48 protein-coding genes and 2 pseudogenes (1 of these 50 cut by a window edge) are annotated in these 57,246 nt (G+C 68.7%); 23 read left to right on the top strand and 27 right to left on the bottom strand.

What is annotated here, in order from left to right; all coding sequences use genetic code 11:
• Nucleotides 1-402 carry the 3' end of an AfsR/SARP family transcriptional regulator gene (locus tag ACWGDB_RS07235; RefSeq protein WP_453821501.1) on the top strand. 2,583 nt of this gene lie to the left of the window's left edge, so only the last 402 of its 2,985 coding nucleotides appear in the window; its start codon lies off the left edge, out of view; the stop codon is at nt 400-402.
• 272 nt (nt 403-674) lie between these two features.
• Here ACWGDB_RS07235 and ACWGDB_RS07230 read toward each other — a convergent pair whose 3' ends face one another.
• Nucleotides 675-1,097 carry a hypothetical protein gene (locus ACWGDB_RS07230; protein WP_453821500.1) on the bottom strand — a complete coding sequence of 141 codons (423 nt, stop codon included), beginning with the start codon at nt 1,095-1,097 and terminating at the stop codon, nt 675-677.
• Between the two features lie 219 nt (nt 1,098-1,316).
• Here ACWGDB_RS07230 and ACWGDB_RS07225 point away from each other — a divergent pair, with 219 nt between their 5' ends.
• From ACWGDB_RS07225 to ACWGDB_RS07185, 9 genes are all read left to right on the top strand, one after another.
• On the top strand, nt 1,317-1,514 hold the full coding sequence (locus ACWGDB_RS07225) for a hypothetical protein (protein WP_453821499.1): 198 nt from the start codon (nt 1,317-1,319) through the stop codon (nt 1,512-1,514).
• Nucleotides 1,511-2,293 carry a class I SAM-dependent methyltransferase gene (locus ACWGDB_RS07220; RefSeq protein WP_453821498.1) on the top strand — a complete coding sequence of 261 codons (783 nt, stop codon included), beginning with the start codon at nt 1,511-1,513 and terminating at the stop codon, nt 2,291-2,293. Before ACWGDB_RS07225 ends, ACWGDB_RS07220 begins: the two co-directional genes overlap by 4 nt.
• A 12-nt stretch (nt 2,294-2,305) precedes the next feature.
• A complete protein-coding gene (locus ACWGDB_RS07215) occupies nt 2,306-3,019 on the top strand; it encodes a 7-carboxy-7-deazaguanine synthase QueE (protein WP_453821497.1) in 714 nt (237 codons plus the stop codon).
• Between the two features lie 35 nt (nt 3,020-3,054).
• Nucleotides 3,055-3,417 carry a 6-pyruvoyl trahydropterin synthase family protein gene (locus ACWGDB_RS07210; protein WP_453821496.1) on the top strand — a complete coding sequence of 121 codons (363 nt, stop codon included), beginning with the start codon at nt 3,055-3,057 and terminating at the stop codon, nt 3,415-3,417.
• A gap of 37 nt (nt 3,418-3,454) precedes the next feature.
• Entirely contained in the window at nt 3,455-4,045 is a 591-nt protein-coding gene (folE, locus tag ACWGDB_RS07205) for a GTP cyclohydrolase I (RefSeq protein ID WP_453821495.1), read from the top strand.
• Nucleotides 4,046-4,157: 112 nt separating this feature from the next.
• The gene (locus ACWGDB_RS07200; RefSeq protein WP_453821494.1) at nt 4,158-5,138 is read left to right on the top strand and encodes an aspartyl/asparaginyl beta-hydroxylase domain-containing protein; all 981 of its coding nucleotides are present in this window, start codon (nt 4,158-4,160) and stop codon (nt 5,136-5,138) included.
• A gap of 32 nt (nt 5,139-5,170) precedes the next feature.
• Nucleotides 5,171-5,860: a 7-cyano-7-deazaguanine synthase QueC gene (queC, locus tag ACWGDB_RS07195; RefSeq protein ID WP_453821493.1), complete on the top strand. Its 690-nt coding sequence runs from the start codon at nt 5,171-5,173 to the stop codon at nt 5,858-5,860.
• Nucleotides 5,857-6,882: an isopenicillin N synthase family dioxygenase gene (locus ACWGDB_RS07190; protein ID WP_453821492.1), complete on the top strand. Its 1,026-nt coding sequence runs from the start codon at nt 5,857-5,859 to the stop codon at nt 6,880-6,882. Before queC ends, ACWGDB_RS07190 begins: the two co-directional genes overlap by 4 nt.
• Before the next feature lie 116 nt (nt 6,883-6,998).
• Nucleotides 6,999-8,831 carry a BTAD domain-containing putative transcriptional regulator gene (locus tag ACWGDB_RS07185; RefSeq protein ID WP_453821491.1) on the top strand — a complete coding sequence of 611 codons (1,833 nt, stop codon included), beginning with the start codon at nt 6,999-7,001 and terminating at the stop codon, nt 8,829-8,831.
• Between the two features lie 50 nt (nt 8,832-8,881).
• Here the strand turns inward: ACWGDB_RS07185 and ACWGDB_RS07180 are convergent, their stop codons facing one another.
• Complete coding sequence (locus ACWGDB_RS07180) at nt 8,882-10,063, bottom strand: GNAT family N-acetyltransferase (protein WP_453821490.1); 1,182 nt, start codon at nt 10,061-10,063, stop codon at nt 8,882-8,884.
• Between the two features lie 292 nt (nt 10,064-10,355).
• On the bottom strand, nt 10,356-11,504 hold the full coding sequence (locus ACWGDB_RS07175; RefSeq protein ID WP_453821489.1) for a GNAT family N-acetyltransferase: 1,149 nt from the start codon (nt 11,502-11,504) through the stop codon (nt 10,356-10,358).
• Nucleotides 11,505-11,806: 302 nt separating this feature from the next.
• Between ACWGDB_RS07175 and ACWGDB_RS07170 the strand changes: the two genes are divergently transcribed.
• Complete coding sequence (locus tag ACWGDB_RS07170; protein WP_453821488.1) at nt 11,807-13,210, top strand: hypothetical protein; 1,404 nt, start codon at nt 11,807-11,809, stop codon at nt 13,208-13,210.
• A 9-nt stretch (nt 13,211-13,219) separates the two neighbouring features.
• Nucleotides 13,220-14,584, top strand: a complete 1,365-nt coding sequence (locus tag ACWGDB_RS07165; protein WP_453821487.1) for an MFS transporter — start codon at nt 13,220-13,222, stop codon at nt 14,582-14,584.
• A 102-nt stretch (nt 14,585-14,686) separates the two neighbouring features.
• Here the strand turns inward: ACWGDB_RS07165 and ACWGDB_RS07160 are convergent.
• The 12 genes and pseudogenes from ACWGDB_RS07160 to ACWGDB_RS07105 all read right to left on the bottom strand — a co-directional run.
• Nucleotides 14,687-14,849, bottom strand: a pseudogene (locus ACWGDB_RS07160) (EamA family transporter); the annotation flags it as partial.
• 50 nt (nt 14,850-14,899) lie between these two features.
• Nucleotides 14,900-15,613, bottom strand: a complete 714-nt coding sequence (locus ACWGDB_RS07155; RefSeq protein WP_453821641.1) for an alpha/beta fold hydrolase — start codon at nt 15,611-15,613, stop codon at nt 14,900-14,902.
• A gap of 98 nt (nt 15,614-15,711) precedes the next feature.
• Nucleotides 15,712-19,095, bottom strand: coding sequence for an amino acid adenylation domain-containing protein (locus ACWGDB_RS07150; protein ID WP_453821486.1), 3,384 nt, complete (start codon nt 19,093-19,095; stop codon nt 15,712-15,714).
• 85 nt (nt 19,096-19,180) lie between these two features.
• Nucleotides 19,181-24,154: an amino acid adenylation domain-containing protein gene (locus tag ACWGDB_RS07145; RefSeq protein WP_453821485.1), complete on the bottom strand. Its 4,974-nt coding sequence runs from the start codon at nt 24,152-24,154 to the stop codon at nt 19,181-19,183.
• A gap of 13 nt (nt 24,155-24,167) precedes the next feature.
• Nucleotides 24,168-24,905 (bottom strand): thioesterase II family protein, encoded by a 738-nt coding sequence (locus ACWGDB_RS07140; RefSeq protein ID WP_453821484.1) that lies wholly within the window; start codon nt 24,903-24,905, stop codon nt 24,168-24,170.
• A complete protein-coding gene (locus tag ACWGDB_RS07135) occupies nt 24,902-25,117 on the bottom strand; it encodes an MbtH family protein (protein ID WP_453821483.1) in 216 nt (71 codons plus the stop codon). The genes ACWGDB_RS07140 and ACWGDB_RS07135 overlap by 4 nt, the downstream gene beginning before the upstream one ends.
• Nucleotides 25,118-25,120: 3 nt before the next feature.
• Complete coding sequence (gene sbnB, locus ACWGDB_RS07130; RefSeq protein WP_453821640.1) at nt 25,121-26,116, bottom strand: 2,3-diaminopropionate biosynthesis protein SbnB; 996 nt, start codon at nt 26,114-26,116, stop codon at nt 25,121-25,123.
• A gap of 38 nt (nt 26,117-26,154) precedes the next feature.
• On the bottom strand, nt 26,155-27,201 hold the full coding sequence (sbnA, locus tag ACWGDB_RS07125) for a 2,3-diaminopropionate biosynthesis protein SbnA (RefSeq protein WP_453821482.1): 1,047 nt from the start codon (nt 27,199-27,201) through the stop codon (nt 26,155-26,157).
• A 620-nt stretch (nt 27,202-27,821) separates the two neighbouring features.
• Nucleotides 27,822-28,742, bottom strand: a complete 921-nt coding sequence (locus ACWGDB_RS07120) for a squalene/phytoene synthase family protein (RefSeq protein ID WP_453821481.1) — start codon at nt 28,740-28,742, stop codon at nt 27,822-27,824.
• A 409-nt stretch (nt 28,743-29,151) separates the two neighbouring features.
• Nucleotides 29,152-30,027, bottom strand: a complete 876-nt coding sequence (locus tag ACWGDB_RS07115; protein WP_453821480.1) for a hypothetical protein — start codon at nt 30,025-30,027, stop codon at nt 29,152-29,154.
• Nucleotides 30,028-30,052: 25 nt separating this feature from the next.
• The gene (locus tag ACWGDB_RS07110) at nt 30,053-31,234 is read right to left on the bottom strand and encodes a DUF2306 domain-containing protein (protein ID WP_453821479.1); all 1,182 of its coding nucleotides are present in this window, start codon (nt 31,232-31,234) and stop codon (nt 30,053-30,055) included.
• A 127-nt stretch (nt 31,235-31,361) separates the two neighbouring features.
• Nucleotides 31,362-31,895 carry a PadR family transcriptional regulator gene (locus ACWGDB_RS07105; protein ID WP_453821478.1) on the bottom strand — a complete coding sequence of 178 codons (534 nt, stop codon included), beginning with the start codon at nt 31,893-31,895 and terminating at the stop codon, nt 31,362-31,364.
• 105 nt (nt 31,896-32,000) lie between these two features.
• On the opposite strand from ACWGDB_RS07105, the gene ACWGDB_RS07100 reads away from it, so the two are divergent.
• Together ACWGDB_RS07100 and ACWGDB_RS07095 are read left to right on the top strand one after the other, a co-directional pair.
• The gene (locus tag ACWGDB_RS07100; protein ID WP_453821477.1) at nt 32,001-32,243 is read left to right on the top strand and encodes a hypothetical protein; all 243 of its coding nucleotides are present in this window, start codon (nt 32,001-32,003) and stop codon (nt 32,241-32,243) included.
• Nucleotides 32,244-32,959: 716 nt separating this feature from the next.
• On the top strand, nt 32,960-33,115 hold the full coding sequence (locus tag ACWGDB_RS07095) for a hypothetical protein (protein WP_453821476.1): 156 nt from the start codon (nt 32,960-32,962) through the stop codon (nt 33,113-33,115).
• Nucleotides 33,116-33,226: 111 nt separating this feature from the next.
• Here ACWGDB_RS07095 and ACWGDB_RS07090 read toward each other — a convergent pair whose 3' ends face one another.
• Nucleotides 33,227-33,769 carry a GNAT family N-acetyltransferase gene (locus tag ACWGDB_RS07090; protein WP_453821639.1) on the bottom strand — a complete coding sequence of 181 codons (543 nt, stop codon included), beginning with the start codon at nt 33,767-33,769 and terminating at the stop codon, nt 33,227-33,229.
• Nucleotides 33,770-33,883: 114 nt separating this feature from the next.
• Entirely contained in the window at nt 33,884-37,318 is a 3,435-nt protein-coding gene (locus ACWGDB_RS07085; protein ID WP_453821475.1) for a tetratricopeptide repeat protein, read from the bottom strand.
• 179 nt (nt 37,319-37,497) lie between these two features.
• On the opposite strand from ACWGDB_RS07085, the gene ACWGDB_RS07080 reads away from it, so the two are divergent.
• Nucleotides 37,498-37,722: a dTMP kinase gene (locus tag ACWGDB_RS07080; protein WP_453821474.1), complete on the top strand. Its 225-nt coding sequence runs from the start codon at nt 37,498-37,500 to the stop codon at nt 37,720-37,722.
• Nucleotides 37,723-38,136: 414 nt separating this feature from the next.
• On the opposite strand, the gene ligA is transcribed toward ACWGDB_RS07080, so the two are convergent.
• The 4 genes from ligA to ACWGDB_RS07060 form a co-directional block, all read right to left on the bottom strand.
• Nucleotides 38,137-40,215 carry an NAD-dependent DNA ligase LigA gene (gene ligA / locus ACWGDB_RS07075; protein WP_453821473.1) on the bottom strand — a complete coding sequence of 693 codons (2,079 nt, stop codon included), beginning with the start codon at nt 40,213-40,215 and terminating at the stop codon, nt 38,137-38,139.
• A 90-nt stretch (nt 40,216-40,305) separates the two neighbouring features.
• A complete protein-coding gene (locus ACWGDB_RS07070) occupies nt 40,306-41,319 on the bottom strand; it encodes an NAD(P)/FAD-dependent oxidoreductase (RefSeq protein ID WP_453821472.1) in 1,014 nt (337 codons plus the stop codon).
• Nucleotides 41,316-41,846, bottom strand: a complete 531-nt coding sequence (locus tag ACWGDB_RS07065; protein WP_453821471.1) for an isoprenylcysteine carboxyl methyltransferase family protein — start codon at nt 41,844-41,846, stop codon at nt 41,316-41,318. Before ACWGDB_RS07065 ends, ACWGDB_RS07070 begins: the two co-directional genes overlap by 4 nt.
• 46 nt (nt 41,847-41,892) lie before the next feature.
• On the bottom strand, nt 41,893-42,960 hold the full coding sequence (locus tag ACWGDB_RS07060) for a type III polyketide synthase (protein WP_453821470.1): 1,068 nt from the start codon (nt 42,958-42,960) through the stop codon (nt 41,893-41,895).
• 148 nt (nt 42,961-43,108) lie between these two features.
• Here ACWGDB_RS07060 and ACWGDB_RS07055 point away from each other — a divergent pair, with 148 nt between their 5' ends.
• Nucleotides 43,109-43,978 (top strand): UbiA family prenyltransferase, encoded by an 870-nt coding sequence (locus ACWGDB_RS07055; protein ID WP_453821469.1) that lies wholly within the window; start codon nt 43,109-43,111, stop codon nt 43,976-43,978.
• Nucleotides 43,979-44,487: 509 nt separating this feature from the next.
• Here ACWGDB_RS07055 and ACWGDB_RS07050 read toward each other — a convergent pair.
• Nucleotides 44,488-45,129: a TetR/AcrR family transcriptional regulator gene (locus ACWGDB_RS07050; protein WP_453821468.1), complete on the bottom strand. Its 642-nt coding sequence runs from the start codon at nt 45,127-45,129 to the stop codon at nt 44,488-44,490.
• A gap of 84 nt (nt 45,130-45,213) precedes the next feature.
• Here ACWGDB_RS07050 and ACWGDB_RS07045 point away from each other — a divergent pair, with 84 nt between their 5' ends.
• Nucleotides 45,214-45,951 (top strand): SDR family NAD(P)-dependent oxidoreductase, encoded by a 738-nt coding sequence (locus ACWGDB_RS07045; RefSeq protein WP_453821467.1) that lies wholly within the window; start codon nt 45,214-45,216, stop codon nt 45,949-45,951.
• Here the strand turns inward: ACWGDB_RS07045 and ACWGDB_RS07040 are convergent.
• Entirely contained in the window at nt 45,936-46,139 is a 204-nt protein-coding gene (locus tag ACWGDB_RS07040) for a hypothetical protein (protein WP_453821466.1), read from the bottom strand. The genes ACWGDB_RS07045 and ACWGDB_RS07040 overlap by 16 nt on opposite strands.
• Before the next feature lie 137 nt (nt 46,140-46,276).
• A complete protein-coding gene (locus ACWGDB_RS07035) occupies nt 46,277-47,059 on the bottom strand; it encodes a carbonic anhydrase family protein (protein ID WP_453821465.1) in 783 nt (260 codons plus the stop codon).
• Between the two features lie 561 nt (nt 47,060-47,620).
• On the opposite strand from ACWGDB_RS07035, the gene ACWGDB_RS07030 reads away from it, so the two are divergent.
• From ACWGDB_RS07030 to ACWGDB_RS07020, 3 genes are all read left to right on the top strand, one after another.
• Nucleotides 47,621-48,580, top strand: a complete 960-nt coding sequence (locus ACWGDB_RS07030) for a 5'-nucleotidase (protein ID WP_453821464.1) — start codon at nt 47,621-47,623, stop codon at nt 48,578-48,580.
• A gap of 777 nt (nt 48,581-49,357) precedes the next feature.
• Complete coding sequence (locus ACWGDB_RS07025; protein ID WP_453821463.1) at nt 49,358-50,452, top strand: hypothetical protein; 1,095 nt, start codon at nt 49,358-49,360, stop codon at nt 50,450-50,452.
• A 532-nt stretch (nt 50,453-50,984) separates the two neighbouring features.
• Nucleotides 50,985-52,547, top strand: coding sequence for an oxidoreductase (locus tag ACWGDB_RS07020; RefSeq protein ID WP_453821462.1), 1,563 nt, complete (start codon nt 50,985-50,987; stop codon nt 52,545-52,547).
• 449 nt (nt 52,548-52,996) lie between these two features.
• Here ACWGDB_RS07020 and ACWGDB_RS07015 read toward each other — a convergent pair whose 3' ends face one another.
• Together ACWGDB_RS07015 and ACWGDB_RS07010 are read right to left on the bottom strand one after the other, a co-directional pair.
• Nucleotides 52,997-53,404 carry a hypothetical protein gene (locus ACWGDB_RS07015; protein WP_453821461.1) on the bottom strand — a complete coding sequence of 136 codons (408 nt, stop codon included), beginning with the start codon at nt 53,402-53,404 and terminating at the stop codon, nt 52,997-52,999.
• A 326-nt stretch (nt 53,405-53,730) separates the two neighbouring features.
• Entirely contained in the window at nt 53,731-54,063 is a 333-nt protein-coding gene (locus ACWGDB_RS07010; RefSeq protein WP_453821460.1) for a winged helix-turn-helix transcriptional regulator, read from the bottom strand.
• 162 nt (nt 54,064-54,225) lie between these two features.
• Here ACWGDB_RS07010 and ACWGDB_RS07005 point away from each other — a divergent pair, with 162 nt between their 5' ends.
• The 3 genes and pseudogenes from ACWGDB_RS07005 to ACWGDB_RS06995 form a co-directional block, all read left to right on the top strand.
• The gene (locus ACWGDB_RS07005; RefSeq protein WP_453821459.1) at nt 54,226-55,116 is read left to right on the top strand and encodes an NAD(P)-dependent oxidoreductase; all 891 of its coding nucleotides are present in this window, start codon (nt 54,226-54,228) and stop codon (nt 55,114-55,116) included.
• A 204-nt stretch (nt 55,117-55,320) separates the two neighbouring features.
• On the top strand, nt 55,321-56,229 hold the full coding sequence (locus tag ACWGDB_RS07000; RefSeq protein WP_453821458.1) for an NAD(P)-dependent oxidoreductase: 909 nt from the start codon (nt 55,321-55,323) through the stop codon (nt 56,227-56,229).
• Nucleotides 56,230-56,273: 44 nt separating this feature from the next.
• Nucleotides 56,274-56,407: pseudogene (locus tag ACWGDB_RS06995) on the top strand (IS21-like element helper ATPase IstB); the annotation flags it as partial.
• A gap of 72 nt (nt 56,408-56,479) precedes the next feature.
• Here the strand turns inward: ACWGDB_RS06995 and ACWGDB_RS06990 are convergent.
• Nucleotides 56,480-56,755 carry a hypothetical protein gene (locus tag ACWGDB_RS06990; protein WP_453821457.1) on the bottom strand — a complete coding sequence of 92 codons (276 nt, stop codon included), beginning with the start codon at nt 56,753-56,755 and terminating at the stop codon, nt 56,480-56,482.
• Nucleotides 56,756-57,246 lie beyond the last annotated feature (491 nt).

Here is a 57,246-nt window from a genome sequence, read left to right as displayed (position 1 = left end):
GACTTCGCGCGAACCCGTTCGTACCTGGACGAGGCTCTCGGGATCTGCCGCGCGGCCGGCTTCGACCGGGGCCAGGCCCTCGCACTGCGACGGCTGGGTCAAATGCTGATGCACCAGCAGCGGTACGAGGCGGCGGAACGAACCCTGCTCGAGGTCCTCGCCATGGTCGCGGCGAGCGGCGACCTGGTCGGAGAGGGGTATGTGCTGCACGACCTCGGCCGGGTCAATGCCCACCTGCGTCGCATGGAACAGGCCGTCCAGTACTACTCGCGATCGGCCAGGATTCGGGAGCGGGTCTTGGACCACAGCGGGGCCGCTGCGGTCCGGGCCGACATCGTTGTCGCCCTCGGTAGCGCTACTGGGGCTTTGCGTGAGCGAGATCTGTCCGGGTTCGTCAAGTGAGGCCGAGGGCCGGCAGGGGTGCCGGTGGTAGCGGCGGACGGCGGCCGCGATGTCGGTCCGGCCCGGCCTGGCGCAGCCGGTGCCGACCTCGCGGAAGGGGCGGTCCGTCGCGTACGTGGTGCCGGAGGGTCTCGATGCCCCAGTGGCCTCTGATCCAGGTGGCGAGCTCGGCGTAGGTGGCATCGAAGACGCGCAGGATGGTGATTAGGTAGGCGCGCACTCGATCGTCAGTTTCTCGGTGCTCATCTCGCGTCGCCACCGCACGACTTGGATCATCGCGGCCGGCAACCGGACTGCCGGGCCGTCCTGGTCCGCGAGCCGCACACCAACTTGCCGTCGACCACGATGACCTGCCGCCCTTGCCGATTCCCGTCCGGCGACGGTGCGGGCGCGGCTCTGGTCGGCGGGTACGCGCTGATCGCCGCGTCCAGTACCTCTGTGTCGACACGGTGCGGCAGACGCCGCACGGCGGCCGCGTGCGGCGCCGACTGCAGCCCGGACGGGTCAAGGTCGAAGTCGAGGACGTTCAGTACGTGTTGCGGGGCATCCGTGATCCGCTCGCTGATCGCGATGAGTGAGCGGTCCCCGGTCAGTACCGCCGTGATGGCCGCGCACAGCAAGGCGAGGGGCAGGGTACTTCCGCCCCTGAGCACGACGGGAGTCGCCGCGGCACCCGGCAGCTCCTCGATGGCCATCGCAGTGAACCCTCCCTTCGTCACCTGCATCAGGGCGTTGCTGAAGTCGGCGTGAATCAGCTGCTTATCGCGGTCACATGCTCACGCTATCGCCGTCTTATCCCGGCCTCGTTCCGCCGTGGATGTGCTGTGATGCCGGGCCGATAGGGCGACACCGGAGATTGGGTCATGCCGACCTCGGCGCCCCTTCGGGGGGATGGCCCTCAAGGAGTGGTCCGAATGACCGTAGCGACCCGGGACGCAGTGACGCCTGCCGCGTTCGGCGTCCCGGAAACCGAATCACAGCGCAGCAAAAAGGAACCCGCGACAGCAGCGGTAGACCATGTCAGGGATTTCCTGCGGAAGAAGAAGGAACCGGGGCGTGCGCTCCAGGGCCTCTCTTTGACCGTGGCTCAGGGGAAGGTGCACGGTCGATGACGATGGACGCGGAGTTCTACTCCCGGGTTGCCGAGCGGTTCGGCGGGTACTTCAGCGATGCGCGGAGCACCGACGTATTCGCCGACGGCCGCCCGGACGCCGTCTTCGATGAACTGGTGAATGCGCTGGGAACTTCGGACGCCCGACTGCTGGATGTCGGCTGCGCCGACGGGCGTAGTTTGCTGCGCATCTCTCGTGCGTACGGCGCCGTAACCGGTATAGATCTGTCGCCGTCGATGCTGGAATGCGCCGCGCGCCATCTGGCGGATTCAGGTCTGTCGCATGTCACGTTCGAGCTGTGCGATGCCGCCCACACGGGCCTGCCTGATGGGTACGCCGATGTGGTCACTTCCCGTCGCGGACCGCTGATAACCCGTGAGTTCGAGCGGGTGCTGCGCCCAGGTGGAGTCGTGGTGTACATGGGGATCGGCGAGCAGGATGCGCGCGAGCTGAAGGAAACCTTCGGCCGTGGCCAGAACTTCGACAGCTGGAACGCCAGGCCCTTGTCTGAGGAGATTGCCAAAGAACTCTCCGACGCAGGCTTCATTGTGACGCTAAACCAAGCGTTCCGGTTCGAGGAGTTCTACCACTCGGCGAGCGATCTGGATACGTTTTTGCATCAAGTGCCGATCGTCGAAAACTACGATTCTGAGGCGGACAAGGAGGCATTCGATGGATATGTCACCGCGGTGACCGCCAGTCAGGGCGTCCGGCTGAGTCGGCATTGGTTCGTAGTACAGGCGCAGAAGCCGGCTCGCGTCGAGTCGTCCCACTCATAGGAACGGTGCACCATGGCGCAGGATCTCGTAGTCAACGAAATCTTCGGTCCGACCGTCCAGGGCGAGGGGCAGTCCCTGGGACGCAGGTGCGCGTTCCTGCGACTCGGTGGGTGCAACCTGTCGTGCTCGTGGTGCGATACGCCATACACGTGGGACTGGACCGGAGCCGGGGACAGCGGGGTCGCCCACGATCCGCGCAAGGAGCTGCACCGCCGCCCCGTCGAAGATGTCGTCGCGGAATTGCTCGAATTCAACACCGGCCTGATCGTGATCTCGGGTGGTGAGCCCTTGGGGCAACAGGAGCGGCTGATTCCCCTGGTGACAGCGCTGACCGAACGCGGTAGAGAGATTGAGATCGAGACGAACGGGACGCACGCTGCGCACCCCGAACTCATCGCCGCCGGCGTCAGGTTCAACGTCTCGCCGAAGCTTTCGCACTCCGGTGACACCCTGCAGCGCAGGATCGTCCCTGATGCTCTGAAAAGCCTCTCGGCGCTGCCTGGAAGCACGTTCAAGTTCGTCTGCCAGAACATTCGCGATCTCGACGAGGTGGCGGAGATAGTCGCTGCCTGCAATCTGACCTCGGTGTGGATCATGCCGATCGGGCGTACCGCCGACGATGTCACAAAACACATGAGCGAGTTGGCTGATGCAGTGGTAGAGCGCGGCTGGAATCTGACAACCAGGCTGCACACCCTGCTATGGGGCGACAAGCGTGCCGTCTGAGTCACGGGAAATGCAAGAAGAGGGGATGCACATCGATGGCATTTCGCATCACGAAGAAGTTTGAATTCTCGGCCAGTCATCAGCTCTCTGGTCTCGCTCCTGAACACCAGTGTGCCCGAATGCACGGGCACAACTATGTGATCGAGCTGGAGCTTGAAGCCGATGACAAGGGTCTGACGCCCGTGGGCTTCGTTCGAGACTACGGAGATCTGTCCGCATTCAAGGTCTGGCTCGACAAACACCTTGATCATCGGCACCTGAACGATGTGATGGACGAAAATCCGACGGCTGAGAACATGGCGGTCTGGGTCTACAGGACATGGTCGATGGAGTTCTCCGAGTTGACCTGCGTGCGCGTCTCAGAAACTCCCAAGACTTGGGCCGAGTACCGGCCGTGAGGTCCGAAACATCAGAGCCCGGACGAAAGGTGGCCGCATGTCGGTGACGAAAATGGACCTTGACGGTGACCCCTCGGCGTCGAGGACGACTGAGGACCCGCTGGTCGAACTCGCCCGCCAACTGCTGAAGGAGATCGGCGAGGACCCGAATCGCGATGGACTGCGCGACACGCCGGCGCGGTTCGCCCGCTGGTGGCGCGAGTTCATCAACTACGACCCGGGTTCGCTGGGAACGCTTTTCGAGTCCGTCGGCACGAGTCAGATGGTGGTCGTCTCGGACATTCGAGTCTGGTCGCTGTGTGAACATCACCTTCTGCCGTTCAACTGCTCCGTGACCATCGCGTACCGCCCGACGGGGCAACTGCTCGGTCTGTCGAAGTTCGCCAGGGTCGCCCACCAGTACGCGCACAAGCTGCAGGTCCAGGAGCGCCTCGTGGACCAGATCGCGCTCGAGATCAGCACCCTCAGCGGCACCCCGGACGTGGCGGTCATAGCGAAGGGCGAGCACCTTTGCATGTCGATGCGCGGCATCAAGGCTCCTGCGCAGATGACATCGACCGCATACCGCGGGGAGTTCGGCACGGATGCCGGGCTTCGGGGCGAGCTGTTCGACCTGCTCCGGGCGTGACGAGCTGTCCGACTCCGCAAGCGAGTCGCGGTCGTACCGCCGTGCTGGTCGATCGCGGCCGACGGGGTCGACACACCTGCGCATCCGGTCCGCTCGACATCAAAGGACAACGATGGACGTAAATGATTCCTCGACGCCGGCGGAAGCGGTTCGGCTGCGTCCCGTGCTGGACGCCGACCGGCTGGTGGCCGACCTCATGACCGCGCGTGACCACCTGTGGAGCGAGCAGAGCTCGTACACCAACGGGCGAGTGTCCAGGTGGGCCGGACAGGACTGGCGCTGCCTCTCGGTGCGCAGCCCGGGTGGTGACAAGACACGTACCGACCCGGGAGGCCCAGGCGGTGCGGAGTTCGCCGACACCGAGTGGCTGGACCACATGCCGTACGTGCGGGAGGTCCTGCGCTCGATTCCCGGGCCCCTCTACGCAGCCCGATTCATGGACCTTGGACCCGGCGTCGTCGGATACCCCCATTCCGATCCCAAGTTCGCCCCGGACTGGGGTATGGCCCGGCTGCACATCCCGGTCATCACCCACGTGGAAGCCTCGCTGGACCTTGACGGAGGGATCTATCGCTGGCAGCCCGGTGAGTTCTGGTTCGGCGACTTCAGCCGCAAGCACCAGATCCAGAACCTCGGCCCCGAGCACCGGGTGCACCTCGTCGTGGATGTGCTCGTCACGCCGGAGCTCGCACAACTGTTCCCGGCCGACTGGGCCGACTACTTCAACGGCTCGGATGTGCTCTACAACCGCCCGACGGTGGCCACGACCGACCGAGAGCGGGAAGCTGCGCGGTGCACGTTCGACGCGCCGGCGCACCTGCTGGAGATAGAGGTGTTCGGTTCGCTCACCGGCCCGCAGCCGCAGGCCACCTTCAGCATCGTGGACACCGGCACGGGCCTTGCCATTCGATCTCCCGAGGACCACCTCTTCCCGTTGGTGGCCCTCGGCGGACACGAGTACCGCCTGGTCGGGTGGAGCGAGGAGCGAACCGTCACCACGAGGCTGGACGGTCCGCGGCCCGAAGTCGAGCTCACCTACCGCAAGGGCCACCGCTCGACCCAGCTGGCCGTCCCGGCCACGCCGGCGCCGTGACGGACGCCCGCACGTCCGCCGGGAGGCGTCGTATGCCGAAAACTGTCGCAATCGTGTCCGGCGGCCTGGACTCGGTCACCATGGCCTACCACCTCCAGGCGCAAGGACACGCACTCCACCTGCTGTCCGTGAACTACGGCCAGCGTCATCTCGTCGAGCACGAATTCGCCGAGAAGGCGGCCCGATCGCTCGGGGTGCCGCATGACATCGTCGATCTCAGCCCCGTCGGCAAGCTCCTGAGCGGCTCGTCACTCACCGACCCGACCGTCGACGTGCCGGACCACAAGAGTCAGTCGTCCGGCGGAAGCCCGAACGTCGTACCCAACCGCAATGCCCTTCTGCTGTCCGTCGCCTTCGCGGTCGCCGTCGCCGAGAAGGCACAAGCGGTGGCCGTCGGGGTGGTCGACGACCTGCAGGCCGCGCCCGACAGCAATGCCGCGTTCATCGATTCCTTCCTCGCCATGGAGCGGATCGCGACCCGCGGATACGCGCACCCCGACCTGACCCTGACAGCGCCGCTGGTCAGGCTGCGCAAGAGCGACGTGGTGTCGCTCGGCGAGGAACTCGGCGTCCCCTGGACCGAGACCTGGAGCTGCTTTCGTGGCGACGCGCTGCAGTGCGGCCGGTGCGCCGCGTGCCGGGAGCGGCAGGAAGCGTTCCGGGACGCCGGCGTGACCGACCCGACGAACTACCAGACCAGCGATACGAAGGAGCTGCGATGACCGACACCTTTCCCGTGCTCGACCTGCGTGACGCCGCAGGGCCGGAAGAAACCCGGGCAGGCTTCCTGAACCGGTTGCGCAAGGCCATCCACGAGGTCGGCTTCTTCCAGCTCGTCGGCCACGGTGTCGAGGACGCCGACGACATGCTCGAGCTGGCCCGTCGGTTCTTCGCCCTGCCCGAGGCCGATCGGCTCGCGCTGAACATCCTCGACTCGCCGCTGTTCCGCGGCTACTCCGAACTCGGCCGCGAACACACCAAGGGCATCCCCGACCAGCGCCAGCAGCTGGACATCGGCCCGGAGCAGCCCGCGAGGACGTCCGCGCCCGGCGATCCCGCCTACCGGTGCCTCATCGGCCCGAACGAGTGGCCCGAGGCGATGCCCGAGCTGCGCCTGGCCATCGAGTCATGGATCGCCCGGCTGACCGATCTGTCCCATCGACTGCTACGGCTGATGCTCGAGTCGCTGGACGCGCCCGCCGGGTTCCTGGACGACGTGGTCGATCCGGATCCGCAGATCCACCTCAAACTCCTGCACTACCCCGGTCCCGCGCACGCGAGCGAGGACGCCGACGAGGGCCAGGGGACCGGCATACACAACGATCTCGGGCTGCTCACCCTGCTCGTCCAGGACGGCAACGGCGGCCTCCAGGTCGCGGTCGAGGACGGCAAGTTCGCCGACGTGCCGGTGATCCCGGGGGCGTTCGTGGTCAACCTGGGAGAGCTGCTGGAGGTGGCGACGAGGGGCTACGTGCGTGCCACCCTGCATCGGGTGGTCCGGCCGGCTCCGGGCGTCAACCGTTACTCCATTCCCTTCTTCTTCAATCCTCGGCTGGACGCCACGATGCAGCCATTGCCCAGCCCGTATGTCGAGGGCGCCGGGGGAGTCATCGACGTTGTCGGCAACCCGCTGTTCGCCCTGTACGGCGACAACGTCATGAAGGGGCTGATCCGCTCCTTCCCCGACATCGTTGCCCGGCACCACCCGAACCTGGCCGTGGTAGCCGGGTCCAGGAGTTCCTGACACCGGGCGGCCGAGCACATCCTCACCGCCCGGCTCGAGCGGGGTCGGGCCTGGCGGGGGCGGCGTCGCCGGCCGGTCCGACGGGAACCGAACGAACGTGAGACAGGGCGAATTTCATGAGAATCAACCTTCTCGGGCCGCTCCAGGCCTACGGGGACGATCACCGCGTCGAGATGGCGCCGGCCGCCCAGAAAGTACGGCAGACGCTGGCCATGCTCGTGCTGAACGCGGGCCGGGTGGTGCCCTTCGAGCAACTCATGGACGAGCTGTGGAACGACAACCCGCCGGCCAGCGCGCACACCGCGCTGCAGACGTATGTGTACCAGCTCAGGAAGCGGTTCTCCCTCGGCAATCCGAGGAGTGGCGGCGCGGTACGGGCGGCCGGGCCGCTGCTGGGCACGGTCGACGGCGGCTACCAACTGTCGCTGCCCGCCGATCACGTGGACGTCTTCCGGTGCGAGCCGTTGCTCGCCCGTGCCCGGGCGGAGTTCCGTGACGAGGACTTCGCCCGGGCCCGTGACACGGCCGTGGCGGCGCTGCAGCTGTGGCGGGACGATGCCCTGGTGGACGTACGCAAGGGGCCCACGCTGAACGCCGAGGCGGTCCGCCTGAAGGAGCTGCGTACCAGCGCACACCACCTACGGATCGAATCCGAGCTGCACCTCGGTCGGCACCACGAGGTGCTCGGCGAACTCACGTCGATGGCCGGGCGGGAACCGACGGACGAGCGGGCCCAGGGCAATCTGATGACGGCTCTCTACCGCATGGACCGGCGGGCGGAGGCGCTCCAGGTCTACCGGCGGACACGCGAGCGGATCGCCACCGAGCTGGGTCTCGACCCTTCGCCCCAACTCCAGGCCCTGCACACGGCTGTGCTCACGTCGGACGAGGCGCTGCTGCGTCCTGGCGGCCGGCCCACGGCCGTGACCGCCGCCACCCGGGCGCCCTGCCATCTGCCCGCCCCACGCGAGCGGCTGACCGGACGTGCCGGCCAGTTGGCGCGCCTCACGACGGTGCTGGCCGGCCGGGCGCGGGAGGACCGGCCGGTCGTGATCGTGGGGGGCGCCCCCGGCACGGGGAAGAGTGAGCTGTGTCTGCACGCCGCGCATCAGGTGAGCGTTCACTATCCGGACGGGCGGCTCTACGCGCGTCTCCGTGACGGCGCCGGCCGGCGGGTGCGTCCCGCCGAGATCCTTCGCTCGTTCCTGCGTGGACTCGGCGCGACGGAGGAGCAGTTGCGACTGGGCACGACCGACCTGAGCCTGCTGTTCCGTACCTGGACCGCCGATCTGCGCGTCCTGGTGGTGCTCGACGACGTGTGCGACGTACGGGACTTGACGCCGCTGCTGCCGTCCGGCGCCGGCTGCGGCGTGGTGATCGGCAGCCGACGGCGGCTGTTCGTGTCCACGTCGGCCCTCCACGTCGAACTGGCCGGACTGCCCTTCGACGATTGTCTGCACCTGCTGGCATCCTCAGTGCCGGGACATCCGATCGCCACGGACCCGGCGGGGCTGCGACGGCTGGCCGGGTTGTGCCGGGGACTGCCGGGCGCGCTCTTCGCGGTCGCGTCGCAGTTACGCCGCCGCCCGCACTGGACGGCCCGGCAGGCCACTGCGTGGGTCCTCGGGTCCGGGGGCGCCGACAGCGACCCGCTGGGCGTGCGGGCCGGATTGGACCGGACGCTCGCGACGCTGCCCGCCGAGTCTCGGTCCCTGGCGTACGCGCTGTTGTCTCCCGGTGTCCCCGATCGGCTCACGCCGGCGCTTGCCGCCGGGGCCCTGGGGGTCAGCGACCAGCGGGCCGAGGACCTGCTGGAGGAGTTGGCGGAGAGCTACCTGCTGCGCGCGCGGCACCCGTGTGTGAACGGCCGGTTCTCCTACGAATGGGAGCCAGGCATACGCCCGTTCGCGACGCTGCCGACTAGCGCGCCGGTGATGTGCTCCGCCTGACGGTCACGCTCCAGGAAGTTCCTGACCCGTGACCCTCGTCGGCCTCCAGGTCAGTCCAGCAGCCACTCGGCGGCGTTGATGCCACCCACCACGTACTTGTTGTGCTTGGCCAGGAAATCCGCCGATCGGGTCCGGTTGTACTCGCGCACAGCACTGTCCTGCGCCTCGAACGGCCGGTCCACGCCGACGAACACGCTGTAGAGCGGGGTGGGCTGGCCTCCTCGGCGCATCTTGGCCTCGTAAGTGTTGATGCCCAGGTGGATGCTGGAGACCCTGCGGCCCACACCGGCAGCAATCTGGTGGTAGAACATCAAGTTGTAGTAGTCGTCGGCGTTGGGCACCGAGTAGTCGAACCCGGCGGCTCGGGCGTACAGCATGTCGCCCTGCCGGTAGCGCAGCACGAAACCGACAGTCTTTCCGTTCTCCCGGCAGAGCAGCACAGAGCTGTTATCGCCGAGGAAACGGCTCTGCCGATCGAAGATGGATACCGCGCGCTCCTCGTCGTGCGCGGCGTGCCCGTACTTCTGCATGAGCGCGCTGTTCAGCGGAGCGATCTCCTTGACCACCTCAGGCAGCGGCAGCTCGGTCACCTCTCGCCCGCTCTCCCGGAATCTGCGCAGCTCGCGGCGAACGCGCTGCCCCCGGCCGGCGGGCAGCCAGTCGACGTACTCGTCGAAGTCCGCCCACAAGCCGATTGGCATCTTGGTCTCAACGTTGTGCAGGAGCATTACTGCTCCGTCCGAGGCGTGAGCCTTCGTCAACTCGCGTGCGGTCTCCAGCGGTAGATAGCAGTAGGCCAGCACGCTCGAGTCCGCTTGCTCAGCCAACCGCAACGCTTCCCTGGTGAGTTGGCTGAGGGCCGACTCCCGCTGCTCGGCTGAGGCGTTGACGTGCCCGGGCACCTGTCCGCGGAACTCGGACCAGCCCGTCGCGATGGATATCGGCCTCGTGTTCAGATGGGCCGCTCGCTCGTCACCGATTACCTCGCCCAGCACGTCCCCAGGGGCATAGAGATCGTGCGGCGCGTTGGCGAAGCAGTACACCTCGAGGCCCGCAACCGGGGTGCCGTCGCTGTCGCGTGCCAGCAGGTAGCGGGCGTGCGCTTCGGGTGGTAGTGCCTCCTCGCGCACTCCCACGAATCCGCTGGTGGAATAGATGTTGGAACCGACCGTGAGCGTGTCCCAGTCAGCGGCAGGCAACTCCGCGAAGGAGTCATAGGCCGAGACAGACATAGAAATCTCCTGTGGCGAGGGGGATGGGGCGGGCGGCGAGTGCCGGGATGGATCGCTGGGCGCCAGCGCCAGTCAGCAAGTTCAGGTTGCTGCCACCGGTGTGGACGAGTGCGAGCGTGGAACGCCGGATGGAGGGCTCGTGCATCCAACGGCCACAGTCGGCCTCGGGCCGAGGTCGTCATTTAGTGGGGACGATAGGAGCTGCGCCTCAAGCGCGGTTCAAGTCGGCTTACAGCGCGGACCCGTGCCGGTCCGGCTACCGGTCCGTGTACAGACCCGCTGGCAGTTGGCCTCAGCAGTACGGCTCCCAGAGCTCGTACTCCAGGGCGTCGGAAACCGCGGGTGAGGAGTCGCGCAGGCGGGTGAGCAGGGCGCGGTTGTGCTCGTGGATCTCCTCGTCGTATCCGGCCAGCGGGCTGTCCTCGGACAGGTCCAGCAGCCACAGCGGCCGGAGCTTCGCACCGCGCAGTGCCTTTCCTTCCGCGGTCTCGGTGCCCGCGTGAATCCGGCGCGCTCCCGGGAGCCGCGCCGCCATGTAGTAGGTGAGGTTGAAGTACTCGGCGGCCGAGGCGAGTCGGTCGTGGTCGAGGCCGAGCCCCCGCAGGTACACGGTGTCGTCCCAGCGGTAGTACAGGCAGAAGCCGACCGGCGGTTCGCCGGGGCGCGAGCACAGCACCACTTCGGCGCGCGAACCGGCGAGTTCACCCTGCTGGCGGAAGGACTCGGCCATCGGGGCGACATCGACAGTTCTGCCATAGCGCAGTAGCGAACGGGCCAGCAGCCGGGCGACGTCCTGCCAGGACTCGGCGAGCGTCCGGTGCTCCATCTCGTATCCGGCCCTCTCGAACTTTCGTATCTCGCTGCGGATACGGCGGGCCCGGTGCGCCGACAGCGACTCCAACCAGGCGTGGTAGCCGCCGGGCGGGATCTCGATCCAGGCGTCGGTCGTCAGCGCGACCGGGGCGGTCCGCACCCCCGCCGCGCGCAGCGCCCCCACGTCCTCGGTGGTCAGGTACATCGCCACGCGGGCGATCTTCGACTCCTCGTGCAGGGGGGAGCGCAACGCGCGGACCGCTTCGAGCACCTCGGCGGCGGCCTCGGTCCGATCGGCTCCCTCGCCGGTCAGCAGGTGCGCCAGGTAGCCGCGGCGCTGGCCGATGAGCAGGCCGCCCGGCTCGGGCGTCGGCAGGCCGCGCGCGGCAAGCAGGTCGTGCCACCGCAGGTCTGGGGTGGGCTCTTCGGTCACCGCCGCCACGGGGACCGCGGCCCGGCCGCCGCCCGGGGTCTCCACGTGCAATCCGCCGGAGACCGCCCCGGGCTCGAGGGCGCACACTCGCAGCCACATCGCCGACGAGTAGAACCTGCCGCCGGCGAGGCGGTCCCACTCGGTGTCCCCGAGGCCGCCGATGGCGTCGGCGAAAGTGTCCGTCGTGGCGGGCAATTGAGCCTCCCATGCTGAGTGTGCCGAACTTTGGCCGGCCGGCCATGGCGGCCGCGGCGGGGTTGGCGGGCTCGCCGGGGGCGTACGGAACCGCCGCGGGCCTGGCCCGCACAGCGTTCCCCCGTGGTTGCAGAACTGTTCTTCTTCCGCTGTTCGGTCATTCCAGTCTTAACACAGATGTTCAGTGTCCACGGGGGCCGTTGGTCGACAATTGAGCCGCAATTGAGTCGCACTGCGAACCGGGGTGAAATGGTGCCCCCTGCGGGCCGAGGGGCCCAGTCACCATCGAGCAGGGAGACCTCATGTCGGCGGAGCGGGTAGTAGCCCAGTACAACGAGGAGTTCCGCACACCGGGCAGTGCCTTGCGTACGGTCGCCCAGCACATCAAGGACTTCCCGACGCTCGCATCTTGGCATGGCGAGAATTTGGCCAGGCCCCTCTTTGTCGCTGAGCGCGAGATTCGCGAATTCGCCGATGACCTGCAGCACCTCGTCGACATCCTCTTTTCCTTGCCGAACCGGATGTTCGGCGGCGATCTGGACGCATTCCGGTCGGTGCTCGGCATCAGCGACGGCGGCTGGGAAGCGATACGGCGGTTCGGTGACCTACTGCCGCCGTACTATGGCCGGGCCGACATGTACCACGACGGCACGTCATTCAAGCTCCTCGAGACCAATCTGGGGAGCGAGACCGGCGGTTGGGGCCTTGCGAGTGAAATGTCCGGGGCTGCGTTGGAGGTCGACGCCTTCGCCGATTTCGCGCGCCGGAACAGGCTCGGTTACGTGCATCCCGTTCGCGCCGTGGTGGAGGCGTTGCGCCGCTTCGGCGCCCGGGTGGCACCGGGGCGCGACCCGGTGGTGGCCCTGCTGGAATGGCGCGGCGGTCTGACGGACTACGGCGAACTCTGGCTCAACTTCCAGGCCTCACTGCGCCGGGCGGGCCTCGACATCCTGGTGGCCGAGGTCTCCGACGTGCACGAACGCGGCGGGGCGCTCTATCTCGGGGACACGAAGATCGACGTGGTCTACCGCTCCTTCGTCCCGGACCAGATCGCCGAGGAACCCGACGGCTGGGTCCTGGTCGCACCCCTGCTGCGTGCGCACCGGGCGGGCGGGACGCTGCTGTGGACCCCGCTTTCCAGCACCATGTTCGCCAACAAGGCCTGTATGGCACTGCTTTCGGACCCGGCGCGGCGACGCGACCTCAGCGAGGACGAGTGCCGGCTCATCGACCGCGTGCTGCCCTGGACCCGGCTGATCAACACTGACGTACTCAAGACCGACAGCGACCTCGTCGACGAATGCCTGGAGCGGCGCGAGCAGTTGATCCTGAAGGTCAACGCACGCGGGGGCGGATTCGGCGCCGTGGTGGGCTGGGAAACCGACGACGCCACTTGGCGGCGGGCTCTGGAGAACTCCGCCGTCGAAGGATGTGTCGTACAACAGCGAGTGATCCCCCGGCCTGAGCTTGTGGTGGACCCGGTATCCGGGAAAACCGAGGAATGGCATGCGGTCTATGGCATGTTCTACACGCCGCGTGGTTGTGCAGGAGCAGACGCCAGGGTGGTACCGGCCGGTTCGGGCGGGATCATCACCGGCACGTCACATGCCAAGGCGCGCTACGCAACCGTCTTCCATCAGAGCGAGCTGTCCGCCTGGGGCGAGGTGCCTGCCGCGGGCGAATTGCCCGCCGACGCGGCGAAGTAAAGAGAATTCATGGTGCCGCAGCAGACCCCCACGCATTCGGCGTGGCGGCGGATTCAGACGGCCTGGGGGCTGCCGGACCTCGCAGGAAAAGGCCGATTCGTCACGGCCAATCTGATCGACAGCCTGGGAAACGGGTTGGTGATGGCGTTCACCGTCGTCTTTTTCGTGAAGACGACGTCGCTGTCACTGGTCGCCGTCGGTGCCGCGCTGACCGCCGGCCACCTGCTCGCCCTGCCCGTTCCGCCGTTGATCGGGCCCCTGTTGGACAAATTCGGTCCGCGCACTGTGGTCGCTGTCGGTAACTGGGTTTCGGTGGCCGGGTTCATCGGTTTCCTGTTCTCGCACGCGTCCTGGCAGATCGTGCTGTGGCAGTTCGTGGTGCAACTGGGTGCCACCGCCTTCTGGATGGGCAACAGTCCGCTCATCGTGCTGGTCGCCCCCGGCGACGAGCGTGCCCGCTGGTTCGGCTTCGTCCGTGCCCTGCGCAATGTCGGCATCGGTTTCGGCGGCGCCGCGTCCGCGGTGGCTCTGAGCATCGGAACCGTCGCCGGGCTGCGGGCCGTCATGGTGATCAACGCGGTCTCCTTCGCCGTCGCAGGCTGGCTCGTGATCACCTTCCGGGGCGCGGACACGAGCGAGGCAGCCGACGCCGGGCACACAGAGCCGCAGCCGGCTGAGCCGGAGCAGCCACAGGGCGAACGCACCGGACAGCCCTGGGGCGGCTATCGCACCGTGCTAAAGGACACCCGGTATCTGCGGCTGGTCGCGACGAACCTCTCCTTCGCCTTCTCCTCCGCGGTGATCACGGTGCTGCTCGCCGCCTACGTGGCGGACAACCTCGAAGTCGGCTCCTGGATCGTCGGCGCACTCGTCGTACTGAACACGGCCATGGTCGCGCTGCTCCAGACGCTCGCCAGTCGGTGGATCGAGGCCCGCGGGCCGGTGACGGTGCTGGTGCTGGCCCTGCTGTTGAACGCGGCTGCGTTCGTCGTCTTCGGCACGCTCCTCGTGCTGCCCGGCTGGGCGGTGATCGCCGGGCTACTGATCGCGATGGTGCTCTACACCGTGGCCGAGATCCTCGGCTCGCCGCCGACCAGCGAACTGAGCGTGGTGATGGCGCCCGAGCATCTGCGGGGCCGCTATCTGGGCGTCTACCAAATGTCCTGGTCGGTCGGCGGTGCCCTCGCGCCGGCGCTGCTCACAGCGCTGCTGGAGGGCGGTGCGGCGCTGCCCTGGGTGTTCCTTACCGCGATCAGTGTGCTGGCCGTACCGCTCGTGCTCGGCCTCGACCGACGGGCCGCGACCACGAGCAAGGCCGCACCGGCCGGGGACGGCGCCCCCGCGGAGCAGCTCGACGGCGACCCCATCGGCTGAGCATCCCCGCGCCTGTTGAGCGCGCATCGCACTCGACGCCGACCGTCGCCCGGCAGCACACCGGGCGGCGGTCGGCGTTTCGTCAGCCCGGGCCCTGCGGCCTCATGCCGTCCGGCCGGTCACCGGCGCGCAGCCCGCGAGGCCGAGCGCGCCGAGCCGGTGGCTGCCTAGCGGCGATGCCGGCCGCGGCGGCCCACAGCGGTTCCGTGCCTAGCAGCAGGCTGACCCGGGACGGGGACCCGTCCGGCGATGTCCGACGCATCGTCGGCACGGCTACTCCTCGGTCGCCGCGGTCGTGCCTCCCCTTGCCGCTTCTCAAGCCTGCAGTGCCTGTTCGAGCTTGTCGATCAGGCGGGCGAACTCCTGGGGATGACTGACGTGGGCGGCATGTCGTGCGTCCTGGATCTCCACGAACTGACCGTGCGGTAGCAGGTCCGCGAGTCGTCGAGCGACCTCATGGTGATGGGGGGCGGACAGGGAGCCGGCGGCGACAACGGTGGGCGTGTGGACGTCCAGCGGGTCGAAGAACGGCACATTGAAGGTCGGATCCGCCATCTCGGCCAACAGAGACGCTCCGTCGGCAGCGAGATCCGCCGGCTGCGCACGAGCGAGCACCAAGTGACCTGTCCGGCCGAGGATTTCGGTGAGCATCGCGCGAGCCGCCTGCTCGGGTCCTCCGTCGGCTGCGCCGCGGCTGACCGTTTCCTCCCAAGGGTCGGAGGCAGGCCACCACGGCAGCCACCGCACCGGAGGCTCGAACGCGACGACGCCCACGGTCGACTCCGGCAGGCGTGCGGCAGCGGCCAACGCCACCAGCCCGCCATAGCTGTGGCCTACCACCACGGGTGGCGCGTCCAGCTCTGCCAGGACTGCACAGAGATCGTCGACATGTGTCTCCATGGACACGGTCGGACCGCCCATCGCTCGTGAACGGCCCCACCCGCGCCGGTCGTAGCCGACAACCGGACGCCCCGGGAGGTGGTCCACAACCCGCCGGAAGCCGATGCTGCGGTCCATGGAACCGTGCACGAACACCACCGGACGAGCCGCCGCAGTGTCTGCGCCGCCCACCTTGCTGACGGCAGGCCTGACCCGCAGCCCACTCGGCTCCGCGCCCGAAAACCCGCTCACCGCGCTTCCTTCCGCCGGCCCACCAACCGCACTACACCGGCCAGCGTGGGGTCCGTGAGTAGTTCCTCCACTCGGATCTCCATGTCATAGCGCTCTTCGGCGGACACCATGAACTCGGCCATGGCCAGCGAGTCTCCGCCTGCCGAGAAGAAGTCGGTGTCCACCTTGACGGCCGCCTGCGGCAAGCCCAGGCAGGACGAGAAGAGACGGGCAAGCTCCCAGGTGATGTGTGAGGGCTCGTCGGTGCTTTGGGTGCGGTCTTCGGTGGGCTGAGAGACTCCGCGCGGGGACGCCGCGGCCGGCCCGCCCCCGTCCGGTTCGAGCGCCTGGGCGTGAGCCTGCTCCGGCGCATCGTGCCCCGCCTTGCCATTGCGGGTGATGGGCAGCCGTTCGGCGAGGGTGAACGTCGCGGGGACCATCCCGGTGTGCAGGTGCGCCGCGAGGTACTTGCGTACATCGGCCTCACGCCATGCACCAGGCGCTGAGGGCACGACGATGGCCGTCAGCCGACCGTCGCGTTCCGTGACGAGGCACGCGTCCACCCCTGGTGCCCTTTCCAGGATGCGCTCCACTTCGTCCAACTCCACCCGCTGCCCTCGAATCTTGACCTGTCGGTCGCGACGGCCCACGTACTCCAGGACCCCGTCCGCGCGCCACACGCACACATCGCCGGTCCGGTACAGCAGTCGTCCCGGCTCGTCGGCAAACACGTCCGGGGCGAAGGAGTCGGCCATACGCTCCGGGCGGCCGAGGTATCTACCGACGCCCACCCCTGCGATGTACAGCTCGCCAGGGCAGCCGACGGGCAGTAGTTGCCGGTCGTCGTCGAGCACATAGACACGTTTTCCATGAACCGGCCGCCCGATCGGCGGGGTGTCGTCGTCCGAGCACTCGTGCCACGTGGACCAGATCGCGGCCTCCGCGGGCCCGTAGAGGTTGAGCAACCGGCGTCCCGGCACCCGCCATCGGCGCACCAGATCGCCGCGCAACCGCTCGCCGGCGAACGCAGCGATGCGCAGATCGGGTAGCTCCACATGGGGAATCGCGGCCCACACCGAGGGGGTCATGGTTGCGATGGTCACCCGCCGTTCGCGCAACAGGCGCGCCAGGGACGGGCCCGGCATGAGCTCCTCGGTGCTCGCCAGGACGAGGGGCGCTCCGCACAGCAGCGCCATCATGATCTCGAATATGCAGCCATCGAAGTTCAGGGACAAAAACTGCAAGACCCTGTCCTGGGGACGCACCTGGAACACACGTCGCTGGGCAATGTGCAGGTTCGCCAGCGACTCATGGCTGTTGACGATGGGTTTCGGCTGCCCTGTGGTGCCGCTGGTGAACACTACGTACGCGGTGTTGCCCGGCATGACACCTGTGATCGGCGGTTCGGTTGCCGGAGTGGCCCTGTCCAACAGGGTGACAGCCGCGGAGACATCGAGCCCTTCGATCCGGTCGGCCGTCATGTCGTCGGTGAGGACCACCCGCACGTGGGCCTGCTCGAGCATCGTCTTCAGGCGTTCGGTGGGGCACGCGGCGTCCGCCAACAGGAAGGCGCCGCCCGCCTTGGCGACCGCCAGCAGCGCCACGACGAGGTCCACGGATCGTCGCATGGTGATGGCGACGACGGACTCGGGTTCGATGCCGAGCTCGCGCAGGTGGTGTGCGTTGCCGTTCGCGAGCGCGTCGATCCTGGCGTACGAGTAGGGCACGCCTTGGTCTTCGACCGCCGTGGCGTCCGGTGTCAGACGGGCTCGTTCCTCGAACAGCAGATGCCAGCAGACCGAGGCGGAGGTGCCAGCCAGGGCGCCGGTTTCGTTCCATTGGGTGATCAGCTGGTGCCGTTCGAGTTCGGTGGGCGTCGTCGGCTCTTGGGGGACATCCTGCATGCCATCCGGTGGGTCGATGCCGGGCGCGTTCTCCCTGGGGCCGCGCTGAACGGTCATCCCGGCGTGGGCCCGGGACCGCGTGTTGCCATGCGGCCCCCACAGGACGGCGTCTGACGGCCCGTCGAGCGGAGTGAACTCCTGGTACTGCTCGATGAAGCCCTGAATCGCCCATCCGGCCAGTCGTTCCGCGAAGGGCGCGCCGAGGCAGTAGTGCGCTCCCGCTCCGAAGCCCAGGTGACGCCCCTCCCTGCGGCCTATGTCGAAGACGAGCGGCTCCGTGAACTTCCGCGGGTCGAGGTTGGCAGCGCCAAGAAGCACGATGACGCTCGCTCCGGCCTTGAGCCGCGTTCCCCCGACCTCGACATCGCGCACCACATGGCGTCCCACGTACTGACTCGATCCGTCGATGCGCATCAGCTCGTCCACCGCGGAGTCGATGAGGGACGGCTCGGCGCGCAGTCGCTTGAGCTGCTCAGGCTGCTCGGCGAGCAGCAGTAGACCGGTGGATACCAGGTGAGTGAGAGTCTGATAGCCGCCGGCGAGCAAAACCATGGCGTTGGCCGCGACCAACTGCAGTAGTTCCTCGGGCGGTTCTCCAGAGGAAACCGGGCAAGGGCTGAAGTCGCCCTGCAGACCGGTCGCGAGGGCGGACAGGAGGTCGTCACCAGGCGTGACCAAACGCTCGGCCGTCAGCCGGCGCAGCCCGGCGAGTGCCTCGTCGATAACCGGAACGATCTCGATGTCCGTCCGGCTGGGAAACGTGGACACACTGCTCAGCAGCCGCTCGTAGGCATCCGCCCATCGGGTCAGTTCCTCGCCCCGGCCGTCCATGCCCAGCAGATACGTCATCAGGCGTGTCGGCAACCGCTCGGCGAAGTCCGTTACAACGTCGACGGTCCCATGGTCGGGCAACGAGCGCAGCAACTCGGCGACCATGTCCCGCATCGCGGCATCGTGCCGCCGCACGCTCGCCCGGGTGAACTGCCCGCGCAGCGCGTCCCGGATTCTGGTGTGCTCGGGCGGATCGCTGAACAGGAACTGCGCCGAAAGCATTTCTGCGGTCGGCAGGAAATGTTCCATGCCGCGCTGCTGCAGATCTCCGGGGGCATGATGACGGGCAGAGGAGAAGACCCGGCCGTTGGAGAGGATCTCGGCCGCTTCGGAATAGCCGGAGCAGACCCAGACACCTCCTACTTCGTCGTAGAAGATCGACGGGAGCTCCGCAATCGCGTTCCAGTACAGTTGCGGATCGGCAATGACGTCAGCACGCCGAAGGTTGTGGACTCCGTGTCGCACACGGTCATAGCCAGAAACGGGTGCGGGACTCCTGGAAGCCACTATCTTTCCCAGTTCATCTTCGCCGGGGGTCATCTTGTCACGTCCCTCGCTGGTGTCTCGTGATCTGGTCTGTGTGGCAGGGCGCGCCAGGCCGGTACGGTCGTACGGCGGGGAACCCGGGATCTCGATGACGTTGGCGGTGTTGATCTGCGTGTTCATTGGGTCAGTTCGATACAGGTCGTGGAGCCCGCATCCGCAGGGTGCCGGTGCTCGACCAGGACGACACTTGTGCTGTCGGTGTTGCTCATCGCTGTGCGTCCGCCTCCAGGGCCTCGGCGAGGCCCGCGACGGTGGGGTTTCTGAAGACCAGCACCGGTGGGACCCGGCGCCCGATTCGCTCGCTGAGTCGGCCCGCGACCGTGGTGATGGTCAACGAGGTGCCGCCGACGTCGAAGAAGTCGTCCTGCGGCCCGAAGCCCTCCTCGACGCCCAGGCACTCCCGCCACACATCGGCGACGAGGAGCTGCTGCTTGGTGACGGCCCGGCGGGTGGCGGGGGCCGGGGCGGGCACAGGGCGCGGGACGGGCAGCGCGGTGCGGTCGACCTTGCCGTTCGGGGTGAGGGGGATCTCGTCGATCACGGTGTAGCTCTGCGGCAGCATGTACGGCGGCAGTTGCTCCGCCAGGTAGGCGCGCAGTTCCGCCGGGTCCGGGGTGGGCCGGTCGGGATGCTCGAGGATCAGGTAGGCCGCCAGCTGGTCCACATCGGTGCTGGTGCGGCGTACGGCCACCACGCAGTCGGCGACGGCCGGGTGGCTCTGGAGTGCGGACTCGATCTCGCCGAGTTCGATGCGAAAACCGCGCACCTTGACCTGGTGGTCGTTGCGGCCGAGGAAGACCAGATTTCCGTCGGGCAACAACCGGACCACGTCGCCCGTGGCGTACATACGGGCGCCGGGCTCCCCGGCGTACGGGTCGGGCAGATACGCCGCTGCCGTGCGGGCCGGCCTGCCGAGATAGCCGCGGCCGACCGCGCTGCCGCCGACGTACAGCTCACCGCGACAGCCCGGGGCGACCGGGCGCAGCCGCGGGTCCAGCACGTAGAGGTGCGCGTTGTCGGTCGCCCGCCCGAAGGGGACGCTCGGGCGATGGCTGTGCCGGTCGAGCAGTTCCTCGGTGATCGGGCAGAACGCCGAGGTGACGGTCGCTTCGGTGGGCCCGTACTCGTTGAAGACCTGGCATCCCGGCGCGGTGGAGGACAGGATGCGGCGGGCCACATCGTGCGGCACGGCCTCGGCACCGGTGAACACCAGGCGTACGGAGCCGAGTCGGGGAGCGGGATCCGTACCGGACTCCAGCAGGATCCGCATCTGCGAGGGCGTCGCGTTGAGCGTGGTGATGCCGCGCTCGGCGACCTCGCGCAGGAACTCCTCGGGGTCGTAGGCGGCGGTGGGGCTCGCCAGGTGCAGTTCGGCGCCGGACACCAGGCACTGGAAGATCTCCCAGACCGAGTTGTCGAACGCCACCGAGTGGTTGAGCAGGGCCCGGTCCTGCCCGGTGAGCCGGCATAGCCGCTGGTTCCACTCCAGGAACCCGGTGATGTTGGCGTGGGTGATCGCGACGCCCTTGGGGTTGCCGGTCGAGCCGGACGTGTAGATCACGTAGGCGAGGTGGTGGGGCCGTGCCTCCTCGGCCGGTCCGGGATCCACCCCGGGCTCCTGGTCCACCGCCACGACCCGCACGCCGTCGCCGAACAGGGCCGACGCGGGGTGCCCCGGGTCCGCGACGACCAGGCGTACGCCCGAGTCGGCCAGCAGGTACCGCAGTCGGTCAGCCGGGTAGCCGGGGTCGAGCGGCACGTAGGCACCGCCAGCCTTCAGCACGCCCAGCAGGGCGACCACCAGCTCCACCGACCGTTCCAGACAAACGCCTACCAGGCTTTCGGGGCGCACGCCCCCGGCACGCAACTCCCGGGCCAGGGCCGAGGCCCGCGCATCGGTCTCGGCGAACGTCAGCGACCGGCCGTCGCCCACGACGCAGATCGCGTCCGGGGTGGTCCGCACCTGGCGCTCCCACAAGCGGACCAGGGTGGTCGGCCCGGGCAGCGGCTCGGCCAGGTTGCCGATGGAGAGGGCACGAAGCTCTTCGCCCGAGACGATCTCCAGCTCGGACAGTCGGGCCGTGGCGCCGGACACCATCTGCTCGATCACCCGCAGGAAGTGCCGGCCGAGGCCCCTGACGAAGTCGGCTTCGAACAGGTCGGTGGCGTACTCGATGGAGATGCTGAGGTCACCGGCCCCGGCGGCGTGGTCCGTCACGTCGAATGCGAGGTCGAAGCGGGCCGTGCCGAGCCGTCCCTCCAGCTCCTTGCGGTCGTACAGCTCGGTGAGGTGACCGGCCCTCGGCTCCTCGTGCAGGGCGAACAGCACCTGGAAGAGCGGGTTGCGGCTCAGATCGCGCTCCGGGCTCAGCTGCGCCACGAGCTTCTCGAAGGGCAGCTCCTGATGCGCGTACGCCTGTCGCGCGACCTCGCGGACCCGGCCCAGCAGCTCGCGCCAGGTCGGGTCACCGGACAGGTCGGTGCGCAGGACGACGGTGTTCACGAAGTAGCCGACCACATCGTCCAGTTCCGGGCGAGGTCGGCCGCCTATCAGAGTGCCGACGGCGACATCGCTCTCGTCGGCGTACCGTCCGAGCAGCACCTGCAACGGGGCCAGCAGGCTCATGAACAGGGTGACACCCTCGGCCCGGCACAGCGTGCGCAGTTGGTGCGCCAAGTCGGCCGGGATGCACAGTAGTTCGCGACGTCCGCGGTGACTTGCGACGGCCGGCCGGGGGCCGCTGGTCGGCAGCTCCAGGACGGGCACTCCGGACAGGCGGGTGCGCCAGTGGTCGAGCAGCCGCTCCAGCTCGGCGCCGGTGACTCGCTCGCGCTGCCATGCCGCGTAGTCGGCGTACGTCACGGGCAGCGGTGCCAGGGCGGGGCGACGGCCGGCGGCGAGCCCCGTGTAGAGCTCGCCCAGTTCCCGCACCATCAGGTCCACCGATGCGCCGTCGCAAGCTATGTGATGAAGCGTCAGCAACGTAACGTCCCGACTCGGGGTGCGCAGCACGTCCGCCCGCAGCAGCGGTGGGCGGTCGAGGGCGAAGGGGGCGCGGATCCGCTCGGTCACGAGCGCGTCCAGGTCCTCCTCGGCGACCTCGGTGCGGCGCAGCGGCACCGGTCCCGGCTCGCGCAGTTCGGGACGGACCCGGCCGTCGACGCCGACGAGGGCCGTGCACAGCGCCGGGTGCCGTTGCACCAGCGCGGACAGGCAGTCCTCCAGCAAGTTCAGGTCCACGCGACCGCCGGGCATGCCCAGGGCGACCGGCAGGTGGTAGGCGGGCACCGCGTCGTTCAGCTGCTCGAAGAACCAGATCCGCTCCTGGCCGAAGGAGAGTTCGGCGGTCGCCGCCGCGGGAATCGGCTCGTCGTCCGCGGGCGCCATGCCGTCCAGGGTGGCAGCGAGCGCGGTGGGCGTCGGATGCGCGAAGACCGACTGGGCGTCGACCGGCAGATTGAGCTCCGCACGCAGCCGGGCCACGACCCGTACCGCGGTGAGCGACTGGCCGCCCAGGCCGAAGAAGTCGTCGTACGGGGACACGTCGTCGAGCCCGAGCACCTCGGCCCACACGCGGCACACCGCCGCGGTGTGCGGCGGCAGCGGGGCGGCGTCGGGCATCGGCCCGCGCGCCCGGACCGGGCCGTGCGGGAGCCGCTGCACGGCGCCGCGGTCGGTCTTGCCCGCGGGGGTGCGGGGCAGCGCGTCGAGCACTGCGTAGCCCTGGGCCACCATGTGGGCGGGCAGACGCTGCGCGAGGTGGTCACGGACCTGGCGGGGCAGGTCCTCGGATACATGCCGCTCCTCGGATACGTTCCGCGCGTCGTGCGCGGGCACGAGGTACGCCACCAACTGGTCGCCGCCGGGTGCCTCGCGGTCGACGACCACCACCGCGTCGGTGACGAGGGGGTGGCTGCGCACACAGGCCTCGATCTCGCCGAGCTCGATGCGGAAGCCGCGCACCTTGACCTGGTGGTCGTTGCGTCCCAGCACCTCCAGCATGCCGCCGGCGGACCAGCAGGCGAGGTCGCCGGTCCGATACAGGCGCCCGGAGGGGTCTCCGAACGGGTCGGGCACGAACCGGTCGGCGGTCAGCGCGGGACGGTTGAGGTAGCCGCGCGCCACACCCGAGCCGCCGATCCACAGCTCGCCGGTGACTCCTGGGCCGGCCTCCCGCCCATCCTCGTCGACGACGTGCAGTCGGGTGTTGGACAGCGACGTGCCGACCGTGACCCGGTCGGCCACGGCGTCGATACGGGCGGCGGTGGCCCACACCGTCGCCTCGGTCGGCCCGTACAGGTTCCACAGGGTGCCGCCGGTGGCGAGCAGGTCGCGGGCAAGCTGCGGATCGAGCGGCTCGCCGCCCGACAGCAGCACGCGGCCGTGCCCGTCCGTCCAGCCGGATGCCAGCAGCATCCGCCAGGTGGTGGGAGTCGCCTGTACGACGCTCACACCCGCCTCGGCGATGGTGGCGGCCAGCAGCTCGGGGTTGGTGTTGGCGGCCTGCGGCGCCATCACCACTGTCGCTCCCCGGGTCAGCGGCAGGAACAGCTCCAGGATCGAGATGTCGAACGACAGCGGGGTCAGCGCGAGGACCCTGTCGTCCGCCCCGAGGCCGGGGCGTTCGGCCACACTCCGCAGGAACGAGGCGAGCGCCGCGTGGTCGACGGCCACGCCCTTGGGCAGGCCCGTCGAACCGGAGGTGTAGATGACGTAAGCCAGGTGGTGCGGGTGTGCCACCGGGGCCACCTGTGCGGCAGGTTCCGCGCGAACGTCTTCACGTTCCGCGGGAATGTCCTCGACCAGCAGGACGTCGGCCACGCCGGACGCCAGGGCCTGCGCGCGGTGGTCCGTGTCGCACAGCCACAGCCCCGCCCCCGAGTCGGTGGTCATGTGCCGCAGCCGGTCGGCCGGGTAGCTCGGATCGAGCGGCAGGTACGCGGCGCCCGACTTGAGGATGCCGAGCAGGGCCACGACCATCTCGACCGAGCGGCCGAGACAGACGCCGACCAGGTCCTCCGGTCCGATGCCGCGTACCCGCAGCTCGGCGGCGAGTGCCGTGGCCCGCCGGTCCACGTCGGCGTAGGTGGCGCGGTGTGCTCCCGCGACGACGGCGACCGCGTCGGGTGTCGCGGCTGCCTGCTGCTCCCACAGTGCGACGAGGGTGGTCGGCGCCATGAACGATCCTTTCTCAGCCCCGTGCGGGGAAGGTGCGCGTAATCGTCTCTGCCAGCTGTCGTTCCGCACCGCGCACATACAGGTGGGGGGCGCCCGGGAACAGGCGCAGTTCGAAGTCGGCAGATGTGTGTTTGCGCCAGTCGGTGAGCTCCGTCTCGTCGACGCTGTGGTCGTCCGAGCCGGCCAGAACGGTCAGGGGACAGGGCAGGGGTGCCTCGGCCTGGTGCGTGTACGTCTCGCACAGCGTCAGGTCCGCGCGCAGCAGCGGCAGCAGCAGCTCCTGCAACTCGGGATCCACGCCGTCGAAATCGGCTGTGGCGAGCAGTTCGTCGTCCGGCAGAGTGTGCCGAGGGTCGCGGTCCGGCAGGCCGGGGGCGCGCATGCCCGACAGGAACAGGCGGTCGGGTAGGGGCGCGCCGAGTGCACGCAGCCGCCGGGCCGTCTCGAAGGCGATCAGGGAACCCATGCTGTGCCCGAAGAAGGCGTACGGCAGTTCCGTGTGGTCCGCGATCAGCGGCGCGAGCGCGCCCACGGCCTCGTCCAGGGACGTCAGGGCCGGTTCGGCGAACCGGTTCTCCCGGCCGGGCAACTGGACCGTACACACCTCGACGGAGTCCGGCAGGTAGTCCGCCAGCCGGTAGGCGGACGCGCCGGCTCCGGCGTGCGGAAAGACGAACAGGCGCCGCTGCGCGCTGAGTTCACGGCTGCCGAGCCCGCGCATCCAGGTCGCCGCGAGGCCAGTTGCCGTCATCGTGACACTCGCACGGAGAGCGGGGTCAGGTTGGTCCACACCTGCTCGATGTGGTCCAGGCACTCCTGGCGGGTGCCCTGCGTGCCGGTGGGGGTCCAGCCGGAGGGCAGGGCGCGGTCGGCGAACCAGACCGAGTACTGCTCCTCGTGGTTCACCACCACGGCGTACCGGTCCCCGGCGTCGGCGCGGCGCGGGGCGGGGGAGGCGCTCACGTGTCAGACCCCCACCCCGGTGAAGAAGTCGCTTTCGTGGTGGCCCCGGCCCGCGGCGATGACCCGGTCGTGCACCCACTTGCCGACGGCGAGGTCGAGTACGCCGAGTCCGAACGGCGAGAAGATCGCCGGGCGCCCGTGGTCCCGGCGCAGCCGTCCGCGCAGCAGGTCGCCGAGGGTGCCGTCGATGAAGTCCCGGTTGCCGGTGCGCTGTTCGGTCAGGTGCAGCGAGGTGCGCTCGCGTACGGCGTGATCGATGTCGTCGGTGAAGTTCTGGGCGGCGAGGATCATCTCGGGGGCGAAGTCGCGCAGGGACAGGTGCAGGACCACCGGGTTGTGCGCCAGCAGCCGGGTGGCGTGCAGGTGCGGTTCGCCGGCCACGGTGGTCAGCAACACCAGGTCGCAGTCGGTGAAGGCGTTCTCCACCGTGTCGGCGACCACGATCTCGGCCGCGGTGTGCTCGGCCATGACGGCGCCGAAGCGGCCCGCCGCCGCCGGGTCGAGGTCGAAGAGCCGGAAGCCGTCGATCTTCCAGTCGAGGTCACGCAGGAACCGCCATACGTGCTGGGCGATCAGACCCGTGCCCACGATGCCGACTCGGCGGGCACGGCGCGCGCCGAGCAGCGTCTGCGCGCCGAGAACCGCGGAGGCCGCGGTCCGCGTCGCCGAGACGATGGAGGACTCCATGCAGGCGAACGGGTAGCCGGTGACGCAGTCGTTGAGGATGAGCGTGGCCGAGGCGCGGGGGATTCCGTGCTGCGTGTTGTCCGGAAAACTGGCGATCCACTTGTTGCCGGCGACCTCGAACTCGCCTCCCAGATAGGCGGGCAGGGAGATGATGCGCGACCGGTTCTGGTGCGGGAAGCGCAGGAACGAGCTGTGCGGGTTCGAGCTCTGTCCGGCGTCGTGCGCGAGGTAGGCGGCACGGACGACCTCGAGGAGCTCCGGACGATGACGGTCCGTCTCGGCGGCGACGTCGCCCGCGCCGATCACGGTCATGGGCGGTGGGGCCAGGGTGGACACGGGGTGGTTCTCCTTCACTTGACGGCCAGGGCTTCGATACCGGGGGGCTGTACCGCTTCCGCGCGCACTTGCTGGACCCACGCGGGGTCGTAGACGGTCTGGGCGTATGCATGGCCGCGGTCGGCGGCGATGAAGGCGACCCGGGGACGACGTACACCGGATCGGGGTGCGCCGGGACGAGGTGCGCCGGGACGGTGACGTGCGAAGTAGTCCTGGACGGCGGCATAGGTGCTTCCGGTCGAACCGCCTGCGTACAAGCCGTACTTGGCGACCAGGTCACGGCAGGCCTCGACGGCGCGCACCTCGGAGACGATCTCGACGTGGTCGATCAGCGCCTCACCACACAGCGGCGGCACGATGCTGGATCCGATGCCGGGGATCAGGCGCTTCTTCGGCGGGCCCCCGAAGATCACCGATCCCTCGGTGTCGACAGCGATGACCACACAGCCCGGGTACGTCTCCTTGACCCGGTGGGAGAGCCCGGCGATCGTGCCGCCCGTGCCCACGCCGACGAAGAGGTAGTCGAGTGGACCGGCCTGCGCGATCAACTCGCCCGCGGTGAAGTGGTAATGCGCGTCGCGGGCGTCAGGATTGGCGTACTGGTTGGGCCAGTAGGCCGAGTCGAGGTCGACCAGGAGTTCCTGAACCCGGGACAGCCGGGACTTCAGGTAGTTGTCCGCCGCATCACGGATGGAAACCTTCTCCACTCGTTCGCACAGCAGCCGGAGTTGGGCCTCGGTGGCCTCGTTGCAGTTCGGATCGATGACCGGGACGAACGAGATGCCGAGCATTCGGCAGTAGAAAGCCAGGGCCAGCGCGAAATTGCCGGACGACGACTCGACCACTGTGGTGTCGCGCGCTATCTCCCCGCGACTGATTGCCTGTTCCAGAATCCACAGTGCCGAACGGTCTTTGGTGCTTCCGGCGGGATTGCAGAATTCCAGCTTGGCGACGAGGTCGCACTGCTCGTCCGCAAGGGGAATCAGCGGGGTTTCCGTGAGGCCTCTGCGGAGTTGCTTTGTCCGTTCCATCAGAAATTGATTAGCGCGCCTGTGGAGCATGGGCAGAGTGTGGCACGGGGTCGATCGAGGCGGCTCAACTGCGACTCAAGTGCGGTGCAGTAAAAGGGTGTCGGGGATAAAGGAGATGCTGGGCCGTCACTTCACAGGGCGCTGGAGACCAGGCGAATGCGCTGGAGGTCTGGCGCCGTCCGTAAGGCGCGAAGGGACTTCCCGTTGAGTTGATCAGATGAGCCTGCCCTGGGCTGGACGAGTACTTCCGAAGTACCGGACGGACGAAGCGGATCGGACTACCGGACGGACGAAGGGAACCGGACCTGCACGCTACGTTGAGCGCATGACCTACGTGGAGAACAAGACCGAACGCATCAGGCCGCAGCGGTTCCACGAGGCGGCGGGCGTTGAGGACTGGCGCGTCGTGAGCGAGGGGGCGTGTGCGTAAAATTCGCCTCAGTCGGAGCCTGGGCTTCGGGCGCATCTGATCCGGCCAAAGCACGAAGGCCGGAGCCCGCAAGCTACCCGTGGCAGCCGGGCTCCGGGCGGTGAGAGGCAGACGGCTGAACCAGGAGGCCGCTTTTGGGCGACTGGCGCGCTGCACTCTCCCATTCGGACAGCTCAAGCATTCCCGGGCGGACAGCGATCCTGCGTGTTAGGCGGCGCGGCTAGGTCACTTTCTGGAGCTCCCTGCGAGCCCTTCGACGAGCGTCCAGCATCACTCGTAGCGAGCCCACCATCGGCGGTGATACGGACCCGCGCAGCAACCGGTCTCCGCGCGCGAGCGCCGCATCAGCGGTCAACAGCTCGATCTCGATGACCGCCTCCAACAGCACCCCGTTGGGGTTCGCGGTCAGGGCGGGCAGTTCCTTGGCCGTGAGCAACGAGGCACGGGCTGCCTCGATCTGGCTTTCCAGCAGCTCCCGTACGCCCGGTGATTTGCGCCCTCTTGTGAGGTCTTGCTCCGTCACCGAGAAGTGTTCCAGCGTCTCCATCGGGATGCCCAGCCGCCCTTCGGCCAGGTCCTCGGCGAGGTCGTTCACGAAGTCCAGCCGCTGGCTGCCGTCGATGAACATCCGACACCCCGCCCGGAAGGTCCCGTCGTCGTACTCCGGGCCGAGCAGGGACGCGACCAGCATGAAGGCAGGCAGCGAATAGGCGTCGACATAAGCCTGATAGTCGGCCTCTGTGGCGAAGCCGGTGAAGTCCAATTCGGCGGCAGCGGTGGAGAGGTACTCCTGCACCACCTCCCGGAGCCGGGGGAACGCCGCCGTGGTGTGCAGCAGCGTGCGGATCAACGCATCGTTGCTCACGCCGCTGTCCAGCGCCTTGCGGACCGCCTGCTTCCACGACTCCCACGCGGCAATTCGCTGCGGCTTCGCGCCGGTGTCCAGCAGGTTGTCTCCGTTGTGCATCACCGCCGTTGCCGCCACCACATGGGGCAACACCGTCTTCGGCAGTAGCAGACGGGCCGCGAGATATGAGGCACGCCGAAAGCGCGCCACGGACTCCCGCTGCGCGCTGTAATGCCGCCTCAACTCCGCGTCTTGGATACCCGCAGCGTCCAAGCTCTGACTCCACGCGCTCATATGCTGATCGTAGGGGAACGCTTCGGGTGAGGGTGCCGCACGGGGCCGCCGGGCCATCCGAGAAGGCGTTTCCGGCGCGCCACTCGTTCTCTCGTTGGATCGCGGCGTGCCTGACCGGATAGCGAAGATCGTGACGCGACTGCCCCGCATGAAGAGGGTTGTTCAGGTCTGGGACGAAGCGGAGCAACGCCTCGCTGGGGGGTGCTGCCTTCTGGCGGAACTCGGGAAAGCGGTGGCGAAGCAGTACGGTTCCGCCGCCCCTCCGATGTGGCAGTACCGAAGTCTCTTCGACCGCGTCCCCTGCGTCTTCTAACCACCACGCCCGAAGTAGGCCACATCGAGCACGCAGTTCGGCTGGCGGCATCTGGGGAGCTGCCGAACTCGGTAAGTGAGTACTCCACCTGGGGAATCAGCGCGGGAGCGCCGAAGACCTCGACAGCAGGACGCGTCCGCTCGCGCCCGCGAGCAGCAGTCCCGCCACCATGCAGACGAGGCTGAGGGCGGGGCCGGAGGTCCAGTCGACGTGGCCGGCGCGGGCGGTGAGGACGACGGTCAGGGCGACGCCGGTGCCGGGGAGGGCGATAAGGGCGGGGCGGGTTCGGGTCAGGTCGTCCTCGGCGAGGGCGCCCAGGATGCCGACTCCGAGGGCGAGGGCCCATACGCCGAGCGTCTGTGCGTCGAGGCGGTTGGTGTGCCAGGGCACGAAATCGGCCCAGAATCCGGGGCGGGCCAGCAGGCCGGTGCCGATGCCCAGCCATGCCGAGCCCAGTACGGCCAGGGGCGGTTTGGACCAGCCGGGCAGCGGCTCGGCGGGCGTGTCGAACTGCCGGGCGGGGACGCGGTGTTGCAGGGCCAGGGAGACCACGGCCCACACGCAGAGCAGGCCCAGGACGAACATCCAGCCCAGGCTGAACAGTACGGATACGACGGGACCGCCCTCGGCGATGTACAGCTGGCCCGCGCTCAGCAGGGTCACGGTGAACAGGCCGACCAGGACGATGGCCGACGGGTACAGCAGGGTGCGGACTTCCTCCCAGCGCTCCGCCCGGCCGACGGCGAACAGGCCCGGCGCGGTGCCCAGCATGGCGGCGCCGATCAGGCCCGGATTCAGTGACGCGGGGGAGGGCCAAGCACCGAAGACATGGCCGGTGAGGCCTACGGCCGCCAGGAGTCCACCGATGAGAAGGCCGGTCAGGGCAACCGCCGTGGACAGCATGGCAACGGCTGCGGTCAGCGGGCGTCCACCGGAGGCTGCCCGGGCGGGGGAGTCGGATGCCTGTGTCATGGGGGCTCCGGTTGTGGGGCGGGGGTCAAGCGACAGGGGAGGAGATGCGGGATGACGGCGTGGCAGCAGGGGCGGCGCTCGCCCGCTTGCGCAGCTCGCGGGCGTACATCACGCGCAGGCTCACCACGGAGGTGGCCGCCGTGGCGAGGACGCCGCAGCCGATGGCGAGGCCGGCGGAGAGTGCCGTGTGGTGGTCGAGACCGAGGGTGCGCTCGAAGACCGGGGTCGCGCATACGGACAGCACCGGGGCCAGGCACAGCGCCGTCAGGTGCAGCCGCCACTCCTCCCTGGGCCAGGTATGCCCCTGCCGTCCCGCGCGCCGGGCGCTGACGGCCATCACGGCGTAGGTGACGGCATACGGCAGCAGGTACGCGAGCAGCAGACGCCGCCCGACCGCTCCGAAGTCCAGGTACGAGTACACGATCCAGGCCAACGCGGCGGCGCCGGCCAGGTGGGCTGCGGCCAGCACCGGAAGCGGCGCCCACGACCCCGACACCCCGTCGACCGCTGTACGCCGGTCGAGTGTGCGTGAGGCGATGAGCGCGCCGAACGCGACCACCGACCCCAGATGCATGATCGCCACCTGGTTGATCTCTTCCATGGACAGTCCTGGCAACAGCCGCGGCAGGCCGCCCCACTCCAGGCGCAGCAGGGGTGCGGTCAGCAAGAAGCCGTAGCAGAGCAGCATCCACCGCTGGTGCAGGTCCGGGAAACCGCCGACGGCGGCCAGGATGCCGAAGGTCACGCTCTGCACGGTGCCCACCAGGATGGTGGCGAGCACGATCCAGAACGCCGCCCCGCTGAAGGCGTCTTCCGGAGCGGTGCGCGCCAGGTACAGTCCGGCGCCCGCCATCGAGGCGTACACCGTGACCGCGAAGACCACGCCGAGTATGCGGTGCACACGCGTACGTCGGCGTGCCGCCGTCAGCAGCTGCGCGGGTCCCAGGAGCATGAGCAGGCCGCCGAGCACCGAGTGCACGATCATCGGGATCAGGCTGTGCCGGTACGGCTCGATGCGGGTGGCCAGGGCGTCGGCGACGTAGCGCGGAGACACGGTCTGGGCCATGACCCACTCGCCGAACGCGGGGGCGCCGGGGCTGGCGTACGGCCACAGTTCGGTCATCGCGATCGGCGCGTAGGCGACGCACACGACGGTCACCGCGACAGCGGCCCCACGGCGCCACATGCTGCTCGTCGGACGGCGCAAGGCAACCCTCCTGCTCCTGGCCGCTGCTCGGCCGACCGATGGTCTCGATTGGATAGTCCAGGCTGGACTGTCGAGACGGTAGAGCGGGCTGTCGGCGAGGTCAACGGTCCGTCGCGGTCGGGAATCGTCAGGAATCCGTGGACGTGCGGTCGTTCCGGTGCCGCACCCATGTCCAGAAGTCGACCATCATCCGCTCATAACGGATCCCGAACTCCAGCGCCTCGCGTTGCCCGGGCGTCAGGAGTTCCCCGACCTCGTCGGCCAGTTCCTCGTACGAACGCAGCGCTTGCCGGTGCTCGTCCACCTGGACCGGGGACAGTACCTCCGGCCGCCCGCCGAACCAGAGCTTGAGGATGCCGCGCTCCCTGGCCTCCACCGGCACGAACTCCGGATCGGCGAGCCACTCCTGAAGGGCGGCGCGACCCTGTTCCGTCAGTGCCAGCACCCTGCGGTTGCGCCCGCTCTCCTGCCGTACGAGGGACAACAGCCCTGCCTCCAGCAGTCGGTCGCACTGGGCGTACACCTGCGCGTGCGGCACCGACCAGAACGGCGCCACCGTCCGCGCCGCCTCCCCCTTCACGTCGTAGGCGCTCGCCTCGCCCAGCTTGTCGATGATCCCGAGCACGAGGTACGAGGAGGTCGTCAACCGTACGTCAGCCATGGAGGGACGGTATCGCCACAGGTGGCGGCGGTGGGCTGAGTCCCAACGCTCCGCCAAAGGCGGGGAACGGAACATCCTGGCGGGGGTGTCGTCGTTGAGCCGCGCATGAAGATCATCGCTACCGCCGCGCTCGCCGGCGCTGCTCTCCTCACCGCCGTCATCCCCGCCTCGGCGGATGACGGGCCCATCGACTTCGGCATCTTCCAAGGTGTCAACGACACCAAGGGCTCGAATTCCACGGACTCGACCCCGGCCTGGGGGCAGACGAACAGCGAGTCGAACGGGACCGTCCCGAAGCCGGCGCTGGGAATGCTGGTGAACGACCTGCTCTCATCCGGCCGGCAGTGACCGTCCACCCCGGCAGACGCCGGCCGAGGCCCTGACGCTGGTACTCCACCCTGACGGAGATCTTGTTGATACGGCCGACGCGGCAGGCATCGCACACCACCCACACCGGCGTGCCGATGTCGTGTCCGGCCCCGTCGATCATCCGGATGCGGCGCCTGCCCGTCGGCCAGTGGAGGGAGCTCAGTTCCTGGCACCCGCTTCGACAAGGGGGCCCACATCCTCCCCGGCACCGTCACCGTCGCAGCCATCGGACTCTGGCTCCGACCATGGTCCGCAGGGCCGGCCCTAGTTGTCGAACCAGACCACCAGACGGACGTTCTCGGCCCCGTGGCGCTTGGCAAGCATGGCCATTACCGACCAGACGTCACCCCACTCCTCGTCACGCACGACCTGGCGCCGGGTGAGAGGTGCCTCCGGCGCGGACGGGCGTCTGATTGCCTCTGTGCTGTCCCAGTCAGTCTCGGCCAGTTCGGCCCAGCTGATCCACGATGGACTGTGCGCGTCCTAGTATTCCCACTCGAAGGCCCGCGTTGCAGCGCGTGAGGCGTCTCGCGGAAAGCCACGCTGCGCTGCAAGCAGCTCGAGGGATCGTCCACGGAAGCCGAAGAGGCAGCCGAAAGCGGCATAGGACCGGCCCTTGTGGACATGATCCAGAGCGATCGCCGGATGCCAGCGCAACTGCGGAGCACCGGTGCGTTGGCTGACGGAGGTGGCAGGTGGCGGCGAAGACGTGGGCTGCCAACGGAGGGCTGGTTCCCGGTGAGACGAGCCGGTTCTTCCTGGTGCTGAGCGCGTGGTCGTCTTCCTCGGCGCTGATCAGCTACAGCTTCACCCGGGCCGACCTGCCGGTTGCCTGCGCCTCTGAACCCTAGGGCCCTTTTCACGTTTCGGCCGGACGCCTTGCTGATCGCACGCAACCGACGACGAGCTGGACATCGCCGCTGTGATAGTCCTGAAGATCAGGTCGAGTTGGGAATCACCCTTCAGTCCTCGCGGTCGCGCAGGCCGACGCAGTCAAAGGCCCAGAAGGCCTCTGAGTAGACGAAAGTGCCCGTCATCCACGGCTCGTGAGCGGACAACCGGGCGACTTGAAACGCGGCTTCAGGGATCCGCAAGGACGGCGAACGAAAGCCCACCGCGCTGGCACCCTCGAAGCCGCGCGCGCCGTAGTAGCGCGGCGAACCCTCCAGGAATACCAACGGCACACCCCGGCTGTCGGCCGCATCGAGGGCGTGGGCGATGAGCTGCGTACCGATGCCCTGACGCTGGAACTCCGGGACCACGCCCAGCGGTGACAACGACAGGACGTCCACGATCCGGCGCGGAGCGTCCAACCGCGTCGCGCTCAGCAGGACATGCCCGACGACCCGGCCATCAACGACTGCGACGAAGGGCATCGGCGCCAATGCAGCCTCCGCAACGCGAAGTGCCTCCACGAGCCCGGGAACCCGATCGCTGTCACCGAACGCGCGCGTATGAACCTCGCGCACATCTACGTGATCGTCAGCCGTCTCTTGCCGGATCACCAGCCCGGCACCACCGGGAGCGATCCGGGAGCCTTCAGGCGCATCGCTGGATGTCATGGCCGCGAGGATAGATCGCGGGGCGGCTCATCCGCGCGACAATTGCGCACCAGGTCGTCAGCCTTCATGCTGCTCGAAAGGCCGGTCGATTCTGGAGGGCTGATCTTCCGTGGATCTACTCCAGTGATCCAGCGCGTTCCAGGTGGCGAAGGTGTGAGGGTGCTCAGGCCCCAGTACCCGCTGCCGAACTGGCAGTAGTTCGGCGATCTCGGCCGCTGCGCTCGCCGCGTCTCCCGATTCTCCCCGCCAACGCGCCAGTTGGTACCAGGTTTCGAGGGTGTCGGGGTGGTCGGGCCCCAGTACCCTCTCGAAGTCGGGTAGTAGCTCGGCGAAAGCTTCCGCGGAGCTGGCCGCGTTGCCTGCTTCTCCGCGCCAGAAGGCCAGTTGATACCGGGTGTGCAGGGTGTTGGGGTGGTCCTCTCCGTGCACCCGCTGCCGGACGGGGAGCAGTTCGGCGTAGTCGGCCGCCGCGCCTGCCGGATCCCCCGATTCTCCCTGCCAGCGGGCCAGTTGGTGCCGGGTAGCGAGCGTGTCGGGGTGCTCGGGTCCCTGGATGCGTTCTCGTATGGGCAGCAGTTCGGCGAAGTCGACGGCTGCGCCAGCCGGGTCTCCCGCACGTCCCCGCCAGAAGGCAAGCTGGTACCGGCCTGTGAGAGTTCTGGGATGCTCGGGGCCGCAGACGCGCACCCAGAGAGGCAGCAGTTCGGTCAGCGCCTCTGCGGCGCCTGCCGGGTCTCCCGCACGCCCCTGCCAGCGGGCGAGCTGTTGCCGGGTGGCGAGGGTGTCGGGATGCTCGGCGCCCAACACGCGTTCTCGTACCGGGAGCAGATCAGCCAGTGCCTCCGCCGTGCCGGCGACATCCCCCGATTCTCCCCGCCAGCGGGCTAGCTGGTTTCGGGTGGCCAGGGTGGCAGGGTGCTCGGGTCCCTGGATGCGTTCTCGTATGGGCAGGAGCTCGGCGAATGCCGTCGCTGCGCCTGCCGGATCTCCCGCCTCTCCCTGCCAGCGGGCCAGGTTGTGCCGGTTGGCGAGGGTGTCGGGGTGCTCAGCCCCTAGCACCCGTTCGCTGATGGGCAGCAGCTCAGCCAAAGACTCCGCAGTAGCGGCGGCATCCCCTGCCTCCCCTCGCCAGACGGCCAGCTGGTGCCGGGTGGCGAGGGTGTCGGGGTGCTCAGCCCCTTGCACCCGTTCGCTGATGGGTAGCAGCTCAGCCAAAGACTCCGCAGTAGCGGCGGCATTACCTGCCTCCCCCTGCCAGACGGCCAGGTTGTGACGTGCCGCGAGGGTGTCGGGGTGCTCGGTTCCCAGCGCCCGCTCCAGGAGAGGCCGGAGCTCGGCGAATGCAGCCGCGGCGCCTGCGGCATCCCCTGAGCGACCTCGCCAGAAGGCCAGATCGTGCCGCGTGGCGTGGGTTTGGGGGTGGGCGGGGCCATGCAGGCGCTCGCGGATGGGCAGCAACTCGGCGAGCGCTGCCTCGGCTCCGGCGGCATCCCCTGTCTCTCCCCGCCAGCGAGCCAGTTGCTGCCGGGTCGTGAGGGTGTTGGGGTGCTCCGCTCCGCGAACCCGCTCCATGAGGGGCAGGAGCTCAGCGAACGCCGCTGCGGCACCGGCTACTTCCCCTGCCCGTCCCCGCCAGGAGGCGAGGTCGTGGCGGGTGGTGAGAGTGTCAGGGTGTTCAGCGCCGAGGACCTGCTCCCGGACGGGCAGGAGCTCGGCGAAGGCCTTGGCGGCTCCGGCTGCATCCCCTGCGCGTCCCCGCCAGGAAGCCAGGTTGTGCCGGGTGGCGAGGGTGTCGGGGTGCTCCGCTCCGCGGGCCCGCTCCACGAGGGGTAGGAGCTCAGCGAACGCGGTCGCGGCACCGGCTGCATCTCCTGAGCGGCCCCGCCAGAAGGCCAGTTCGTGGCGGGTGGTCAGGGTGTAAGGATGCCCGGCGCCCCGGACCCGCTCCATGAGGGGCAGGAGGTCAGCGAACGCGGCCGCGGCACCGGTCACTTCCCCTGCCTGCCCCCGCCAGAAGGCCAGGTCATGCCTGGTGATGAGGGTATGGGGGTGCTCGGCGCCGAGGACCTGCTCGCGGACGGGCAGAAGCTCGGCGAGAGCGATGGCGGCACCGGCTACTTCCCCTGCCTGCCCCCGCCAGGTGGCCAGGTCGTGGCGGGTGGTGAGAGTGTCAGGGTGTTCAGCGCCGAGGACCTGCTCGCGGACGGGCAGGAGCTCGGCGAGAGCGATGGCGGCACCGGCTACTTCCCCTGCGCGTCCCCGCCAGGAGGCCAGGTCATGCCGGGTGGTGAGAGTGTCGGGGTGTTCGGCGCCCTGCACCCGCGCCACGACGGGCAGCAGCTCAGCCAGCGCCTTCGCGGCACCGGCCGCATCCCCCGCTTCCCCACGCCAGAAGGCCAGCATGTGCCGGGTGGCGAGGGTGTCGGGATGCTCAAGGCCGTGCAGGTGAACGCAGGCATTCAGGCGGGAGGTGTACAGCCGGATGGCCTCGCGGAAGTCACCTCCCTCGGCTGCCGCTTCGGCGGCTGCCCGCAGGGCGGTGAGATCGTCCGCGGCGCTGGGGCTGGATGCAGGGTTGTCCGGTGTGTTGTTCCGGACAACCTCTTCTGTAAGGACGTCTTCGACGAGGTCGTGAGTGATCCGCCGCAACGTCTGATCGTCGCGGTCATTGACGGCCACGACCCGGGCCAGTGCCTCGTCGATGTCGTCTCCGACCGGATCGGTGGTGGCGAGATGGGCGGCCCCGAGAACAGGGTCGTCGTATCCCGTAATGGTGTCGCTGGTGGCACCCGTACGCAGCCGGTCGAGTTCGTCGGTGAGCTGGTCGACCTGGGCTTGGACTCGGGCGGCGAGCTCCTCGGCCTGGCGTTGCTTCTCCTGGGCGCGTTGGAGTTCCTGCTGGGCGCGCTGTTCCTGTTCTTGAGCGCGGGTGAGCTGCTGCTGAGTCTGCACAAGTGCGCCGGCGTCGGCGTGTGCGGCGTGCAGTTGGTCGCGTTCGCTGGTCAGGTCGGTGATCCGCCGCTCCAACCCATTGATCATCGACAGGAGGACCATGACGAGTTTCGCGGAGTTCCCGGCCGCCTCGCGTAATTCGTTCTGCTGTTCCAGGGAGCGGGTGAGCCGGTCGTAGATCTCGACCTGCTGGGCCCGGACCTCGGCGAGTTCGAAAGCGGATGTGGCGGAGGGTTGAGGCTTCACCGGCGAGGGGTGAGCGGCGGCCCGCAGCAGCTTCCCGGCTTCGGCCATGCGGCGTTCCCGCAGCCTCGGTTCGGGGACCGTTGCGCGGATCAGTGCGGACACAAACTTCTTGTCGGGGACCTTGCCGCCGAGATAGTCGCTGATCCGGGTCTTGGAAACGTGGATCTCGCCTGCCAGCCCGTTCAGGGTCTTACCGCTGGCGTCGACCTGTGCGCGCAGAAAGTCGGCGAGTGCGTTTGCCTCCGCGCTCTCGGCCCGGATCGGCCCCCACGGCCTGCCTGCCCGCCCCGCCATCGGTGATTCCCCCTTGCCACGTCGGGCTTCGTTGTCCGCGACTGTCCCGGAACAACCCTCCGTTTTCCGGACTCTACCTGCGGCAATGTCACGGACGGGCGTGAACTACTCAACCGCGCGGCACAGTTGCCTCACCGCACACCGCGGACCCCATCGAACCCCGACCACAGGAGGCTTCCGTGCTGCCCGTTTGGCTGCCCTCGCTGCGTACCGTGGGCGCGCTCCAGCGCGTTCTGATCGTTGCCCTCCTCACCCCCGCCGTTCTCGTGGCCCTCGCTGCGGTACTCCCGGCCCTGGCCCTGCTGCCGTTCCTTCCGGGCGGCACCGACCGCGCAGTCAAGCTGCTGACCGCGCACACCCGGTACTTGAGCACTCTGCTGACCAACAGCCGCCCCGCACCGTGAGCGGTTCGGACGGCCGGAGCCTGGGAGATGGCGCGGGCACAAGCCGAGGTTGGCCAGCGGGCGGCCGGCGGCTGCTTCGGTCGTTCAGGGTCGATGGAGGTTGTTCAGGGCCCGGCGCGGCCGGGCTGGAAGGCGCGGGATGCCGACGGGCTGGCAAACGGCGTCATAGGGAAGCCCCGGCTGGACGGGGGAGACCAGCCGGGGCCGTGTGTGGTGTCGTGCGGAGGGCGGTCGCCTCTCGGCGGGAGGCTTCACGGGGCTTCAGCCGGACGATCGTCCCCATGGGACATGGGTGAGGCCCGGGGACCCTGTCCCCTCCGCAGCCACATATAGAGGAACGGTCTGCCGCGATGGGATGTTCCTTCCCCCGCCGGGGTTCGCTGTGAGGCGGGCACCCGGCCTCACAGCTGCGGGTCACTTGAGGAAGTCGGCGACGAGGGTGGCGAATTCGTCGGGAGTGGCCAGTTTGATTCCGAGGTCTTCGGCCTTGGCCTGCTTGGATCCGGCGCCGTCTCCGGCGACGACGAGGGTGGTCTTCTTGGAGACGCTGGAGGAGGAGCGGCCCCCGGCGCGTTCGATGAGCTCATTCATCTGGTTGCGGCTGAGCTTCTCCAGTGGGCCTGTCATGGCGCCGGTCACGACCACGGTCATGCCGGTCAGCGGGCCTCCCGCCGCCTGCGTCTCTTCTGTGCTGCTGTCGGCCGCGGGGGTGGGCGGGGTGGCGCCGGGTTCGGTCATGTTCACCCCGGTGGCGGCGAGTTTGTCGACGAGCGGGGCGAGTTCGGCGAGTTCGGCGACGATCGAGGGGGCCTTCTCGGTGCCGATGCCCTCGACCTGCTGCATCGCGTCGGCGTCGGCGGCACGGATGTTGTCCATCGTGGCGAAATGCCGGGCGATCCGGCGGGACATGGAGCGGCCGGTGCCACGCAACCCGAGCGCGCACAGCACCCGCGACAGTGGCTGCTGCTTGGCCGCGGAGATGGCCGTGAGGAGGTTGTCGGTGCTGGTCTCGCCCATCCGCTCCAGGCCGAGCAGCTGCTCGCGGGTGAGGGTGAACAGGTCGGCGAGGTCGGCGACGAGGTGGGCGTCGACGAGCTGGACGATGCGAGTGGTGCCGAGGCCCTCGATGTCGAGCTGGTCGCGGCCGGCCGCGTAGGACAGGGCGGCGACCAGGTGGCAGTTGCGGCCCATCGCGCAGCGCCAGCGCTGCTCGCTGGTGTCGATGTCGGCACCGCACCGTGGACACGCCGCGGGGAAGACGATGGGCTGTTCGTCGCCGGTGCGCAGGTGGGCGACGGGCGCTTCGATGCGGGGGATGACGTCGCCGGCCCGGTGGACCATGACGTGGTCGCCCAGGCGCAGGTCGCGGCGGGTGATGTCGGCCGGGTTGTGGAGGGTGGCGTAGGTGATGGTGGCGCCGTCGATCTCGACCGGTTCCAGGACGGCGCGCGGGGCGATGATGCCGGTGCGGCCGACGTTCCACTCCACCTCGAGCAGGCGGGTGATCTTCTCGACGGCGGGGAGTTTGTAGGCGATCGCCCAGCGCGGGGCGCGTGTCCCGGATCCGGCGGTCTGCTGGTCGGCGGCAAGGTCAGCCTTGATGACGACGCCGTCGATCCCGAACGGCAACCCGGGTCGCAGGGCGGCGATCTCATGCACGCGGGCCAGCACGTTTTCGACGTTGTCGGCGATGGAGCCGGGCACCGCGGTGGTGGCAGTGGTGTTCACCCCGTACGCAGCGGCCCGCGCCATCAGGTCGCTGTGTGCGTTCTCGCCCAGCCGCGCGGCAAGCGTCGTTTCGGTGTCGGGCAGGGGCAGCAGGCCGTACCCGAAGAATGTCATCGGCACGGTGTAGGCGCGCTCCTTCGCGCGCAGGGTGCCCGCCGCGGCGCCGCGCGGGTTGGCGAACGGCTGCCCGCCGTGCGCGGTGCGAACCTCGTTGGCGTGTTCGAACTGGGCGGTTGTCATCAGGACTTCGCCCCGCACCTCGACTGTGACCGGCTCGGCGAGTTCGTCCGGCAGGCCCTCGATGGTGCCGATCGCGTGCGAGACGTCCTCCCCGGCCGTCCCGTCGCCGCGGGTGATCAGCTGTCTCAGGCGGCCGTGGGAGTAACGGGCGGCGATCGCCAGGCCGTCCAGCTTCGGTTCGACACTGAAACTTGCGACCTCGTGTCCGATCCTGCGGGCCAGCGAGGCGGTCCAGGCGGTGAACTCCTCCGGCGAGAACACGTTGTCCAGGCTCAGCATCGCGACCGTGTGCGGGACGTCGCCCTCCGTGGCGCCGCCGGCGACCTTCCCTGTCGGCGAGTCCGGCAGCACCTGCTCGGGATGGTCGGCCTCCCACGCGGCGATGCCTCGGACCAACCGGTCGTAGGAGTCATCGTCCAGCATCGACGTACCGTCCGCGTAGTACGCGGCCGCCGCCTTCACCGCATCCTCGACAGCCTGCGCATAGGCGGCGGCATCCACGATCACTGCACCTGGTGTGGTCATGCCCGCTATCCTGCCTGCCACCACTGACAATGCCCCTGGCCAGCGTGGATCTCACGGTGTCAAGGCAGGCATGGGGGCCGGGCCAGGCCGCTACTGCAGGGCGCGGACCGCGGCGGAGAACACCGGGGGCATCCGGGACGCCGCAGGGACGATGAGACGGGCGGCGCCAGGACGACGGCACGCGGCCAGTAGGGCGCCGGTCAGCAGCCGGTGGCGCCGGGTCAGCCGGGTCCAGGCGCGCTCGTATGCGGCCGGTTGTCCGGCTGCCAGGCACCGGATCGCGGCTTCGGAGGTTGCCAGCGCGAGGGCGATGCCTTCGCCGGTGAGGGCGTCGAGGTAGCCCGCGGCGTCGCCGACGAGCAGGACACGGCCGGCGGTTCTGTGCCGCACGCGCTGTCGCAGTGGTCCGGCGCCGCGTACCTCCGTTGCGGCCGGGCCGCGCAGCGACGGGGTGAGGGTCGGGAAGGCGGCCAGGTGTTCGTCGTATCCGCGGCGGCTGCTGCTGAGGATCGCGACGCCCACCAGGTCGTGGCCGATCGGTGTCACGTAGGCCTCGCCATGCCGGGACCAGTGGACCTCCACGTAGTCCGTCCACGGTTCGACGAGGTAGTGGCGGCGCAGTCCGTAGCGGCCGTGCGGGCGGGCCGGCATGTCCAGCCCCAGGCCGCGGCGCACCGGGGAGTGCAGGCCGTCGGCGGCGATCAGCCAACGCGCCGTGGTGCCCGCGGCTGTGACCGTGTCCGCGCTCTGGCGCACCTCGCCCACCTTGCCCGGCAGTATCCGTACGCCGAGGTCGAGCGCCCGCTGGTGCAGTGCGGAGTGCAGCGACGTGCGGCGGATCCCCAGCCCACTGTGACCGCGGAAGGACGCTTCGGCGCGGGTGGTGCCGTCCACGTAGCGGATGCCGCGCAGTTCGCGGCCGGTGACCTCGACGCCCAGTGCTCGCAGCGCGGCGACTCCGCCGGGCATGACTCCTTCTCCGCAGGCCTTGTCCACAGGCGTGGTCCGCGGTTCGACGACGACGGCCTCCAGTCCGGCGAGCGCGGCGTGGATCGCGGCAGCCAGCCCGGCGGGTCCGCCGCCGGCCACCAGTACGTCGATCATGCCGACGCGGGCGTGGTCGTGGTGGCCAGTGCCTGGTTCTCGCAGCGGACGCGCACGGTGAGCAGGGCGGCGTTGAGTGCCGTGAAGGCGGCCGCGGTGGTCCAGGCGGTGTGGACGAGGGGCAGGGCCACGCCCTCGGCGACGACGGCCACGTAGTTCGGATGCCGCAGCCACCGCCACCGGTAGGGGCCGCCCGTCACCAGCGGTAGACCGGGTACGACGATCACCCGGGTGTTCCATCGGGGGCCCAGGGTGTGGATGCACCACCACCGCAGTGCCTGGGCGCCCGCGAGCACGGCCAGCATCGGCCAGGCCAGGGCGGGTACGAAGGGCCGGTCGGCCAGCCATACCTCGGTCGGGCAGGCGATCAGCAGGCCGGTGTGGAGGGCGACCATGGCCGGGTAGTGGCCCTGCCCAGTCTCGGTCGCGCCGCGGGCGGTGGTCCACCGTTCGTTGCGGCGGGCGACGACGAGTTCGGCGACACGCTCGGCGGCGACGGCGGCCACCAGTAGTCCGTACCAAATCATGTGTCCTTCCTGTCCTTCCTGTCCTTCGTGTCCTGCGAGGTCCGAACTACCAGCGCAGCAGGACGAGTTCGCAGGCGAAGCCGGGCCCCATCGCCAGCAGCAGACCCGGCGTGCCCGGCGGCGGGCGGCGTTGGGCCAGGGTGTCGCGCAGTACGTGGAGCACCGACGACGAGGACAGGTTGCCCACGTCCGCGAGGTGACGCCAGGTCACATCGAGTGCCTCCTCGGGCAGGTCGAGGGCATCGGTGACGGCCTGAAGGACCTTGGGGCCGCCGGGGTGGCACACCCAGGCCGTCACGTCCTTCGGCTTGATCCCGTGATCGCTGAGGAACCCCTCGACGTCATCGGCGAGGTAACGGCGCACCACATCGGGGACCTTCGGGTCGAGGATGACCTGGAAGCCGGTGTTCTTGATGTCCCAGCCCATGACGCGCCCGGTGTCCGGATACAGGTGACTGCGGGAGTCCACGATCGTCGGGCCGGCGGTCTCTTCCGGGCGGCGCGGGCGTTCCCCACCGCACGCGACGACCGCGGCGGCGCCGTCGCCGAACAATCCGGTTGCGACCAAATTGGCCATGGAGGCGTCGTTGCGCTGGAAGGTGAGCGAGCACAGTTCGACCGACAGCAGCACCGCCACGTGGCCGGGACGGCCCAGCAGGTAGTCGTGCATGCGGGCCAGGCCGGCGGCGCCGCCGGCACAGCCCAGGCCGAACAGGGGGAGCCGCTTGACGTCCGGCCGCAGTCCGAGGCGGCCGGACAGCCGTGCGTCGATCGAGGGGGTGGCAATGCCGGTGACGGAGGTGAAGATCAGTAGGTCCACGTCGGCGGCGGTCAGGCCGGCCGTATGCAGCGCGCCTCGGACGGCCTTGGCGCCCAGGTCGGTGGCGGCGGGGATGAAGACGTCGTTGGAGGTGCCGAATCCGTCCAGTTCCCCGTACTGGTCGAGCGGCAGGGTCATGTGCCGCGACCTGACTTTCGTGCTGCGGTGCAGCCGGTCCAGGACCCGGCGGTCGCTTCCCTTCGGCAGACAGGTACGGGCCACCATGTCGGTGATCTCGGACTGGGGGCGACGGTGCGGTGCGAGGGCACCGTGAACGGCGGCGATCCGCGTCATGTGGTTCCCGTCCGGTTACCGACTGGGGTGAGTTGTTTCCCACGTGTTCCCCGGATCGGGCCTTGAACACCATGGATCGCCCGTCCGGCCGTTCGCCACGGGGCGCGTGCTCGAGCCTGGTGGGGTCGGGGCGCCTACGATCGGCCGGGTGGGCACTCCCGAGCAGTCGACGGTCTGCGGCCCGGCCGCGAGTTGGGCCGGCCGGGTGGGCGGCCTGGCCGGATCGTGCCACCCCGGGCCTGTCGCGGCGGTCACCGCCTTGATGGTCGCGCTCGCCGTCACCGCCGGCCAGGGCGCCGCGCGTTGTGTCCTGACCGCCGCCGCTGTGCTGGCCGGACAGTTGTCCGTCGGCTGGTGCAACGACGCGTTCGACGCGCGCCGGGACATCGCCGCCGGCCGCCGGGGCAAACCCGTTGTCGACGGCACAGTCGGCGTGACGGAGGTGTGGGTGGCCGCGTATGTCGCGCTGGCGCTGTGCGTGCCGCTGTCGTTCGCCTGTGGGCTGTGGGCGGGCGCCGTTCACCTGGCCGGGGTGGCGGCGGCGTGGGCGTACAACCTGCGGCTCAAGGCAACAGCGTGGTCCTGGGCGCCGTACGCGGTGGGTTTCGCCGCGCTCCCGGCGTTCGTGGCGCTGGGGTTGCCGGGGCAGCCATGGCCGGCCTGGTGGGTCGTCACTGCCGGGGCGCTGCTGGGAGTTGGCGCGCATCTGGGCGATGTGCTGCCGGACATCCGCGGGGATCTGGCGACGGGCGTACGGGGCTGGCCGCACCGGCTGGGCCCGGATGGCGCGCGGCTGCTACTGCCGGTGCCGCTGGTGGCCGCGTCCGCGGTGCTGGCGCTGGGGCCCGCAGGACCACCCGGCAGATGGGGAACTGCGGCGCTCGCGGTGGCCGGCCTGGTCGCGGTGGCGGGGACGGTGCTAGGACGCCGGTGGGAGCGGGCGGCGTTCGCGGCAGCGGTCGCCGTGGCGGTGGTGGACGTGGCGTTGCTGCTGCTGCGCGGCACCGGGATCGCTTGACCGCGCTGCCTCAGCTCAGGGTCGGGTCACCCCCCTTGTCGGCTAGCCGCGCCAGTTTCTCCAGGGGAGAGAGAGGCCGGTCAGTACGAACGGCAGCTGACCCGCAAGACATCGCCAATCTTGAACTGCTGTTGGTCGATGCCCTTGCCCATGCGGAAGTCGGCCATTGGAGGCAAAGAGTCTGCCGGGAGGCGGTGAAGGCCGCTGGGGGGCGTTACTGGTTCCTTGGGGGCGCGCTGGGTACGGCTGGCTGCGCCGAACCTGTCGCCAGTGTTGCGGCAGGTAGCAGCGGGAGAGGGGTTGTGAAGACGCTCGGTCTTCCTCCGACTGACTGGTGACGGTCGGGATCAACAGCCTCCGAGTGCTGCCGTTGCGATCAGGGTTGCCGTTGCCGCCATCCGAAGGGTCGGCCGAGGTGCGGTCGCTCACGGCGCTCCAGGAAGTGACGGATCCGGAGGGATCCACGCCAGGCGCCGTCCGGCGGATCATGTGGCCGTGATGGCACCAAGTCAGTTCTCGCGGACCGGACTGCGCCCGGTTGCGCGGCGGTTCTGCCCCTCGGGCATGGGCAGAACCGCCAGTGCGGTGTCTGCAATGTTCCGCAGCGTCTCCGGGGCCAGGCCTGCCTTGCCTACCGCCTCGATACCGCGGACCACCGTCAGCAGCAGTGCCGCCAACCGCTCCGGATCCGCAGCGCTATCGATGTCGCCGTGGCGCTGGGCGGCGCTGATCTCCGTCCGCAGCAGGGTCAGCAGTGCCGTCATGGTCTCGGCCGATCGTTCGGCGACCGTCGGATCGTGCTGTGCCAGTTCCGCCGCGCCCTTGGCCAGCAGGCACCCGCGACGCTCGGTGTCGGAGGCGGTGTTCTCCGCCATTAGGTGCACGTAGTCCGACAGCCGGGCCAGGGCCTCTGCGTCAGGGCCACCTGCCAGCCGCTCTTCGGCCACCTCGGCGACTGCGGTGCACCAGTCGCCGAACACGCGGTGGAACAGCTTGCTCTTATCGCCGAATGCGCCGTACAGGCTGCCCTTGCCCAGGCCGGTCGCCTGGCCGATGTCGTCCATCCGGGTTCCTGCATAGCCGGTCGCCCAGAACTGTTCTCGGGCCTGCTCCAGGACTTGGCGTTCGTCGAACGCGCGTGGTCTCGGCATGGTCTCAGCCTATCCATTCTTGACTCGATCGTCCATTACTGCCTACGTTATGGACGATCCATTCCACAACTGAAGGGGTTCGACATGCCAGGCGTGCTGCAGGAGAAGGTGGCTGTGATCACCGGAGGTACCAGCGGGATCGGGCTGGCCATCGCCCACCGCTTCGTCCGGGAAGGCGCACGGGTCTTCGTGACCGGCCGGGACGTCGACCGCCTCGAAGCGGCAGTCAAGGAGTTGGGCCCCGCGGCCACCGGCGTACGATCCGACGTCTCGGTCCTGGCCGACCTGGACACGCTCTACGCGCAAGTCCGCGAGGAGGCCGGACGCATCGACGTGCTGGTGGCCAACGCGGGTATCGTCGCGGACGCCGCGCTCGGCGCCCACACCGAGGCGAACGTCGACCTGACGCTCGCCGTCAACGTCAAGGGCCCACTATTCACTGTTCAGAAGGCGCTTCCGCTGCTGGCGGAGAACGCCTCCGTCCTGGTCGTCGGCTCGAGCAACAGCGTGCGGCCCAATGAGCAACTCGAGGTCTACAGCGCCTCGAAGGCGGCGGTGAGCAACCTCGTGCACAACTGGGCCCGGCAGTCGCGGGAGCGCCGATTCCGGGTCAACGTGCTCAGCCCGGGACCCACGCGGACCCCTGGCCTGCTGGGCGCCGCAGGGCCGGACGTCGACCAGTTCGCCGAGGCCGTCGTGCCACTGGGGCGGCTGGCCGACGCCGAGGAAATCGCCGAGGCCGCCCTCTTCCTGGCTTCGGAGGCCTCGTCGTTCGTCACCGGCGCCGAACTCTTCGCCGACGGCGGCTACACCCGGGCCTGAACCACGGCCGGTGGTGCGCATCCGGCTCCCTCGAAGCTTTGGGGCGCACTCCCGGCCGCGCGTTGTGCGTCGTACGAGGCCCAGTGCGCCGGGAGCAACGAGATCGGGCTCTCCGTGACCTGGTTGACGAAGAGCAGGACCACGGCTTCGTCCGGGGCGGCCGAGGCCATCCCCTTCGGCGCGGTCATCGCACCGCAGATTGGCAATGGGTCGCGGAGCAGTACCGCCCTCGCCTCCGCCTCCGTCGTGTAGGGGCCACCACCCAGCTGGTTGGCTGACGGACTTCCGCAGCCCACCAGCTCCTGCAGCCGGGTCTTGCCGACTGCTACCACCAGCGATGCCGGTCGCTCGCGATCCGCCTGTGCCCGAGGGGCTGCACCGCGCGGGCATTGCCCCGGGGCAAGACCTTGCGGTAGTGGTTCAGCGCGGCGGCGGAAGCCTGTACGGGGTGGCTCAGCACCGACCAGCGGACACCCGGGACGTACGGGCAGACGGTGGTGGACCCGAGATAGCGATAGGACTCGGTACAGGTCGGCAGTAGCGCGTCGAGCTCTACTCTGGGCACGTCCCAGGGGTCTCTACCTCGGCGCGCCGAGCTGAGCAGCCGGTCCAGGGGGGCGTTCGGCTCCCCAGGATGGACGAAGATGCCGACCACTGCATACTCGCTGCCGCTCTCCCCGGACACGGTTCCGTCCTCGACGGACCGTACGTACTTCATGTGCTGCTCCATCGGCAACGCCACGCCGCCGACGGTGTGCTCGGAAGGCGTGTGCCAGTGCACGTCCGCCAGGATGAATACGTCAGCGCCGATGGTAAGCCGGCACTCCTGCCCCGGCGGCGGTTCGGCCTTCACCGCTCCCTCGTCATCCCGGACGCAGTCGGCAGGTGCGCCATCGGCGGTCTGCCCACCGCTGGTTGGCCCGCCGTCGTGCTGACGACGCCGCGGGTCGTCAAAGTGCAGACGCATGGTGAGCGTTGCCGGGTGCTGGAACCGCAGCGGCGGCAGGACCGAAACGTCGGTGGCCTGCGGGCGAATGTCGACTGGGCTCTGCGACAGCGACGGCTCCGGACTGCCGGAAGCGGATGGAACGGGCGCGGTGAGGGACATAGGCGAACACCTTCGACTCGGCAGGCGGACGGCCGGGCACATGATCACCGCATAACTCCCCTGTCCGCCGCTCTGAACACCAAAGGTCACCTGGAGTGCTGAGGCCGGACGGCACGGCCTTGACGAATACATGAGGACCGGCAACGGCGGAGGGATCTTTGCCCAGTCCGGTGATGTCTTCGGGTACCAGGGTGTCTGCTTCTGGGACGGCTCAGAGCTGATGAGCGGCCGGCCCAGGGCGATCAACTTCCAGCAATCCGACTGCCCCGACGAGTGTCTGAAGCCCTGAAAGCCGAGCACCTACACGTCGGTTGCGGGGCGCCACAACCGCACCGTACCGCCGACGGCAAGCCGACCCTCGCACCCAGCAAGGCACTCGGAACATGGGTGCCGAACCACTTCGTCTCCGCGCGGACGGCTGCCGACTGAGCCGATCAACATGCGGGGCGAGCCGTCAACCTCTCGGTCCCACATCAGGGCACCTGGCGTCGGCCGCCCCGTAGTGCGCGGCGACTTACCATGATTGAGACAGGTGTACGAATTGATGTCGGGGAGGACGCCGTGGCTGTCTATGAACTCAAGAACCGCCTGGTCGTCGGTATCGCCTCCAGCGCACTGTTCGATCTGGAAGAGGCGGATGCCGTCTTCCGCAATCAGGGGGAGGAGGCCTACCGCGCCTACCAGGAGGAGCACCTGGACGACACGCTGGACAAAGGGGTCGCCTTCCCCTTCATCCGCAGGCTCCTGTCCCTCAACGACCTCTCACCCGACGACCCTCTCGTCGAAGTCATCATCCTGTCCCGCAACGATCCCGACACCGGGCTGAGGGTCATGCGATCCATCCAGTCCCACGGCCTGCCGATCAGCCGGGCCATCTTCATGCAGGGCCGCTCTCCCTACCGCTTCATGCCGGCCCTGAACATGTCCCTGTTCCTGTCCGCGAACGAGACCGACGTCCGCGAGGCCGTCACGCTTGGGCTGCCCGCCGGCCGCGTCCTCGGCCCTGCCACGGCCGACCAGGACGATGACCAGGACCTGCGGATCGCCTTCGACTTCGACGGAGTCCTCGCCGACGACGCATCGGAACAGATTTACCAGGCCGACGGCATCAAGGGCTTTCACTCCCACGAGACGACGAACGCCGCCACCCCGCACGACCCGGGGCCGCTACGGGACTTCCTCGCCGGGATCAACCGGCTCCAGCAGCGCGAAGAAGAAGAGCGGGCACAAGACGCCGACTACAAGATCCGCGTCCACGTCTCCCTCGTCACCGCCCGCAACGCACCCGCCCACGAACGCCCGGTGCGCAGCCTGAAGAACTGGGGCGTGACCGTCAACGACGCCTTCTTCCTCGGCGGCATAGACAAGAGCACGATCATGGAGGTGCTCCGGCCCCACATCTTCTTCGACGACCAGGTCAGCCACCTGACAGGCACAGCCCGCAGCACCCCCAGCGTGCACGTCCCCTTCGGGAAGATAAACGAACCCGGCCGCCCGGCGCCGGAGAAAGCGCAGCAGTGAGCCTCGGGTAGGACAACGCCGACCTCGATGACGAAGCCGGCCGATCTGCGACGACGTAACCGCCCTTTCACGCAGGGCCGTTGGTCGAGCCGAGCCGGATCCTCTTGCCCCCGATTGCTGCGGGGCAATACATCTAGGCGCTGCAGTAGACGGTGAGGATGTCTTTGGGTAGTGCCGTGACGTAGGAGTGGGCGCCGGAGGGAAGGTGCTGCTGTCCGTTGGTGCCAGCAGAGGCGTACAGTCCGGGCTGGGCGATGACGGTATTGAGGCGCGGACGCAAGTACGACGCGCGTCCGCAGCAGTGCATCCATGCCGCACTCGAAGGCCCGTCTGTGAGTAATAGCCCGTCCAAGCGCGGCGGACTGCTCCACAGCAATTGTCTCCCTTGTAGAGGAAGGCAGCGGAGTGTCCCAGTGCGGTCGACGCACTCCGCAGCGCCTACCGCTAGCTAGGTGCAGCCGATTCAGCAAGCAGGGCTGCGGGCGGCAGTGATCCATTCAGGGCTCAGCCCTGCACAGGCCGTCAGGGTCACCGTAATGATCACGAGCTACCAACGGTAGAGCGCCTGCAGGCACACCCGGCACCCCTGGGCGGGGCAACCATACGAAGAGCCGACCACGTTCCGCAGAACAACGTAGGAGCGTCAGTTGACCAGTTGAGATTGCTTTGCGCGCCTACCCCGTCAGCCCGATCGGCCGTGCTGTCAGCGCTCTGTGTCATGATGCGGACGCGTCCCAGGGGAGTGGGCCGCGGTCACTGATTGCCAGGGGGTTGGGGATGGGTGCGGGTACGGAGCCGGACGGTTCGTCCAGGTCCGACGAGGAGTGGGAGCGGTTTCTGCGCGAGTCGGCGGAGGGTGCCGCCGACTCGCCCAAGGAGCCGTCGGCGCGTGCCCGCGCCGTGGCGAAGCGGCTGCGCGCGGAGCCCGACCGCGGCTCGGAGGGCTGGCGCACCTACACGCCTGCGAGGCCCAAGCGGCGCACGGGCTGGTACGTGGTCGGAATGCTGGCCTCGCTGGTGCTGCTGGTGGTGGCGCTCGCGCCGGGGCGGATAGTGGGCCTGTTCGCTGGCGACGACCCTGACTCCCCGCCACTTGCGGGCGATAGCGCCCGACCGGGCCAGCCGGAGGAGGCGGTCCAACGCCCCACCCAGGACGAGCCGTTCCGTGGTTCGCCGGCGGCGAGCTGGGCGAGCGGAGCGGCGGGGATCGCCGTGCCGAAGGCCCGGGCAGTCGGCTGGATGAGCGCGGCCGAGGTCGAGCGGGCCCTCGACCGCAGCCGGGACTTCCTCGTCGCGTCAGGACTGGACCACGGGGTGCTGCGGGGCGAGCGCCCCGAGAAGGCGATTGCACTGATCAACCCGCACCAGAAGGACGTCCAAGACCTTCTGAAAACCGCTTTCCGAGCCCCGAGCGAGAGGAATGACCCCCTCCTCCTGTTCAGTCGCTTCCAGCCTTCCCGCGCCGACCTGGTCGGCGACGTCGTGAAGACCCGGGGTCTGCTCACCTACCGGGAGGGCGAGCGCGGGGCGCTCCAGGTGACCGCCGACGTCACCTTCGTCTACCCGGTCACCCGCGCGGACGCGGGCGGCGAGGACGAGATTGTGCGCACGATCGTCCGGCGCGAGCTGGTTCTGAGCTGGGACGACCCTGACAAGGTGATCACCGAGCCGGACACGTTCTCGATCGTCTCGTACAAATACGACATGACCAATGGCGGTTGCGGCGCCCCCACGGGCTACTTCAACCCGCCCTTCGGCACGGGCCATCGGACGGACGGGAATGGCACGGAGGTCGACCCGTACGACCGCAGCACGCCGGTCGGGCGGGGCGAAACCTCTGGGGATGGGTGCAGGAGGGCAACGCGGTCCTAGCGGGTGTTACTTGGTGGCGGCCACCCAACCCCGAGGACGATGTACATCCAGCCGCCGAGTCGCTGCCAGCGCGGCGCCAGGCCGGTCGGCCGAGCACCGCGTGCCGCCCGGTGGTGTCTGCACGAGCGCCAGCCAGCAGACGACGCTGATCGCAACATCGGCGCGCCGAGTCGGCCACGTTTGGTGCGCAGCACCAATTCTGACTGTCCGCGACCTGGCGGCGGCCGCCGAGGAAGCCGCCTGGATCCTGGCGCGCCTGCTCCAGCTGGCCGAGGCTCACGACAGCGCACGGCTTGGGTGGCGGTACGAGGCGGCCCCGGGGTGACGGCCGCCGCCTACTGCCTCTACCTCCACCACCGCGCCCTGCTCCGCTCGGGGATGGAGGAGGACCCGGTTTTGATGCTCTGGGCGTCCAAGACGGCAGACACTCTTCGGCGTTACGGCCTTGCGAACTCCTAACAGAAAGGGACTTCGTCCGCTCCGGGTGCGAGGGGAGCAGGCGAGCACGAAGGAAGATCACTACTCTGCATGAGTGCTTTCCTACGACGAGTTGACTTCACCTGAGCGTGAGCTGTGGGACGCGTTCCCCGAGGGGCGCCGGGTGGACCTGCGTACGGGTACTCCAGAGGAGGACAGGGTCGCCGACGGCGGACGGTGGGGGCCCGAGCGGACGGTGCGGGCGGCTGTGGTCGCCGCGCTGTTGCTGGGCGCGAACATCGGGCAACCGGGTGCGGTGGCGCGTCTGAGGCTCACTGGGGCACGGATCTCCGGACACCTGGACCTGGCCGGCGCACAGATCGCCCATGCCCTCTGGCTGGAGGCGTGCTGGTTCGAGGAGGCGGTGAATCTCCTCGGCGCGTCGACGCAGGCCCTCGTGTTCACGGACAGCCGGATACCCGGCATCGAGGCCGATTCGGCCCGCATCGAGGGCAACTTCTCCCTGCGGCGCGCCGTGGTGGAGAGCGGCGCCCCCACACCCTTCAACCGCTTGAGCACCGCCCTGTCGCTCACCGACGCCCGGGTGAACGGCGGACTGCTTCTCAACGGGGCCAAGTTGATCGCACCGGACGGGTGGGCCCTGTCGGCCGGTGGCCTGGCCATGGAAGGGGGCGTCTTCTGCCGAAACGGGTTCGTCGCATACGGGGAAGTCCGGCTGATGGGGGCAAAGTTGCCGGGCACGCTGGTCATGCAGGGCGCCCGACTGGAAGGTCCCGGCCCACGCGGCGTGGTCCTCACCCTCGACAACGCCATAGCCTCGTCGCTCAAGTTCTCCGAGGGATTCACCGCGAACGGGACGGTACGGCTGCGCGGGACCCAGGTCACGGACAACGTGACCTTCGACGGAGCCGTCCTGAACCCGCCCACCGGCGACGGAAACGCCCCGGCCCTGATCGCCATGCACCTGCAAGCCGTCGACCTCGATCTGACCCTGGCCCGACCCCTGTCGGGCGCCGTCGACCTGCGGGGTGCCCAGGTGTCGTACCTTCACGAGAACGAACACAGCTGGCCGGAGAGGGTGGAGCTGGACGGCTTCGTCTACGGCTCCATCAAGACGGCGGACTTGAACGACGAGCGCCGCGAGGCCGTGGGCGACCGGGAGTCCGTGGCCCGACGTATGGCATGGATACGCAGCAGCCCGGGCTACAACCCACAACCGTACGAGCAGTTGGCGGCCTGGTACCGCAAGGCCGGGCACGACGACGACGCCCGCCGCGTCCTCCTCGCCAAGCAACGCCACCGGCGCCGCGCACTGTCACCGGCAGCCCGTGCATGGGGCCACCTCCTTGATGTAACCGTCGGTTACGGCTACCGGCCCTGGCTGGCCGGCGTTTGGCTCCTCGCACTGATCCTGCTGGGCACGCTGTGCTTCTATTCGGACTCTCCCGAGCCGGTCAAACAAGGCGAAGGTGCCCCGTTCCAGCCCCTCGTCTACACCCTCGACCTCTTGATCCCCATCGGGGGTCTAGGTCAGCGCACGGCCTGGTATTGGTCGAGCAACAGCCTCCAGTGGCTGGCCTACCTGTTGATCGCCCTCGGCTGGGTGCTGACAACCGCCCTCATCGCGGGTGTCACCCGCACCCTGCAGAAGAACTAGCGGGCAGAGCTGACCTTCGGCGTCGCCAACGGATGAGTGCGCATTTAGGGATTGAGGAAGGCTTCCTTCGGTCCAAGAAGGTCAGAACGGCTTGGGAAGGCGGCTCACGGAAGTTGGGCGCGATTACCTGAACTGTCATCAAATGCACCTCGACGGCACGGTCGCTGAGATCACCGTGTCCATCGCATTTCACGAGCGGCGACGTGACGGTTCTCGATGACGACCTGGCGCAGCACGCGAAGGCCGTTGCGCAGACGTCCGCGACACCGTGGCCCGAGTGGCGTGCAGGTCCTCCCGCTGCCAAACGGCGCCACCGTCACCGAACTCTTCGCGTCCCTTCAGGACCGGCTGATCAACACAGCCCCCAGGCCATCTTGAACGGCCCCAGCTACCGCCCGAACAAGCACCCCCAAAGGCGCACTGACAAACCCTCAGCCAAATGAGCCGGATCAGTCCCACCAGTTGAACATCAGCTCGCCGACCGTGCTGGGACGCCAGTAACGCACCTGTTCCAGCTCTGCTTCGGCGAGCTCGCTGGTGTCGGCCGAGGCCAGCGGCATGCCCAGTTCTCCGACATCCAGCGGCCGGAAACCGCCCCGCTCAAATGCGTCCGCCCACGCCGGTGGGGATATGAAGTCCGCCAGAGGCGCACCAGCCTGCGGAGGACTCGCCACGAAGGCAACGACCAGGAGTAGCTCGTGGCACAAGACGGTCGACCGAATGCCTGGGGCGGTGATGAGAACCGTATGGAAACTCGGCGTGACTCCGGCCAGAGTCACATCGCCGACCGTGGCCCGAATCGACCGGGCCACCGCATGGCACGCGGTTTTGAAGGCCCCGACGTCCACCTGCGGCAACGGGTCGCCTTGCCCACAGAACCCGGTGGCTCCTCGCGCGACACGGATCAACGCACGACTCAACTCTCATTCCGTCTGCCAGGTCTGACAAGGATGCCACGCGACCGGGCCGAGTGATCACGCTCCGCCATCGTGGGCCGCAGACACAACCGGTCTTCCAAGCCGTCGACGTCCTTGCTCGTCGCCGAGGACGGGTCGGTACTCGGCACGTTCAACCCGTACGACTTGGAGGACGCCACTGCCAGCGACGGCCCTGGGGCCGTTCCGGCGGCCGCGACGATGGCGATCCCTTCGGCGCGTGCCGCGTTGGAGGGGTGGAGGACTGGCTAGGGAATAGCCTCAATGCGCTCCATATGCTCCTCGCCCCATTCTCCGAGCGGCGCCAGTGCCGTGTTGAGGGAGTTGCCGAAATCGGTCAGTGAGTACTCCACCTTGGGCGGGACCTGGTGGTAGACCTCGCGGTGCACCAGGCCACTGGCCTCCATCTCCCGGAGCTGAAGGATCAGCATCCTCTCGCTGATACCGGGAACCGCCCTCCTCAACTGGCCGAAACGCAGCGGTCCTTCCTCGCCGAGGGAAAACAGGATCAGTCCCTTCCATTTACCGCCCATGACGGCTATGGCGGCGTCGAGCCCGCAGATGAAGGTCCGCTTGGTCATCAGCACTCCTACTGACACTGACAAAAGTGTGGGTACCGAACAGAATTGTAGGTACTTGATCAAATGTGTGTGCGCTTCCAGGATGGAACGAGAGCCGCGACGGACGCGCTGACCCGCGGTTGCCGAGCTGCTCATTCATCCGACTGCTGACTGGAGTTACGCATGACCAGTGTTGCCCCCACACCCGTAACCGTCATCGGACTGGGCTCGATGGGCCGGGCGTTGGCCGCAGCATTCGTCGACGCGGGGCACCCGACGACGGTGTGGAACCGCACGCCGGCCAAGGCCGCCCCGCTGGCGGCCAAGGGGGCCGTCCACGCCCGGGCGGTGGAAGACGCCGTCGAGGCGAGTCCGCTGATCATCACCTGCCTGACCACCTTCGAAGACACTCGCTCCGCCCTGGAGCCGGCCGCGGCGGCACTGTCCGGGCGCGCGCTGGTCACATTGAACAGCGGTTCGCCCGCCGGTGCCCGCGCCATGGCTGCCTGGGCGACCGGCCACGGGGCCCGGTTTCTGGCCGGAGCGGTCAAGAACGTGCCGCAGGCCGTGGGGGCGCCGGACACGCTGCTGTACTACGGCGGCGACAAGGCTGTCTTCGACGAGTATGAGACGACGCTGAAGGTACTGGGCGGCGATACGGTCCACCTCGGGGCCGCGACCGACCTGGCCGCCCTGTACGAGATGGCAGTGGGCGCCATGCTGCTACCTGCGCTCGTCGGGTTCTTCCAGGGGGCTGCGGTTGTCCAGGCTCGTGGGCTGGAGGCGAGCAGCATCGTGCGGTTCGCGGGGAAGTGGCTGGACATGATCAAGTCCCTGCTGCCGATCTATGCCAAGGAAATCGACAGCGGTGACTACACCGATGCCGCCTCCTCCGTGAACCTCTTCCTCGCGGGCGCGGTCCACGACGAAGACCTGGCCAAGGAGACGCACGTCGACACGGCTTGGCTCACTCCTCTGCACGACCTGGTGAAGCAGGCAGCAGAGGCGGGCCACGGCGACCACAGCATCTCGGCCCTGACCGAAGTGCTCAGGAAGTCGGAACAGAAGGCGTAACAAACCTGGTGCTCCAGGTCCACGTTGCCGCAGGCCCATCACCCCGGCATCAGGCACGTCTTCTGCGACGGGCCAGGGTGAATGCCAGCTCTCGGCGAGACGGGGGCCGCCCGGCCTCGAAGGCACGGCACAGGTTATCGGTGAGGGAACCGCTGGTTGTGGCCCCACCGGAAAGAAAATTCAGGCTTTGAGTTGAGGGGTGCCATGAGCAAGCAGGAAGTATCGGTCATCGGACTCGGCCCGATGGGACGCGCGATGGCGAGGGCGTTCCTCGGCAAGGGCTACCGGGTCACCGTCTGGAACCGGACCGCAGGCAAGGCGGACGAGCTGGTCGCCGCGGGAGCCGACCGGGCCGACACGGTTCACGACGCGCTCGCCGCCAGTGAACTGGTCATCCTCAGCCTGACGGACCACCACGCGATGTATGCCGTCCTTGGACCGGCCACCGAAGCGCTGTCCGGCCGGCTCCTCGTCAATCTCAGCTCGGACACTCCCGAGAGTGCCCGCAGCGCTGCGCGGTGGGCGTCAGGACACGGTGCCCGGTACCTCACCGGAGGCGTGCAGGCTTCACCCCCGGGCATCGGACAGCCCGGGTTCTCCACCTTCTATAGCGGGCCCAAGCACGTCTTCGACGCGCACCAGGAGGCTCTGGAGGTGCTCACCGGCACGGACTACCGCGGCGAGGACCCAGGGTTGGCGGCGTTGTACTACCAGGTCTCGATGGACCTGTTCTGGACGACGATGCTCGGCTGGCTGCACGCCCTCGCACTGGCGGACGCCCACGGCGTCTCGGCCGAGGAAATCCTGCCGTCCGCGTCATCCGTACTATCCGGAATGCCAGACTTCCTGGCCTTCTACACGCCACGGATCGACGCAGGGCAGTACCCCGGCGACATTGAAGACCTCGCCATGGGTGTGGCAAGCGTCGACCATGTGCTGCAGACCACCAGGGAAGCGGGGATCGACACCTCGTTGCCGACAGCGGTCCTGGAGACTTTCCGGCGAGGCACAGCAGCCGGCCATGCCGACGACAGTGCGACCAGCTTGATCGAGGTCCTGAAGCAGCCCGCCGTACAGCCGCCGCGCCGGGCCGGCTCACGCGCGGTCTCATGACAACTGGGACCAGTCCTGGGAGCACCAGTCGACGCCCTTTCGCCTTCACCGACCCTCACCTCAGCGCTGCCATAGTGGACCGCCGACCTTCAACGGCACGACCATCGAGACCGGCATCGACTTCTACCGCCTCGCCAGCACTCGGGCTCGGGCAGAAGAGCGCGCTGCGGTCGACTGACATCTGCGGGTTCCGTCCCATGTGCTGACGTCATTGCCCGAGCTCTGGCACAACGTCTATGAGGGTGAGCCATCAAGTGGCAGGACGGTCCCGTCGCTCCGTATCGGAGTCGTGGACCAGTTCGGCAAGCTGGATGAGGAAACCGTACGCCGCCAGACGATTCTGGAGGCGAATGAAGTAGGACCTGCTTGAGCACTTGAAGATCTCGCGGCGGCGCACCTTCCAGAGACCGTGCTCGTATGTATGCGCCACCTGCAGCAGAGCCGCTTCCGCTTCCTCCAAGCCGCCTTCGAACTCTGCGACGGTCCGCCCGTCACGACCTGCATCCGACACGCCGCTGACAGGCACGGCCAGGACTATCCACTGAGGCATCTCGCGATCAGTTCCCTACCCCCTCGACGTCGCATGTCGCGACGCGTACGGCGTCAGTCTGGCAGGCGGCGGCAGCGTCGGGCTGTCTGCAGCAGAAGTCGAGGCAGTGAGAGCAGTCCATCGACGGCTTGGGCGATGTTGCGGCCCATCCTGCGAAGATCGAGCCAGCGGTTGACCGGACTCGTGCCTCACCTGCATGGCAGCCGTTCACGGCGGTCCATCAGGCACTTTCCGAAGCGCTGCAAGACGAGGACGCTCCATGTTCCATAGTCGCCCCCGCCGGGATCCTGCGGTACAGCAGCCAGGTACGGCAACCCCAGCATCGCCCGCACCCGGTGCTGGCTAGCGTCCGGATAGGCCCGGCAGTACGCTTTTTCACAAAGTCGGGGATCGAAGAACGGGGCCGAAGCCCCCATCGAGGTCGCACCCCCTTGGCCGTCTCTGATCGCGATCAGTAGGCAGGGTGA

It is taken from the genome of Streptomyces sp. NPDC055013 (assembly GCF_053608645.1).
The sequence above is the reverse complement of the archived record's forward strand: the minus strand, read 5'-3'. Positions and strand labels throughout refer to the sequence as shown.

What these genes read in the sequence shown, in the direction of transcription:
- sbnB (WP_453821640.1), bottom strand. Translation starts at nt 26,116, where the DNA reads ATGACCGTGATCGGCGCGGGCGACGTCGCCGCCGAGACGGACCGTCAT.
- ACWGDB_RS07215 (WP_453821497.1), top strand. Translation starts at nt 2,306, where the DNA reads ATGGCGCAGGATCTCGTAGTCAACGAAATCTTCGGTCCGACCGTCCAG.
- ACWGDB_RS07120 (WP_453821481.1), bottom strand. Translation starts at nt 28,742, where the DNA reads ATGAGCGCGTGGAGTCAGAGCTTGGACGCTGCGGGTATCCAAGACGCG.
- ACWGDB_RS07045 (WP_453821467.1), top strand. Translation starts at nt 45,214, where the DNA reads ATGCCAGGCGTGCTGCAGGAGAAGGTGGCTGTGATCACCGGAGGTACC.
- ACWGDB_RS07035 (WP_453821465.1), bottom strand. Translation starts at nt 47,059, where the DNA reads ATGTCCCTCACCGCGCCCGTTCCATCCGCTTCCGGCAGTCCGGAGCCG.
- ACWGDB_RS07165 (WP_453821487.1), top strand. Translation starts at nt 13,220, where the DNA reads ATGGTGCCGCAGCAGACCCCCACGCATTCGGCGTGGCGGCGGATTCAG.
- ACWGDB_RS07070 (WP_453821472.1), bottom strand. Translation starts at nt 41,319, where the DNA reads ATGATCGACGTACTGGTGGCCGGCGGCGGACCCGCCGGGCTGGCTGCC.
- folE (WP_453821495.1), top strand. Translation starts at nt 3,455, where the DNA reads ATGTCGGTGACGAAAATGGACCTTGACGGTGACCCCTCGGCGTCGAGG.
- ACWGDB_RS07145 (WP_453821485.1), bottom strand. Translation starts at nt 24,154, where the DNA reads ATGGCGCCGACCACCCTCGTCGCACTGTGGGAGCAGCAGGCAGCCGCG.
- ACWGDB_RS07065 (WP_453821471.1), bottom strand. Translation starts at nt 41,846, where the DNA reads ATGATTTGGTACGGACTACTGGTGGCCGCCGTCGCCGCCGAGCGTGTC.
- sbnA (WP_453821482.1), bottom strand. Translation starts at nt 27,201, where the DNA reads ATGCTCCACAGGCGCGCTAATCAATTTCTGATGGAACGGACAAAGCAA.
- ACWGDB_RS07200 (WP_453821494.1), top strand. Translation starts at nt 4,158, where the DNA reads ATGGACGTAAATGATTCCTCGACGCCGGCGGAAGCGGTTCGGCTGCGT.
- ACWGDB_RS07050 (WP_453821468.1), bottom strand. Translation starts at nt 45,129, where the DNA reads ATGCCGAGACCACGCGCGTTCGACGAACGCCAAGTCCTGGAGCAGGCC.
- ACWGDB_RS07000 (WP_453821458.1), top strand. Translation starts at nt 55,321, where the DNA reads ATGAGCAAGCAGGAAGTATCGGTCATCGGACTCGGCCCGATGGGACGC.
- ACWGDB_RS07230 (WP_453821500.1), bottom strand. Translation starts at nt 1,097, where the DNA reads ATGGCCATCGAGGAGCTGCCGGGTGCCGCGGCGACTCCCGTCGTGCTC.
- ligA (WP_453821473.1), bottom strand. Translation starts at nt 40,215, where the DNA reads ATGACCACACCAGGTGCAGTGATCGTGGATGCCGCCGCCTATGCGCAG.
- queC (WP_453821493.1), top strand. Translation starts at nt 5,171, where the DNA reads ATGCCGAAAACTGTCGCAATCGTGTCCGGCGGCCTGGACTCGGTCACC.
- ACWGDB_RS07085 (WP_453821475.1), bottom strand. Translation starts at nt 37,318, where the DNA reads ATGGCGGGGCGGGCAGGCAGGCCGTGGGGGCCGATCCGGGCCGAGAGC.
- ACWGDB_RS07210 (WP_453821496.1), top strand. Translation starts at nt 3,055, where the DNA reads ATGGCATTTCGCATCACGAAGAAGTTTGAATTCTCGGCCAGTCATCAG.
- ACWGDB_RS07025 (WP_453821463.1), top strand. Translation starts at nt 49,358, where the DNA reads ATGGGTGCGGGTACGGAGCCGGACGGTTCGTCCAGGTCCGACGAGGAG.
- ACWGDB_RS07150 (WP_453821486.1), bottom strand. Translation starts at nt 19,095, where the DNA reads ATGAACACGCAGATCAACACCGCCAACGTCATCGAGATCCCGGGTTCC.
- ACWGDB_RS07220 (WP_453821498.1), top strand. Translation starts at nt 1,511, where the DNA reads ATGACGATGGACGCGGAGTTCTACTCCCGGGTTGCCGAGCGGTTCGGC.
- ACWGDB_RS07225 (WP_453821499.1), top strand. Translation starts at nt 1,317, where the DNA reads ATGACCGTAGCGACCCGGGACGCAGTGACGCCTGCCGCGTTCGGCGTC.
- ACWGDB_RS07060 (WP_453821470.1), bottom strand. Translation starts at nt 42,960, where the DNA reads ATGACGCGGATCGCCGCCGTTCACGGTGCCCTCGCACCGCACCGTCGC.
- ACWGDB_RS07040 (WP_453821466.1), bottom strand. Translation starts at nt 46,139, where the DNA reads ATGACCGCGCCGAAGGGGATGGCCTCGGCCGCCCCGGACGAAGCCGTG.
- ACWGDB_RS07190 (WP_453821492.1), top strand. Translation starts at nt 5,857, where the DNA reads ATGACCGACACCTTTCCCGTGCTCGACCTGCGTGACGCCGCAGGGCCG.
- ACWGDB_RS07100 (WP_453821477.1), top strand. Translation starts at nt 32,001, where the DNA reads ATGAAGATCATCGCTACCGCCGCGCTCGCCGGCGCTGCTCTCCTCACC.
- ACWGDB_RS07180 (WP_453821490.1), bottom strand. Translation starts at nt 10,063, where the DNA reads ATGTCTGTCTCGGCCTATGACTCCTTCGCGGAGTTGCCTGCCGCTGAC.
- ACWGDB_RS07105 (WP_453821478.1), bottom strand. Translation starts at nt 31,895, where the DNA reads ATGGCTGACGTACGGTTGACGACCTCCTCGTACCTCGTGCTCGGGATC.
- ACWGDB_RS07010 (WP_453821460.1), bottom strand. Translation starts at nt 54,063, where the DNA reads ATGACCAAGCGGACCTTCATCTGCGGGCTCGACGCCGCCATAGCCGTC.
- ACWGDB_RS07005 (WP_453821459.1), top strand. Translation starts at nt 54,226, where the DNA reads ATGACCAGTGTTGCCCCCACACCCGTAACCGTCATCGGACTGGGCTCG.
- ACWGDB_RS07185 (WP_453821491.1), top strand. Translation starts at nt 6,999, where the DNA reads ATGAGAATCAACCTTCTCGGGCCGCTCCAGGCCTACGGGGACGATCAC.
- ACWGDB_RS07170 (WP_453821488.1), top strand. Translation starts at nt 11,807, where the DNA reads ATGTCGGCGGAGCGGGTAGTAGCCCAGTACAACGAGGAGTTCCGCACA.
- ACWGDB_RS07115 (WP_453821480.1), bottom strand. Translation starts at nt 30,027, where the DNA reads ATGACACAGGCATCCGACTCCCCCGCCCGGGCAGCCTCCGGTGGACGC.
- ACWGDB_RS07140 (WP_453821484.1), bottom strand. Translation starts at nt 24,905, where the DNA reads ATGACGGCAACTGGCCTCGCGGCGACCTGGATGCGCGGGCTCGGCAGC.